We start from the raw sequence: 54,781 nt of genomic DNA, 5'->3' as shown, positions 1-54,781 counted from the left end.
GAGGCGGCGTTACGTCTCACCTCGACCAGCCGCAGCCTCAGCAGCCTGGGCCTGCGCGAGCTGGCGCGCGAGGCGGGGCTCAACCCCAACACCTTCTATCGTCACTTTCGCGATGTCGACGACCTCGGCCTGACCGTGATCGGCGAGATCACCCGGCTGCTGCGCCAACCGCTGCGCGATCTGCGCCGCGAGGCAGCGCAGCGTGCGGTCAAGGATGAGGGGCCGCTGCTGCCCAAACTACTGGGTATCGACCTTGGGCGTGGGCGGCGGGTGTGTCACGAGACGGTGCAGCTGTTCTTCGACTTCGTCGCCGAGCATCCGGAGGCGTTCATCATCGGGGTGCGTGAGCTGCATGGCGCGTCGCCCGTGTTGCGCGAGGCCCTGCGCCAGGTAATGGACGACTTCGCCGATGACATGGCCGAGGACATCATCGAGTTCAAGCTGCTACCGGATATCGTCAGCGCGGCGGCGGTGCGCCAGGTTTCGGGGCTGATCAGTCGCAGCCTGTTCGAGCAGTCGCTGGACTACATCGGTCAGCCGCAGCGGCGCGAGGCGATCTGTGCGCTGGCCGAGGAGCAGATCGTCATGCTGTTCACCGGTGCCAGCGTGTTGCAGGGCATGGGGCAGCTGCGCCTGGGCTGAAGCATGTTTGGCGATGCTGATGAGGGGAGGCGGAGCGCAGGAACGGAACTATCCGCGAGTTTTCGCGGCTGAAGCCGCTCCTACGGTCTGAGGTTGGCGCGATCTGGGCAGGTGCGCACTCGAACGAAAAAGGGCGGCCCGGGCCGCCCTTGGAATATCAGTTGCTGAAGCCGAGTCGCTCGCGCCAGCGATTCTCCAGCTTCTCGGTGTCGTGATCCTTGGGATGGAAGCCGGGGCGGTAGTAGTCCAGGTAGGGGCCGATCAGCTTGGTGAAGAAGCCGTTGCGCGGGCCGAACAGTTTCTTCAAACCGAAGCCCCAACTGCGCCAGTTGAACAGCTGACCGTCCTTGCGCAGCAGGTGAATCTGGAACCAGCCGATCACGCCGAGGAACATCACGGTGGTCAGCAGCATCACCAGCGTACGGGTGAAGTAACCGCCGTAGACCTTCTGGTACACGTCATAGCATACCGCCTTGTGCTCGTTCTCCTCGATGGCGTGCCACATCCACAGCTGGTACAGCTTCGGATCGTTCATCTGCGTGGTGAGGTCTTCCCGCTTGAGCAGTTGCTCGGCCATGGTCGCGGTGAAGTGCTCCAGCGCGCAGGTGGCGGCCAGGCGCTGTTTCTTGGTGCTGAAGCGGGTCGTCCATTCGAGCAGTACCTTGATGCGCAGTTCCAGGCGCTCCAGGTCGATATTGTGCTCATTGGCATAGTCGTTATAGGCCGCATGCTCCTTGGAGTGCATGGCCTCCTGGCCGATGAAGGCGCTGATGTCCTTCTTCAGTTGCGGCTCGCTGACCTGGTCGCGCACCGCCCGCACGCTGTCGACGAAGAATTTTTCGCCATAAGGGAACAGCGACGACAGGTTGTTCATGAAGTGGCTCATGAAGGGATCGTCGAAGAACCAGTATTTCGGCGTTTCGGCGAAGCTGAAGTCCATGCGACGAACCGGAAAGCTGGATTTCGGCTGGGGCAGGGTAGCGCTTGCATTCATCGTTCGAGTCCTCTTCTGGGAGTCGGTGCTCCCGATTGTTGTACGGCTCTGAGTGACAACATCGGGAGTTGCAGGTGGCAACAGACCAACTGTGTCAGTGAACGATGTAACTATCGGATGTGGCGACGCCGGGCGCCGCCAACTTAAGGCGGGTGTGTCGAAGGATCAGTTGAATCGAAACGGCGGCGCGGGCCGCCATTTCCACCGGGAAGGGGTCAGGGCGCGTTGCGCTGCAGCGCTGCCACTTCGCTGCGCAGCGCGCGCAGTTCGTCGAGGATCGCCTGCTCGCGGGCAGCCGCCGCCAGCTCTTCGGCGCTGGGCTCATGAGTGCTCTGCATGGCGTTGACGATCACCGCGATAAACAGGTTGAGCATCATGAAGGTGGCGATGAGGATGTAGGGCACGAAGAACATCCAGGCCAGCGGATGCTGCTCCATCACCGGGCGAACGATGCCCATCGACCAGCTTTCCAGGGTCATCACCTGGAACAGCGTATAGAGGCTGGCACTGATGCTGCCGAACCACTCCGGAAAGCTCTGGCCGAACAGCTGGGTGGCCATCACGGCCGCCACATAGAACACCAGCCCCATCAGCATGACGATGCTGCCCATGCCCGGCAGCGAGGCGAGCAGCGCCTGTACCACCTTGCGCATGCTCGGGTTGATCGATACCAGGCGCAGTACCCGTAGCACGCGCAGGGCGCGCAGCACGGCGAAGGGGCCGCTGGCCGGTACCAGGGCGATGCCCACCACCAGACAGTCGAATACCGCCCAGGGATCGCGCAGCAAACCGATGCCGCGTGCGGTGAAACGCAGTGCCAGCTCGATGACGAAGCAGGCGAGGATCAGGCTGTCGAGGATCAGCAGCGCCTTGCCCCAGTCGGCCATGATCGATGGCGAGGTCTGCAGGCCGAGAATGGCGGCGTTGATGATGATCAGCAGGGTGATCAGGCGCTGGACGGACGTGCCGTCGATGACGGCGCCCAGGCGCTCGCGCCAGTTGCTGGATGGATTCAGTTCGAGTTCGTGCATGGGAATCTGGCTGTGACGGTAGTGATGTCGGACAGTATCCGGCTGGCGCAGGGGCGCGCCTTCGACTGTCCGTCTGGCGGGCGTGATTGCTCAGCGATCGTCGAGTGCGAAAGCCGTCAGAGTAAAGGTGGGAATGCCCGCGTCCTGTAGCTTCTGCGAGCCACCGAGCTCGGGCAGGTCGATGATTGCAGCAGCCTCGAAGACACTGGCACGCATGCGTCGCACCAGGTTGGCCGCGGCAATCAGGGTGCCGCCGGTGGCGATCAGGTCATCGAAAATCAGTACCGAATCGCCTTCGCAGAGGCTGTCCGTATGGACTTCAAGAAAGGCTTCGCCGTATTCGGTCTGATAGGCCTCGCTGAGTACGTCCGCCGGCAGTTTGCCCTGCTTGCGAAATAGCACCAGCGGCTTGTTCAGTTCGTAGGCGATGATCGAGCCGATCAGGAAGCCGCGGGCATCCATGGCACCGATATGGCTGAACTCGGCCTCAACGTAACGCTGGATGAAACTGTCGGCGACCATGCGCAGGGCACGCGGCGACTGGAATAGCGGGGTGATATCGCGGAAGACCACGCCCGGCTTGGGAAAATCCGGTACCGGGCGGATCAGGGTCTTGATGCTGAATTCGTCAAAGATCATCGTGGGGTCCTAATGCGTTGAGCCCGCGAACACCGTGCGAACTCAAACGTCGAGATTACCACCGGCCAGGGCGCACAGCTCGATCGGATCGAGAATGTGCACTTCCTTGCCTTCGGCTTCGAGCAGCTTGTTCTGCTGGAAGCGGGTAAATACGCGAGACACCGTCTCTACCGCAAGGCCCAAATAGTTACCAATTTCGTTGCGCGACATGGCCAGGCGGAACTGATTGGCCGAGAACCCGCGGGCGCGGAAGCGCGCCGAGAGGTTGACCAGGAAGGTGGCGATGCGCTCATCTGCGGTCTTCTTCGACAGCAACAGCATCATCTGTTGGTCGTCGCGGATTTCGCGGCTCATGATGCGCATTAATTGACGGCGCAGCTGGGGCAGCTGCAGGGCCAGGTCGTCGAGGCGCTCGAAGGGGATTTCGCAAACCGAGGTGGTCTCCAGGGCTTGCGCCGAAACCGGGTAGCGTTCGCCGTCGACACCGGACAGGCCAACCAACTCGCTGGGCAGGTGGAAACCGGTGATCTGCTCCTCGCCGCCATCGCTCAGGCTGAAGGTCTTCAGCGCACCGGAGCGCACGGCGAACACGGAGCCGAAGGCATCGCCCTGGCGGAACAGGAACTCGCCCTTTTTCAGCGGGCGGCCGCGTTTGACGATCTCGTCGAGCGCGTCCATGTCCTCCATGTTCAGGGAGATGGGCAGGCACAAGGCAGCCAGGCTGCAATCCTTGCAATGGGCTTGGTGCTGCGAACGCAGCTTGATGCTCTCGGACATCGTTGGGCTTCCCGGTATACACGCAATGACTGTAAGGGTACCGCAGGGTTTACCTGGCGGCCAGCCATATCCCGGTCTGACCGAATGCTCAAGTTTAGCGCTTCTATGCCGAAGCAGACTGTAGAACCACAGTCCAATGCAGGAAGCAGCGCGATGCGTATCCCGTCCAGCGGCCCGCTGAGCAATCTCGCACAGAGCGTTCAGCGACAATTCACCGCAGCCGAACCCAGCCCGGAAGAAGTGCGCGAAGGCCTGCGCGTGAGTCTTTCCGAACTGGGCAAGAGCATGTCGGCCAAGCCCGACAAGAACGAGGATATCGACAAAAGCGAGCTGCCTCAGGCGATCAAGGATCTGCTCAAGATGATTCGCGAGTTGCGCGCACAGATCGCCGAGAAGCAGGCGCAGATCGATGCGATCATGAGTGATCAGAGCCTCGATGCGGAGGCCAAGCGCCAGCAGATCGAGGGGCTGCAGACCGAGCTCGCTTCGCTCAACAGCGCGCTGACGACGGCCAACGCCAACCTGATCAAACTAATGCGTGAGAATGGCCTTTCCAGCGAGCAGATGCAGGCTGCCACGGCGCTGGCCATGAGTTGAGACAGCGCCCCGTGATGGCGTGCAGGCCGTCACGGGGCGGACCTGTTCAGATCACCCGCGAGAAGCGCTGGCGTACCTGATCGTTGAGATAGCGGTCGAACAGCATGCACAGGGAACGCACCAGCAGACGCCCGGCCGGGCGTACCTCGATCCTGCTCGCACTCAGTTCGATCAGACCATCGCGGTGAAGCTGCTCCAGTTCCGGCCAGAGCGCCGCGAAGTATTCATGGAATACCACTCCATAGGCCTGTTCGATGCCGGCGAAGTGCAGTTCGAAATGGCAGATCAGCTGCTGGATCACGGCGCGGCGCAGACGGTCGTCTGCGTTGCAGTGCAGGCCCCGCCGGGTCGCCAGCTGGCCGTTGCCCAGGGTCTGCTGATAAACGTTGATGTCACTGTCGTTCTGGCTGTACAGGTCGCCGATCTGACTGATGGCCGACACGCCCAGGCCGATCAGGTCGCAATGGCCATGAGTGGTGTAGCCCTGGAAGTTGCGTTGCAGGGTACCTTCTTCCTGAGCGATGGCCAGCTCGTCATCGGGCAGGGCGAAGTGGTCCATGCCGATGTAGCGGTAGCCGGCGCGGGTCAGTTGGTCGATGCTGTTCTGCAGCATGATCAACTTGTCCGCCGGGCTGGGCAGGTCATCGGCGCTGATGCGCCGCTGCGGCATGAAACGTTCGGGCAGGTGGGCGTAGTTGAACAGCGACAGGCGATCCGGCTGCAGGGCGATGACTTCGGCAACGGTGCGGGCGAAACGCTCCGGTGTCTGCTTGGGTAGACCATAGATCAGGTCGATGTTCACCGAGCGGAACTGCAGGGTACGCGACGCCTCGACGATGGCGCGGGTTTCCTCCAGGGTTTGCAGTCGATTGACCGCTCGCTGTACCTCGGGGTCGAGATCCTGCACGCCAAGGCTGACGCGGTTGAAGCCCAGCTCGCGCAGCAGGCCCATGGTCGACCAGTCGGCTTCGCGCGGGTCGATCTCGATGCTGTAGTCGCCGGAGTCGTCATCCAGCAAATTGAAGTGCTGGCGCAGGTGCTGCATCAGGCGGCGCAGCTCATCGTGGCTGAGAAAGGTCGGTGTGCCGCCACCGAAGTGCAGCTGTTCGATCGGCTGGCTCTTATCGATGTGGCGACTGACGATCTCGATTTCCCGCTCGAGCTTTTCCAGATAGGGCAGGGCGCGACCGCGATCCTTGGTGATCACCTTGTTGCAGGCGCAGTAGTAGCAGATGTGCGCGCAGAACGGGATGTGCACGTACAGCGACAGAGGGCGCCCGGCTTTGCGGCTGTCGCGTAGCGCATGCAGAAGGTCGAAGGGGCCGATGGAGTCGTGAAACTGTACGGCGGTCGGGTAAGAGGTGTAGCGCGGGCCGGCGAGATCGTAGCGGCGGATCAGGTCGGCATCCCACTGGATGGCGTCTTGCATGGGAAATAATCCTGGACAGGCTGTGTGGCAAGTCTAGGGATGATGGAGGGCAGCGACCTTGACCTGTATCAAGGGCGTGTAGGGGCTGGGTACGGTGGTATAGCTGCCAGCTGCGTAGCCCGGATGCAATCCGGGGGCACCTCGCTTCGGTATTGCGTCCGCGATACCTGTCAGTGCCCCATCAGCCAATGTTGATGAGGGCCGGGGAGCGTCCAGATACCGAACAGGATGACCAGCAGGCCGCCGGCCACGCGCACGCCCCGTTTGCGCAGCAATGCGGTGATGCGCTCTGCAGCCAGCCCGGTGGCCAGCAGGACCGGCCAGGTACCCAGGCCGAAGGCCAACATCAGCAGGGCGCTGTCCACCGCATTACCCTGGCTGGACGCCCATAGCAGCGTGCTGTACACCAGGCCACACGGCAACCAGCCCCATAGCCCGCCCAGCACCATTGCCTTGGGAACGCTCGTGACTGGCATAAAACGCCGCGTCAGCGGTTGTACATGCCGCCACAGGCCACGGCCGAGCGCTTCTATGCGCGTCAGGCCGCTCCACCAGCCAGCCAGATATAGGCCCATGGCGATCAGCAGCAGTGCCGCCAGCGTGCGCATGACCACCTCGGCCTTGCTGCCGGCAACGGCCCAGCCGGCCAAGCCCAGAAGCAGGCCGGCCAGGCTGTAACTGAGAATGCGTCCGAGGTTGTAGGCCAGCAGCAGTTGCAGGCGTCTGCTACGTTGCTCCGGCGGAATCGCCAGGGTCAGTGCGCCCATCAGGCCGCCGCACATGCCCAGGCAATGACCGCCGCCGAGCAAGCCCAGAATCAGCGCCGACACCAGCAGCGGCGCCAATTCAAGCATCGGGCTTGTCCTGCTTGTTATGGTCCTCGGCCTGCTCGATGCCGGCCTTGTGCAACGGATCTTCGTCGTCGAACAGAATGCTGTGTGCCGGTCCGTCGAGATCGTCGTACTGGCCGCTGTCCACCGCCCAGAAGAACAGCCAGATGGCGAAACCGACCAGGCCGATGGCGACGGGAATGAGGATATAGAGGGCGGACATGCGGTCTCCATGGAGGCGTCTGGGTAGGAGCGAGCGTCGCGAGCGAAGAAGCGGTTCGCTCGCGACGTTCGCTCCTACATGTTCGGGCTACGCTTGCTTGCAGCTTATCGGCTCAGGCGCAGCGCGTTGAGCACCACCAGCAGCGAACTGAGCGACATACCCACGGCTGCCCAGATTGGGGTGATCCAGCCCAGGGCGGCAAAAGGCAGTACCAGGCCATTGTACAGCGTCGCCCAGGTCAGGTTCTCGATGATGATACGCCGTGTGCGCCTGGCCAGTATCAGGCCGTCGACCAGGCTGCCCAGGCGGTTGGACAGCAGTACCGCATCGGCACTGGTTTTCGCCAGATCGGACGCCGAACCCATGGCCACGCTGATATCGGCAGCGGCCAGCACCGGAACATCGTTGACGCCATCGCCGAGCATCAGCACGCGCCGGCCTTCGCCATGCAATTGCTTGAGTACTGCCAGTTTCGCATCCGGAGTGAGGCCACCGCGGGCGTCCTCGATACCGAGCTGGCGAGCGACTTCGGCGACCATCGGCGAGCTGTCGCCGGAAAGCAGGTGAATGCGCCAGCCTCGGGCACGGGCGGCGGCGATCAGGTCGGGGGCATTCTCACGCAGGCGGTCGTCGAGGACGAACCAGGCCAGCGGTCCCTGTTCATCGCCCAGCAGCAGCCACTGGCCGCGCTCGCTGGCAATCGGAGGCACGGTCTGGCCGCTCAGGGCGCAGACGAAGCTGGCTTCGCCGATGCGTAGCAGGCGTCCGTCGACGCTGCCCTGCAGGCCCTGGCCCGGATGGTTGTCGACGGCTTGCGCGGCGCGCGGCGCCTGGCTGAAAGCGCGGGCAATGGGGTGTTCCGAGCGGTTCTCCAGCGCGGCGGCCAGCGCCAGGCAGTCGCCTTCGTCAAGGTCGCGCAGTGGGTGGATAGCCTTGAGAGTCAGCCGACCTTCGGTCAGGGTGCCGGTCTTGTCCAGCACCAGCGTGTCGATCTGGTTGAGACCTTCCAGGACATGGCCGCGAGTCAGCAGCATGCCCAGCTTGTGCAGGCTGCCGGTCGCAGTGGTCAGTGCGGTCGGCGTGGCCAGGGCGAGGGCGCAGGGGCAGGTGGCCACCAGCAGGGCGAGCACGACCCAGAAGGCGCGGCTGGAGTCGATTTCCCACCAGGCGAAGCCGACCACGGCGGCGGATACCAGGATGAACAGCAGGAACCACTGCGAGACGCGGTCGGCAATTTCCGCCAGGCGCGGTTTCTCGCTTTGCGCTCGTTCGAGCAGGCGCACGATGGCGGACAGGCGAGTGGCATCGCCCAGTGCCTGCACCTCGACGGTCAGCGGACCTTCGACATTCAGCGTGCCGGCGGTGACGCTGTCGCCGATGCCGCGCGCCTGGGGCAGGTATTCCCCGGTGAGCAGCGATTCGTCGACGCTGGACTGGCCGGCGAGGATGCGGCCGTCGGCCGGGATCAGCGAGCCGGGCTGCACCAGCACCTGCTGGCCGACGCGTAATTCGCTGAGCAGAATACGCTGGCTCTGGCCATCAGCCTCCAGACGCAGGCAGGAGGCCGGTAACAACTGCACCAGTTGCGCGGTCGCCGCTGCAGTGCGCTCGCGGGCGCGTCGCTCCAGGTAGCGCCCGGCGAGCAGGAACAGGGCGAACATGCCCACGGCGTCGAAATACAGCTCGCCCTGGCCGGTGATGGTCGACCAGATGCCGGCCACGTAGGCGCCGCCGATGGCCAGCGAGACCGATACGTCCATGGTCAGGTGGCGGGTGCGCAGGTCGCGCAGGGCGCCGCGGAAGAACTGGCCGCAGCAGTAAAAGACGATGGGGGTGGTGAGGAACAGGCTGGTCCAGCGCAGAATCTTGTCCAGCTCTGGCGTCAGGTCGATGTTGAATTCCGGCCAGGTGGCCATGGTCGCCATCATCACCTGCATCCACAACAGACCGGCAACACCGAGTTCACGCATGCGCCGGCGGTTCTCCGCGGCCAGGCGCTCGGCGGCTTCGTCGGCGCGCCAGGGGTGGGCGGCATAACCGATGCGGCGCAGTTCGGCGAGCAGTTTGCTCAAGGGAATCTGGCTGTCTTGCCAGCGCACCTGCAGGCGGTGGTTGGACAGGTTAAGGTGCGCCTCGGCCACCCCCGGTACACCACGCAGATGTTTTTCGATCAGCCAGCCGCAGGCGGCGCAACTGATGCCCTCGATCAGCAGCTGGGTTTCGCTCAGCTCGCCCTCGTGCTGGACGAAGGGCCGTTGTACATCGCTGCGGTCGTATAGTGCCAGTTCGTCCGGCAGTGCCTGGGGCAGGGCCTGCGGGTTGGCGGAGTTTTCGCTGCGATGGCTGTAGTAATGCTCCAGCCCTCCGGCGACGATGGCTTCGGCGACGGCCTGGCAGCCGGGGCAGCACATCTCGCGAATCTGGCCGAGAACCTCGGCGCGGAAATGGCTGCCGGCAGGCACCGGCAGGCCACAGTGGTAGCAGGGAGTAGGGGCGGGCATTGGCTGGGTCAGTAGGAAGGATTGTCACCGATCAGGATGGTCTGGCCATCGGTGATGTTCTCTTCCTCGAACAGGCGCCAGTTCTGGCTGCCTTCCTGGCCAAGCAGTTCGACGAAACGACGACCGCTGACCTGATCGACCATCTGGCCACGGTACTGACCGTCAGCGGCCGGCTGCAGGATGACGCGGCGGTCGCGCTCCGGCTGGGTCGGCGAAATCAGATTGAGAACGATCTGCTGGGGTTTGCTGTTGCCTTGCAGCGAAAGGGTAGCGACGCCGGTGGCGTTGTCCAGCACCAGTTCGCCCTGCAGTTGCAGACGCTCGGCCAGTTTCTCGCGCTCCAGCGACTGGTTGATGCCCTTGCCGACGTCATAGTAGTCATCGGAAATCAGCCCCGGTGGGTTTTTGGTAGCCACGGTGAGCAGGGTAAGGCCCTGCACCACCGAGTAACTGAGCATGGCGATGATGAACCAGGGCCAGAATTGCTTGTACCAGGGCTTTACCGGCGAGGATGCTTGTTCGGTCATGTTCTTTCCGTTGTCAGCGGACGCTGGGGCCAATGAAGCGGCTGTCGGCGTCGGTCTTGATACTGGGGTCATCCGCGGATTGTACGTGGAAGACGATGTTGTTGGCGCTCGAGGGCAGTTTCTCCGGCGCGATGGAAAGCTCGACAGGGAAGGAGTACACCTCACCGGCCAGCGTCCGCACTTCGCTCTTGCCTTCGTAAACCAGGCCGTCGAGACCGTCGGCGGTGATCACGTACGTCATGTCGCGCTGCGACTTGTTCATGATCTTCAGGGTGTAGACGTTCTCGATGTGACCGCGCTCGTTTTCGCGGAACAGCACGCGGTCCTTCAGCACGTCCAGCCCCACCAGCGGGCGATGGGCCACGGCCCAGGCAAACAGGCCGATCATGGCTACCAGCGCCACAGCGTACCCGATCAGGCGCGGGCGCAGCAGGTGGGTCTTCTGGCCAGACAGGTTGTGTTCAGTGGTGTAGCTGATCAGCCCCTTGGGATAGTTCATCTTGTCCATGATGTCATCACAGGCGTCGATGCACGCCGCGCAACCAATGCACTCGACCTGCAGGCCGTCGCGGATGTCGATACCGGTGGGGCAGACCTGCACGCACATCTTGCAGTCGATGCAGTCACCCAGGCCTTGTGCCTTGTAGTCGGCGTCCTTCTTGCGTGGGCCACGTTTCTCGCCGCGGCGTGGGTCGTAGGAGACGATCAGGGTGTCCTGGTCGAACATCACGCTCTGGAACCGTGCGTAGGGGCACATGTAGATGCACACCTGCTCGCGCAGGTAGCCGGCGTTGCCATAGGTGGCGAGGGTGAAAAAGCCGATCCAGAAGTAGGCCCAGCCACTGGCTTCACCGGTGAAGATCTCCACCACCAGGTCGCGAATCGGCGTGAAGTAGCCGACGAAGGTGACGGCGGTGAGCAGCGACACGCCCACCCAGATGCCATGCTTGGCCAGCTTACGCGCAAATTTATTGCCACTCATGGGCTGTTTATCGAGCTTCATGCGCTGGTTGCGGTCGCCCTCGGTAACCTTCTCCGCCCACATGAATACCCAGGTGAATACGCTTTGCGGGCAGGTGTAGCCGCACCAGACGCGGCCGGCGAACACCGTGATGAAGAACAAACCGAAGGCGCAGATGATCAGCAGCCAGGACAGCAGCATGAAGTCCTGTGGCCAGTAGGTGGCGCCGAAAATGTTGAACTTGCGCTCTGGCAGGTTCCACCAGACGGCCTGGCGACCTTCCCAGTTCAGCCAGACGGTACCGAAGAAGAGAATGAACAGCAGAGCGCCGCCAACGCGGCGAAGGTTGCGGTAAAGACCGGTGAACGCGCGGGTGTAGATCTTCTCGCGGCTGGCGTATAGATCGACGCTGGCATTCTTGGCAGGGGAAGGGGGGGTGACGTCCTGGACGGGAATCTGTTCGCTCATCAATGCATACCAAAGCGGTTGGTTGGCAGCCCGGGCCGATGCGCGCCGGCTTAGGTCAGTTCACGGTAGCTATATGGTACGCCTGAAAGACAACGCCCGGGTGCGACCAGCGGTCGCGTTCCGGGCGTTCATTGACCCTTGTCAAAAGAGTCGTTCTGCTATTACTGCTCTTGTGCCTTGTGCGACAGGCTGTAAACGTAGGCAGCCAGCAGGTGCACCTTGTCGTTGCCGAGGAATTCTTCCTGGGCAGGCATGTTGCCGTGACGACCGTAGCGGATGGTCTGCTGCAGTTGAGCGTAGCTGCTGCCGTAGATGAACGCTGCCGGGTTGGTCAGGTTCGGGGCGCCCATGGCCGGGGTGCCTTTGCCGTCAGCGCCGTGGCAGGCGAAGCAGGTACCGGCGAAGACCTTCTGGCCCGCTTCGATATCGGCTTCCACGCCTTCCGGCAGTTCACGGCCACCCAGTTGGGTCAGCACGTAGGCGGCGACGTTGCGTACACCGTCTTCGCCGATAGCCGGGCCTTGAGCAGGCATGGCGCCCTGGCGACCCTTGAGGATGGTGGTCTTGATGGTTTCCGGCTCGCCGCCCCAACGCCATTCGGTGTCGGTCAGGTTGGGGAAGCCGTAGCTGCCCTTGGCATCGGAACCGTGGCAAACCGAGCAGTTGGAGGCGAACAGGCGGCCACCCATTTTCAGGGCTTGCTCGTCCTTGGCGACTTCCTCGATCGGCATGGCGGCGTACTTGGCGAACAGCGGGCCGTATTGCTCATCGGCGCGTGCCATTTCCTTTTCCCACTGGTGCACACCGGTCCAGCCGGAGTGACGCATGGAGCCGTCAGCGATCTGTACGCCCTCAGCGAAAGGCGTCTGCTTTTCGTTGTCGACGTAGTCGTAGCCCGGCAGCAGGCCCTTGAAGTTGCCCAGGCCCGGGTACAGGGCGAGGTAGCCGAGGGCGAAGACGATGGTGGCGACGAACAGCATGAACCACCACTTCGGCAGCGGATTGTCATACTCCTCGATGCCATCGAAGCTGTGGCCGACGGTTTCTTCGGTGGTTTCCTGGCGCTGACCCTTGCGAGTGCCGAAGATCAGCCAGGTCAGGGCGAAAATGGTGCCCAGAGACAGAATGGTTACGTACCAACTCCAGAACGTGGTCATTGGTTATTGCTCCTGGAAGAGTCCTGATCGCGCTTGGACTCGGGCTTGGGGTCGTCAGCGAAGGGCAGGTTGGCAGCTTCGTCGAAGCTCGATTTGCGCTTGCTGCTGTAAGCCCAGAGCACCACGCCAATGAAGGCGATGAATACCACCGCCGTGCCGATGCCGCGAATCATCCCGATGTCCATAGCGTCTTACCGTTTGTTCTTGATGGAAGTGCCGAGAACCTGCAGGTACGCGATCAGCGCGTCCATTTCGGTATTGCCTTTCACGGCATCGCGCGCACCGGCGATATCTTCGTCGGTGTAGGGGATGCCGAAGCCACGCATGACTTCCATCTTCTTGGCGGTGTCGCGACCGTCGAGCTTGTTCTCCACCAGCCATGGGTAGGCAGGCATCTTCGACTCAGGCACGACGTTGCGCGGGTTGTACAGGTGGGCGCGATGCCACTCGTCCGAGTAGCGACCGCCGACACGGGCCAGGTCCGGGCCGGTACGCTTGGAGCCCCACAGGAAGGGGTGATCCCAGACGCTTTCGCCGGCTACGGAGTAATGACCGTAACGCTCGGTCTCGGCACGGAACGGGCGGATCATCTGCGAGTGGCAGCCGACGCAGCCCTCGCGGATGTAGATGTCGCGACCTTCCAGTTGCATGGCGGTGTAGGGCTTGAGGCCTTCGACCGGCTCGTTGGTGACGTCCTGGAAAAACAGCGGGACGATCTGGGTCAGGCCACCGATGCTGACGGCAATCACCATCAGCAGCGCCATCAGGCCGATATTCTTCTCGATGATTTCGTGTTTCATCAGTGAGCTACTCCGGCGGGAATCTGCGCAGCCGCTTCGTATTCAGCCGGCTTGGCGGCACGCACGGTGCGGTAGGTGTTGTAGGCCATCAGCAGCATGCCGGCGACGAAGAAGGCGCCACCGATCATGCGCACGACATAACCTGCATGGCTGGCTTCCAGCGCTTCGACGAAGGAGTAGGTGAGGGTGCCGTCTTCGTTGACTGCGCGCCACATCAGACCCTGGGTGATGCCGTTGACCCACATCGAGGCGATGTACAGCACGGTACCGATGGTAGCCAGCCAGAAGTGGGTGTTGATCAGGCCGATGCTGTGCATCTGCTCACGGCCGAACACCTTGGGAATCAGGTGATACAGCGAGCCGATGGAGATCATCGCTACCCAGCCCAGCGCCCCGGCGTGCACGTGGCCGATGGTCCAGTCGGTGTAGTGGGACAGGGCGTTGACGGTCTTGATGGCCATCATCGGGCCTTCGAAGGTGCTCATGCCGTAGAACGCCAGGGACACGACCAGGAAACGCAGGATCGGGTCGGTGCGCAGCTTATGCCAGGCGCCGGACAGGCTCATCATGCCGTTGATCATGCCGCCCCAGCTCGGAGCCAGCAGGATGACCGACATGGCCATGCCCAGGGACTGCGCCCAGTCAGGCAGCGCGGTGTAGTGCAGGTGGTGCGGGCCGGCCCAGATGTACAGGGTGATCAGCGCCCAGAAGTGCACGATGGACAGGCGGTAGGAGTAAATCGGACGTTCGGCCTGCTTGGGTACGAAGTAGTACATCATGCCCAGGAAGCCGGTGGTCAGGAAGAAGCCCACGGCGTTGTGGCCGTACCACCACTGGATCATCGCATCGGTCGCGCCGGCGTAGGCCGAGTACGACTTGAACAGGCTTACCGGCATGGCGGCGCTGTTGACGATGTGCAGCATCGCGGTAACCAGGATGAATGCACCGAAGAACCAGTTGCCCACATAGATGTGCTTGGTCTTGCGCTTGACGATGGTGCCGAAGAACACCACCAGATAGGTGATCCAGACCAGACCCAGGAGGATGTCGACCGGCCACTCGAGCTCGGCGTACTCCTTGGAGCTGGTATAGCCCATCGGCAGGGTGATCACCGCGAGAACGATGACCGCTTGCCAACCCCAGAAGGTGAAGGCAGCCAGACCGTCGGAGATCAGGCGCGTCTGACAGGTACGCTGGACCACGTAATACGAGGTCGCGAACAGTGCGCATCCGCCAAAGGCGAAGATCACCGCGTTGGTGTGCAGCGGGCGCAGACGGCCGAAGCTGGTCCACGGCAGGTTTAGGTTGAGTTCCGGCCACACGAGTTGTGCGGCGATGAACACGCCTAGACCCATCCCAATGACCCCCCAGATCACCGTCATAATGGCGAACTGGCGGACCACCTTATAGTTATAAGCAGTCTGACTGATTGCTGTGCTCATGCTAGGGGTTCCACGGTTAATGGAGTTTTATGGGGCAAAAATCGGCGGCAAGTATGGAGAAAGCAGGTAGCCATTGCAACGCAACATGCCGACACGTACAGGGTTTTAGAGGGTTTCGCGAGCCTTGCAAAAAGGGCCCCGAAAACGCTCTGCCAGCCTTTGGCGCAATCAGTTTGCGCAGCGCTAAGAAAGGATCGCCTTGGAGTTGTGACAGATGGCGACTGAAACGCAGCTTAGCCCAAATCAAGTAAATCGTCGGGCTATTGGTCGGCAGGTGCGACACTGGGTCGCATACATATAAGGAGGGGCCGGCGACCGTGATCCGGTCGCCGGTACAGCAGGAGAGGTTACTTGCTTTCGCCCTGGCTCAGCTTGAGCACGTAGGCGGCCAGCAGGTGAGCCTTGTCGTTACCGAGGAAGTCCCCCTGGGCTGGCATGTTGCCGCTGCGACCATAACGGATGGTCTGTTGCAGCTGGGCGAAGCTGCTACCGTAGATGAAGGCGCTCGGCTGGGTCAGATCAGGCGCACCCATAGCCGGAGTGCCCTTGCCGTTGGCGCCGTGGCAGGCGAAGCAGGTGCTGGCGAAGATCTGCTGGCCGGCGGCGATGTCCGCGTCGGTACCCTCCGGCAGCTCGCGGTCAGCGAGTTCGGTGAGAACGTAGGCTGCAACGTTACGTACGCCATCTTCGCCGATCATCGGGCCTTGCGCCGGCATCACGCCGGTACGACCGTGCATGATGGTGGTCTTGATGGTTTCCGGCTCGCCGCCCCAGCGCCAGCTGCTGTCCGCCAGGTTGGGGAAGCCATAGCTGCCCTTGGCATCGGAGCCGTGGCAGACCGAGCAGTTGGAGGCGAACAGGCGGCCGCCCATTTTCAGCGCGCGCTCGTCCTTGGCCACTTCTTCGATCGGCATGGCCGCGTACTTGGCGAAGATCGGGCCGTACAGCTCATCGGCACGGTCCATTTCACGCTGCCACTGATTGACCTGGGTCCAGCCGTCCTCGTAGCCCGGCAGCAGTCCCTTGAAGTTGCCCAGGCCCGGATACAGCAGCAGGTAGCCAACGGAAAACACCAGGGTGCCGAGGAACAGCATGAACCACCACTTCGGCAGTGGATTGTCGTACTCCTCGATACCATCGAAGGCGTGGCCCATGGTCTGTTCGGTCGGGTTCTTGTGCACTTCGCTCTTGCGGGTGGCGAAGATCAGCCAGAACAGCGCGATCAGCGAGCCGACGGTCAGCAGGGTGATGTACCAGCTCCAGAAGGTGGTCATGCTTGGGTCCTCGAAACGGCGGGCTTGGGCTCATCAGCGAAAGGCAGGTTGGCCGCTTCGGTGAAGGCGTCGCGGCGTTTGCCGCTGTAGGCCCAGAGGGTGACGGCGGTGAAGGCAATCAGGACCAGCGCGGTACCAATGCCGCGCACGATGCCGATATCGATAAGCTCGAACATGGCGCTCACCTCTTGTTCTTCACAGCGGTGCCGAGCACCTGCAGGTAGGCGACCAGGGCGTCCATTTCGCTCTTGCCCCTGACCGCGTCACTGGCGCCGGCGATGTCATCGTCGCTGTAGGGCACGCCAAGCATGCGCAGCGCGCTCATCTTCTTGGCGGTGTCCTTGCCGTCGAGGGTGTCTTCGACCAGCCAGGGATAGGCGGGCATGATCGACTCGGGCACGACGTTGCGCGGGTTGTACAGGTGGGCGCGATGCCACTCGTCCGAGTAACGACCGCCGACACGGGCTAGGTCCGGGCCGGTACGCTTGGAGCCCCACAGGAAGGGGTGATCCCAGACGCTTTCGCCGGCTACGGAGTAGTGGCCGTAACGCTCGGTCTCGGCGCGGAACGGGCGGATCATCTGCGAGTGGCAGCCGACGCAGCCCTCGCGGATGTAAATGTCGCGACCTTCCAGTTGCAGCGCGGTGTAGGGCTTGAGGCCATCGACCGGCTCGTTGGTGACGTCCTGGAAAAACAGCGGGACGATCTGGGTCAGGCCGCCGATGCTGACCGCGAGGATCATCACCAGGGCCATCAGGCCGATATTCTTCTCGAGAATCTCGTGTTTCATCAGTGGGCTCCTTCTACCGAGAACTGCGCAGCGGCTTCCATCTCGGTCGATTTGGCGCTACGTACGGTCAGCCAGACGTTCCAGGCCATCAGCAGCATGCCGGCGAAGAAGATCGCGCCGCCGATCACCCGCACCACGAAGCCGACATGGCTGGCTTCCAGCGCTTCGACGAAGGAGTAGGTGAGGGTGCCGTCTTCGTTGACTGCGCGCCACATCAGGCCCTGGGTGATGCCGTTGACCCACATCGAGGCGATGTACAGCACGGTGCCGATGGTGGCCAGCCAGAAGTGTCCATTGATCAGGCCGATGCTGTGCATCTGCTCGCGGCCGAACACCTTGGGAATCAGGTGATACAGCGAGCCGATCGACACCATCGCAACCCAGCCCAGCGCCCCGGCGTGCACGTGGCCGATGGTCCAGTCGGTGTAGTGGGACAGGGCGTTGACGGTCTTGATGGCCATCATCGGGCCTTCGAAGGTGGACATGCCGTAGAAGGCCAGCGACACGACCAGGAAACGCAGGATCGGGTCGGTGCGCAGTTTGTGCCAGGCGCCGGAGAGCGTCATCATGCCGTTGATCATGCCGCCCCAGCTCGGAGCCAGAAGGATCAGCGACATCACCATGCCGAGGCTCTGGGCCCAGTCAGGCAGCGCGGTGTAATGCAGGTGGTGCGGGCCGGCCCAGATGTATACCGCGATCAGCGCCCAGAAGTGGACGATGGACAGGCGATAGGAATAAACCGGGCGACCGGCCTGCTTGGGCACGAAGTAGTACATCATGCCCAGAAAGCCCGCGGTGAGGAAAAAGCCTACGGCGTTGTGGCCGTACCACCATTGAACCATTGCATCGGTGGCGCCGGCATACAGCGAGTAGGACTTGGTCAGGGTGACCGGGATTTCCAGGTTATTGACCACATGCAGGATGGCCACGGTGAGTATGAACCCCCCGAAGAACCAGTTGCCCACGTAAATGTGGCTGACCTTGCGCTGCATCACCGTGCCGAAGAAGACGATGGCGTAGCAGACCCAGACGATGGTTATCAGGATGTCGATCGGCCATTCCAGTTCGGCGTATTCCTTGGAGCTGGTCCAGCCCAGGGGCAGGGTGATGGCTGCGAGCAGAATCACCAGTTGCCAACCCCAGAAGGTGAAGGCAGCCAGCTTGGGCGCGAACAGCGTGGTCTGGCTGGTGCGTTGCACCGCGTAGTAGCTGGTGGCGAACAGAGCGCAGCCACCGAAGGCGAAGATCACCGCATTGGTATGCAGGGGACGCAGACGGCCGAAGCTTGTCCACGGTAGGTTCAAGTTAAGTTCGGGCCAGGCCAGCTGGGCAGCGATGAATACGCCGAGTCCCATGCCGACGATGCCCCAAACCACCGTCATAATGGCGAATTGGCGAACCACCCTGTAGTTGTAGGCGGAACGGGTTGTTGTGTTCATGTCTGGGCTTCCATCCACGGTTATGGCAGAGCGGCCGATAACCGTGATGGACGCAGGCATGAGCAGGCCACGAACACCACGGTTATCGACGCGAGGCAAGCATGAGCAAAGGGCCATCTGGGTTTATTGACGCCGGTCAATGTGAGCAGGGGCTACCCTGGTTGTGGGACGAACCGCCGCAGGCGGCGTCGAGCACGCTGATCCTTGCGCACGGCGCGGGCGCACCGATGGACAGCGCGTTCATGCAGTACATTGCGCAGGGCCTTGCCACACGCGGCGTGCGGGTGGTGCGCTTCGAGTTCGCCTACATGGCGCAGCGGCGGGTGGATGGGCGCAAACGGCCGCCCAATCCGCAGGCGCAGCTGCTGCAGCAATGGCGTGATGTACATGCCGAGGTGCGCCAACAGGTCGCAGGGCCCGTGGCCATCGGCGGCAAGTCCATGGGCGGGCGTATGGCCAGCCTGCTGGCTGACGAACTGGGCGCCTCAGCGCTGATTTGTCTGGGCTATCCCTTCTATGCGGCCGGCAAGCCGGAAAAACCGCGGGTCGCACATCTGGCCGAGCTGCGCACGCCGACGCTGATCGTTCAGGGGGAGCGCGATGCGCTGGGTAATCGCGAGGCTGTCGCAGGATACAACCTGTCACCGGCCATCGAACTGCACTGGCTGCAGGCTGCCGATCATGACTTCAAGCCGCTGAAGGCTTCGGGTTTTACTCATCAACAGCACCTGGATTGCACGGTGCAGGTCATTGCCCAGCGGCTTGCCGGCATTGGGTGAAAGGAGGGGAACGCCTGTTTCAGCGTCGCTGGCCGATTGTCACTGCCAGCGGATAGGCGCGCGCATCGCCAGTGAGTTCAGGCCTTTCGGTCCGTATGAGCATTCCAGTGATTGGCATGTTCGTCGAAGCCGGCGCGGTAGGGGCTGCCGACGCAGAAACGGTGGCCGCTGGGCGCCTGCATGACGACCCAGGCGTCCTTGCGCGTCACCACCTGGGCGCCGAGGCGTTGCAGGCGCGCGACTTCGGCACTGATCGAATCGCTGTCGATGTCCAGGTGAGCGCGGGCCTCATGCTGCACGCGCTGGATGATCACCTGCACCTCGCCCGGCGGGGTCTGCAACTGAATGAACGGGCTGTCGCCGTCGATCTTCTCCGGCAGCGGATAGCCCAGCGCCTGGCTCCAGAATCGGGCATCGGCCAATAGGTCGTGCGTGTTGCAGTCGATGACGAGGTTGCCCAGTCTGCTGCGGTGCATGTAGGCCTCCTAGAACGTGATCTTGCGCTGCGCCATATGCTGCAGGTAGCCGATCAGCTGCTCCAGCTCCGTATTGTCGATGGTCCGCTCGCTGAACCCGGGCATGCGCCCTTGTGGCCAGCGGCGCAGGCTCTGCGGGTCGCGGATGTACTGGCGCAGGAAATCACCGGTGAAGTATTCGGTCGGGTTGTGCGGAATGTTCAGATCCGGGCCGAACTCGGCATCGCCGGCACCGTTGAGGCGATGGCAGGCCATGCAATTCTTCTGATAGGCGGCGAAGCCGGCCTGGACGTCAGCGCCGGCATCCGTTGCCGGCAGCAGGGCAGGGAAGCGCTGCTCCACCGGGGCCAGTTGGCGAATCCTGGCGACCTGAAATGGCCATTGCTCGGGGCCGATCTGGCTGGCTGCCGGATCGGTCCAGACCAGGTAGAACGGCCCGGCGCTGGACTTGCCTTTGGCCAGCGGCGGCCAGGGATGCTGCGGGTCTTCGATGGCCAGCCAGGCCTTGGCGCCCTCGCTGGCGAGCAGGATCGCCGCCGGCAGTTCCGCGGCGAAACCGTCGAGGGCCACGGCTTGCAAATGATCACCTGGGGTAACGCCTTCCAGCAGCACGCATAGCGGAACGGCGCGGTAGCGCATGCTGCGCTGGTAGCTGACGTCGTCGCTGATCTCGATATCGCGCGCCTGCGGATGTTTCAGCAGTTCGCTGCTGCTCCAGGCGCGCCGGCCATCCTCGAGCTGCACTTCGAACTCGGCTGCCTGTAATGCGCTCGTCAGGCTGATGAGTGCCAGCAGCAGGATCAGCTTCATTGGCCGTCCTCCAGTAGTGGCAGCAGCTCGTCATAGGCCCCGGCATTGATCACCTGACGGTAGCCCAATTGTTCGAGGCGCTGCTGGGCCAGTGCCGAGCGGCGCCCGCTGCGGCAGTACAGCACCAGCGGGCGATCCTTGTCCGGGGCGACGCTGGCGATCTGCGCGGCGATCTCGTCATGGCCGATACGGATTGCACCGGGCAGCGCGCCCTGGGCAAATTCCTCGGCACTGCGTACGTCGATCACCAGGCTGTCGTTGCGCTGCAGGGCAGAGATGGCCGCAGCCCGGTCTATTTCACCGGCTTGGGCGGTGAGCAGGCCGAGTAGGCCGGCTAGCAGAAGTATCAGGCGCATGGCGAGCTCCGGAGTGGATGGATGAGCCAGGCATCATTGCCCGAGCCATGCGTGCAGTCTAGGATGCCTCGCTCGATATGGCGGGAGTCGCAGATGTTAGCCGAGTTGTTCGCTGTTCTGGCCCCGGTGTTGATCGCAGCGGGTATCGGCTACGGCTGGGCGCGCAGCGGTCACGCCTATCCGACGGATTTCGTCGCGCGTCTGGTGCTGAATATCGGCACGCCCTGCCTGGTGCTTTCGACCCTGAGCCGAGCCGAACTGGATCTTGGCGCCTTCTCGCAGATGGCTCTGGCCTGTGTGCTGGTGACACTGTCGATGGGGCTGGTAGGCGTGCTGCTCAGTCGCCTGTTCGCCATCGACTGGAAGGTGCTGGTGCCGGCTTTCCTGTTTTCCAACTCGGGCAACATGGGGCTGCCCATGGCGCTGTTCGCCTTCGGCGAGGCTGGCCTGGCATTGTCGGTGGCCTTCTTCCTGGTGCTGTCGGTGGGGCATTTCAGCGTCGGTATGTTGCTGTCCGGGGCCGAGCGCTCGCTCAAGGGACTGCTGGTCAATCCGATCATGATCAGCCTGGCACTGGTGCTGCCGGTGCTGTTTCTCGACTTCGAGCTGCCCCGTTGGCTGGCCAACACCGTCGACCTGCTGGGCGGCATGACCATCCCGATGATGCTGCTCACCCTGGGCGTATCGCTGGCGAGCATCCGTGTGCAGCATCTGGGCAATGGCCTGCTGCTGGGCCTGTTGCGCATTGTCTGCGGGGCGGCGCTGGGCTGGTTCGTCGGCTGGGCGATGGGGCTGCAGCCACTGGCCCATGCCGTGCTGGTGCTGCAAGCCTCGATGCCGGTGGCGGTGTTCAACTACCTGTTCGCCGTACGCGCAGGCCGCTCGCCGGAGCAGGTCGCCAGCCTGGTGCTGTGCTCGACGCTGCTCGCATTCGCACTCATTCCCTTGCTACTGGCATGGTGGATACCCGCCCTGCGCTGAGCGCAGCACGGCGCCGGCACAGGCGGGGCTGCGAGCTTCAACTGACCAGACGGGTCAGGTTGGGAAGGATCAGGACGACCGCCGTGGCGAAGAGGATGACCCCTGCCTGGCGGTATTTCGGCTGTTTGAACATGGCCGCGTGCCTTTTGTTGTTATGGGTGGCGTTGGGTGCTGCCTTACTGCCTGGCAGATCGCTGTATCACGCCTGGGCGTGGTTCTGATTCACCGCCCCGGCATGTCCCGGCAGCGGCTCCCTGAACCCGTTTGGTGGCGGGAACAGAATTAACTCTAGGGCTGGCATCAGTGGTCCTTTAGATGACTTGGTTGCTAATGATCCTTGGTTAGAACTTCGGGCTATGCATAGATCCGGGTCACCGGGCAGCGAGGCTTGAGACAGACAGTCTGCGGAAGCTTCACCGCTTCCTGGAGGTCAAACGACCGTTCGTCTGAGCTCAGTGGTCAATGGCGCTGAGCGCTTCGGTCATTGAGCCCCAACGCCTCGGCGCTATGGTAGGCAGGCTCAATATGAACATGCGTGGTTGGGGCAACCTGTTCCGCCAGCGCCGTATTAGTCTCCGAGGACGCCATGACCGAAGCATATATTTTCGACGCGGTGCGCACGCCCCGTGGCAAGGGCAAGAAGGATGGTGCGCTGTACAGCGTCAAGCCGGTGCAACTGGTTGCCGGCCTGTTGCGGGCGCTGCAGGTGCGCAACGACCTGGATACCAGCCAGGTGGACGACATCGTGCTGGGCTGCGTGACGCCCGTGGGCGATCAGGGCGCCGATATTGCCAAGACCGCCGCCATGGTCGCGGACTGGGACATCAGTGTCGCCGGCGTGCAGCTCAACCGCTTCTGCGCCTCGGGCCTGGAGGCGGTGAACATGGGCGCGATGAAGGTGCGCTCCGGTTTCGAGGATCTGGTGGTGGTCGGCGGCGTGGAGTCCATGTCGCGCGTGCCCATGGGCTCGGACGGCGGTGCCTGGGTCATGGACCCGGAAACCAACATGCACAGCAATTTCGTCCCGCAGGGCATCGGCGCCGACCTGATCGCCACGCTGGAGGGCTTCAGCCGCGCCGATGTCGATGCGTTCGCCCTGCGCTCGCAGCAGAAGGCCGCGCGCGCCAGCGCCGATGGTTCGTTCGCCAGGTCACTGGTGCCGGTGACCGACCAGAACGGCATCGTGCTGCTCGACCATGACGAATTCATCCGTGGCGACTCGACCGTCGAAGGCCTCGGCAAGCTCAAGCCGAGCTTCGAGATGATGGGGCAGATGGGCTTCGATTCCACAGCTTTGCGCGTTTACAGCCATGTCGAGCGTATCGAGCATGTGCATACGCCCGGCAACAGCTCCGGCATCGTCGACGGCGCGGCGTTGATGCTGATCGGCTCCGAAGCCAAGGGCAAGGAACTGGGGCTGAAGCCGCGCGCGCGCATCGTCGCCACCGCCGTGACCAGTACCGACCCGACCATCATGCTCACCGGCCCGGCGCCGGCCACGCGCAAGGCGCTGGCCAAGGCGGGGTTGTCCATCGACGACATCGATCTGTTCGAGGTCAACGAGGCCTTCGCCTCGGTGGTGATGAAGTTCATGAAGGACATGGGCGTTGCCGAGGACAAGGTCAACGTCAACGGCGGCTCCATCGCCATGGGCCACCCGCTGGGCGCCACCGGCTGCGCCATCCTCGGCACGCTGCTCGACGAGCTGGAGAAGCGTCAGTTGCGCTACGGCCTGGCCACGCTCTGCGTAGGCGGCGGTATGGGTATCGCCACCATCATCGAACGTATTTGATTGGGTTCTTGTGGGAGCGAGCTCTGCTCGCGAACCTGGCACAACCCTTCGCGAGCAAAGCTCGCTCCTACGGCCCAGCGCCGAAAAGGAACAGGTAAATGACTGACGCCATCCGTTACGAAAAGGGCCAGGGCAATATCGTCGTCCTGACCATGGACATGCCCGGCCAGAGCGCCAATACCATGAACGCGGTGTACCGCGAGGCCATGGGCCAGATCGTCGACCGCCTGGAAGCGGAAAGGGACTCGATCGCCGGGGTGATCGTCACCTCGGCGAAGAAGACCTTCTTCGCTGGCGGCGACCTCAATGAACTGATCAAGGTCACCCAGGCCGAGGCCCAGGGCTTCTACGAGATGATCCTGAGAATCAAGGGTCAGCTGCGCCGCCTGGAAACCCTTGGCAAGCCCGTGGTCGCCGCCATCAACGGTGCGGCGCTGGGCGGCGGCTGGGAAATCGCCCTGGCCTGCCATCACCGCATCGCGCTGAACGAAAACCACGTGCAACTGGGCCTGCCGGAGGTCACCCTAGGTCTGCTGCCGGGCGGTGGCGGGGTGGTGCGCATGGTGCGCCTGCTTGGCCTGGAAAAGGCCCTGCCGTACCTGGCCGAGGGCAAGAAGGTACGCCCGGACGCCGCGCTCAAGGCTGGTCTGATCCACGACCTGGCCAGTGACCGCGAGGAGATGCTGGCCAAGGCTCGCGCCTGGATCGTCGCCAACCCGGCCGCCAAACAGCCGTGGGACGTGCAGGGCTACAAGATTCCCGGCGGCACGCCCAGCTCGCCGAACGTGGCGCAGATGCTGGCCATCGCCCCGAGCGTGCTGCGCGACAAGACCAAGGGTTGCTTCCCGGCGCCGGAGAAGATCATGTGCGCCGCCGTCGAGGGCGCGCAGGTCGATTTCGACACCGCGCAGATCATCGAGGCGCGCTACTTTACCGAGCTGACCTGCGGTCAGGTGGCGAAGAACATGATCGGCACCTTCTGGTTCCAGCTCAACGAGATCAACGCCGGTGGCTCGCGTCCGCAGGGTTACCCGAAAACCCAGACGAAGAAGGTCGGCGTGCTCGGTGCAGGCATGATGGGCGCTGGCATCGCCTACGTATCGGCAGCGGCCGGCATCCAGGTGGTGCTCAAGGATGTTTCCCTCGAAGCGGCGGAGAAGGGCAAGAGCTACTCGGCCAAGCTGCTGGACAAGAAGGTTGGCAAGGGCCACATGACGGCCGAGCAGCGCGAGGCCTTTCTGGGGCTGATCAAGGCCACCGCTAGCGAGGCAGACTTCGAGGGCTGCGACCTGATCATCGAAGCGGTGTTCGAGGACCGTGCGCTCAAGGGCAAGGTCACCGCTGCCGCCGAGGCCGCGGCGCTGAGCGATGCGGTGATCGCCTCCAACACCTCGACGCTGCCGATCACCGGCCTGGCCACTGCCGTGGCAAAACCGGAGAAATTCATCGGCCTGCATTTCTTCAGCCCGGTGGACAAGATGCCGCTGGTGGAGATCATCCGTGGCGAGCAGACCTCGGACGAGACCCTGGCGCGTGGCTTCGACTACGTCATGCAGATCAGGAAGACGCCCATCGTGGTCAACGACAGCCGCGGCTTCTTCACCTCGCGCGTGTTCGGCACCTTCACCAATGAAGGCCTGGCCATGCTCGGCGAAGGCGTCAGCGCAGCGATGATCGAGAACGAGGCGCGCAAGGCCGGCATGCCGGTCGGGCCGCTGGCCATCAGCGACGAAGTGTCTATGAGCCTGATGAATCATATCCGCCAGCAGACCATCAAGGACCTGGCGGCCGAGGGCAAGACCGTCCCCGAGCACCCGGCCTTTGCCGTCATCGACTTGATGCTTAACGAGTACAAGCGGCCAGGCAAGGCGGCGGGCATGGGCTTCTACGAATATCCGGCCACGGGCCGGAAGTACCTGTGGCCGGAGCTCAAGGCGCGCTTCGAGAAGGCCGATGCGCAGATTCCGCAGGAAGACGTACGTGATCGCATCCTGTTCATCCAGGCCATCGAGACGGTGCGTTGTATGGAGGAGGGCGTGCTGAGGTCGGTGGCCGACGCCAATATCGGCTCGATCTTCGGCATCGGTTTCGCCGCCTGGACCGGCGGTGCGCTGCAGTTCATCAACCAGTACGGCGTGAAGGACTTCGTCGCGCGTGCGCAGTATCTGGCCGAGCAGTATGGTGAGCGCTTTCTTCCGCCTGCACTGTTGCTGGAAAAGGCCGCCCGTGACGAGCGTTTCTAAGGCGCCCTAGGCCCTGAAAGAAGACGGCCCTATGGGCCGTTTCTTCTTTCGCCAAAGCCGCCTCAGATTCGCTGGCACCAGCCCTGCCGAATGCAGACTGCTTCATGAATCGCCAGCATCTCGCTGTGCCGGGTCGGCATGCGCAAGGTCAGCATGCTGCCGTCTTCGAGCAGCAGCGCGGCTTCGCTTTCGAATTGCAGGCCGCCGTCTTGCAGGTGAACGTAGGTGACGCCGTAGGCGTCCAGGCTGAGTTGGCTGTGCATGGCTGCTCTCCTGCGGTCGTCTCAGCTGGGACGAACGTCGCGGGCTGCAGCAGCCTGCTCGGGACGAACCGGTGCAGCGGTCTGGAACGCGGAGGCGGCGGCGAAGCTGGCGAGTGCGGCGTAGATGCTCATGATCGATGTCCTTCTGTGCGATGAGGGCGATGGCCCGATGTGCCGATATTGGTCGCGAGCTGGCAATCACAGAAGCTAATGCGGTGCATGGTAACTATCGAAGCGGATGATGGTGCCTGACGCTGCACCTGCGCGCCGCTGTGCTGTCAATTTTAATTGACGATCGTTCGGTGCCTTGCACAGCGGGAAACGCATGCAAATATCACTAAAAATAAGGGCGGGTATTTCTTTGTGCAGATTCATGTGTTAAGTAAAACGCACAAATTCCCCGCACGTCGTGCTTGCCACAGGAAACCTCATGTCACTGCGTATCTGCATTCTGGAAACTGACATCCTCCGCCCCGAACTGGTCGACCAGTATCAGGGCTACGGCCGTATGTTCGAGCAACTCTTCGCTCAACAGCCGGTGGCGGCGGAGTTCAGTGTCTACAACGTGGTGGAGGGGCATTACCCGCCCGATAGCGAGAAATTCGATGCCTATCTGGTAACCGGCAGCAAGGCCGATTCCTTCGGCAGCGAACCCTGGATTCAGACGCTCAAGGAATATCTGCTTGAGCGCTACAAGCGTGGCGACAAGCTGCTGGGCATCTGCTTCGGTCATCAGCTGTTGGCGCTGCTGCTGGGCGGCAAGGCCGAACGTGCCGAGCAGGGTTGGGGCGTCGGCGTACACAGCTATCGCCTGGAGAACAAACCCGAGTGGATGACTCCGGCGCTGGACGAGCTGCAGCTGCTGATCAGCCACCAGGATCAGGTCACCCGACTGCCGGAGAAGGCCACGCTGCTGGCTTCCAGCGATTTCTGCCCGATTGGCGCCTACCATATCGAAGACCAGGTGCTGTGCTTCCAGGGGCATCCGGAATTCGTTCACGACTATTCACGTGCATTGCTCGACCTGCGTCAGCAGCATCTCGGTGAACAGATCTACCAGCAAGGCGTGGACAGCCTCAAACATTCGCAGCAGGGCAATGCCGTGGCGGAGTGGATGATGCGTTTCGTGGCGCAGGGCAGGTCGGCCAAAGGCTGAGCCTGATTCGAACCAAGTAAAAGCCCGGTTGACCGGGCTTTTTCATGCGTGCTTGGCTGGTACGAAGTAGGGCGAGAGTTGTTCGCTTCGGCTCGGTGGCGGGCTGCTGCGCTGTCGCTTGAGGCTTTCTGCCAGGTCGAGGTGGTGGGACAGTTTATGGCTGCATTCGATATTGCGTGCCACGGCGCTGGCCGAGCTCTCGCCGGCGCCGCTGAGTGCCAGCAGGGTCGTCAGCAGAGACAGGCTGGCCAGCATCAGCAGGCGGGTACGTTGCTTCCTGATCATGATTGCCCACTCAACCCGGAGAAACAGCGCCGAGCAGGGCTGGCAACTGGCCGATCAGACTGTGCAGCGGACCCGGTTGTTCGAAGGTCGGTGTACTGGGCTGCAGGGTGGCGTAGCTCAGGACCAGTACCGTGGAGGTGCTGATCAGATACAGGCCGATGGCGGCGAGGGCGCCGTTACGGGCGGCTTGAGAGAGGCGGGACATGTTCTGTGCTCCAGGTCAGGCGTTGGCGTGGGCACAGAATCGCTCAAGTCATTTCGATTGAATAATGGATGCTCTGCAGAGTAACTATCGATCAGTTTGATGGCTGGCGCGGGTTGTCGTTTCTCCCCGGCACCCGCGCCATCACTTACGCCGTGGCCAGCTCTTGATCCATGCTGGCAATGCACTCACTCATGGTCTGCTGGCAGCGCTCGATCAGCGCGGGCATGTCGTCCAGGCTCAGCCCTGCAGTGGGGATCGCCGGTAGCGCGCGAATCAGAATACGACCGCTGTCCCAACGGTTCAGGCGCATGGCTTTGCTGTAGTTGCTCACGCATACCGGGATGATCGGCACGCCCGCTGTGATGGCCATTTGGAACGCGCCCTTTTTGAACGGCAGCAGGCCGCGGCCGAGGTTGCGCGTACCCTCCGGGAAGACCCAGATCGAGGTGTCGCGATGGCGCAGGGTTTCCGTGGTGGTGAGCATCGCGCGCTTGGCGGCAGCGGCATTGCTGCGGTCGATCAGCACGTTGCCGGCCAGCCAGTACAGCTGACCGAAAAAGGGCACCCATTTGAGGCTCTTCTTGCCGATGCTCACGGTACGTTTCGGCACCACGCGGCCGAGCACGTAGAGGTCGAAATTGGACTGGTGGTTGGCGATGATCACGCAGGAACGCTGATGCTCCAGCAGAGGGCGAACATCAGTCTTCAGCTTCAGGCGCAGCAGGCACAAGGCAGGCAACGAATAGAGGCGTGCACAGAGGCGGCTGTTGTCGGGGTTGAAGGGGCGGCACAGACCGAGCAGCAGACCGCCCAGGCCGGCGAAAACGAAATGCACGCCCATGAGCAGCATGCGCAAAACGAAGAGCATTTGGGGAAACCGTAGGAGGAGGGGCGCGCAGTGTACGGACGTTCACTTTGTCCGGCAATTACCCGAAACTACCGCTTAGCCTGGGCTAACGTCCCTAATTGTCGCAGAACTTGTCAGTTTCCCTTCGCATAACGAAAAGGGCGCCTGACGGCGCCCTTAGTGATCGCTCACTCGGTCCTGGTCGGCTTGCCCGGGAGCAGGCCGTCGGCGCGGAACATCGCCTTGATGCCGCGTAGCGCCTGGCGTGTGCGGTCCTGATTCTCGATCAGGGCGAAGCGCACGTGGTCGTCGCCGTAGTCGCCGAAGCCCAGACCGGGCGAGACGCAGACCTTGGCCTCTGCCAGCAGCTTCTTGGCGAACTCCAGCGAGCCCAGATGAGCGTAGGCCTCGGGAATCTTGGCCCAGACGTACATGGAAGCCTTTGGCTTTTCCACCATCCAGCCGATCTCATGCAGGCCCTTGACCAACAGATTGCGGCGCTGACGATATTGCTCGGCGATATCCAGCACGCACTGCTGGTCGCCTTCCAGCGCCGCGATGGCCGCTACCTGCAGCGGGGTGAAGGTGCCGTAGTCGTGATAGCTCTTGATGCGTGCCAGGGCGCTGACCAGCTCGGGGTTGCCGACCATGAAGCCGATCCGCCAGCCGGCCATGTTGTAGCTCTTGGACAGGGTGAAGAACTCCACCGCGATGTCCTTGGCGCCTGGGACCTGCATGATCGACGGTGCCTTCCAGCCGTCGTAGACGATGTCGGCGTAGGCCAAATCGTGCACCACCAGTACGTCGTACTGCTTGGCCAGGGTCACCACGCGCTCGAAGAAGTCCAGCTCCACGCACTGCGCCGTGGGGTTGGAGGGAAAGCCGAGAATCATCATCTTCGGCTTGGGAATCGACTCGCGGATGGCGCGTTCCAGTTCGGCGAAGAAGTCCACGCCCGGCACCAGCGGCACGGAACGCACCTGGGCGCCAGCGATCACCGCGCCGTAGATATGGATCGGGTAGCTGGGGTTGGGCACCAGTACGGTGTCGCCATGATCCAGGGTGGCCAGCATCAGGTGCGCCAGGCCTTCCTTGGAACCGATGGTGACGATGGCTTCGCTTTCCGGATCGATCTCCACCTCGTAGCGGTCCTTGTACCAGCGCGAGATGGCGCGGCGCAGACGGGGAATACCGCGTGAGGTGGAGTAGCCGTGGGTGTCTTCACGCTGGGCGACCTGCACGAGCTTCTCGACGATGTGCGGCGGAGTCGCACCGTCGGGGTTGCCCATGGAAAAGTCGATGATGTCCTCACCGCGGCGGCGCGCGGCCATCTTCAGTTCGGCGGTGATGTTGAAGACGTAGGGGGGGAGACGATCGATGCGCGCAAAGCGGCGCTTGGCGTTCTCGGCCATGATTTCCTCGGGAGTACGTGAGCGCCCGGAACCGTCCGAGCGACGTTGGCCGCATCTGGCGGCCTGGCGAGAAGATAAGCGCAGCGGGGAATTCTGTCGAGTGCTGGCTGAGCCCCGGGGACTCAGCCAACCATCATCGAGCTTCGCCTCAGGGATTGATGACGATGGAGAATTTCTTGGAAACCGTGTTGCCGTTGGCGTCGCGAATCTGCGCCGTGAAATCATCGGGGATCGACGTGGCACGTTGCGGCTCGCCACTGAGCACGCCGTCGCGGCTCAGGGTCAGGCCGGCTGGGGGGAAGCCGCTGACCAGCCGCCAGGTGGTGCCGCCCACGCCTCCGCGCGATTGCAGTTGAACGGAGTAAGGGGCACCGACGCTGGCCTGTGGCAATGCGGAAAGCTGGGTGATGTGCAGGCCGGCAGCGGGATGGCTGGTGGCCAGGCGGTAGAACTTGACCCGTGCACCATCTTCGCCGTTATCGCTGCGGCTGTTCAGCAGAGCGCCGGCCTTGAAGTAGAAGGTACGGCTGTCCCATGCCGGGTCCAGTGGTACCTGGAGAGCAGGTGAGCCGTTGACCGAGATGGCCACCTCGGCAACGCCATTGCGGTTGCGCGCCATGCCCAGGCGATAGATGAATGCCTGGCCGAGCTGAATGCCTTGCGCCACGGTATAGCGTTTGCCTTCCTCGGTGCTTTCCGGGCTTTCCTTGACGGTGGCGAAGAGTCGACCGTTCTGTGCATCCATGTCGTACTGGTAGTACAGGGTGGCCAGCGGCATGGCCTCATACGCGTGAATCTGGCCCACGGCCACCAGGCCGTTGCTCACCGGAACCTGCAGAACGCGCAGCCGTGCGTCCAGGTGTGCGCGGCCCTGGTTGTCCCAGTTCACGACGTTGGAGCTGGGGTCGATCATTTGCCGCAGTTCGGCGCGGGCATAGTTCGCGCGCGCCGACAGTGCGCCGTTGGCGGGGGCCCAGAAGGTCATGGCGCCGTCGCTGTCGGTGCGAAAGTAGGGGGAGGTGAAACCCTGCGGCCCGCTGAGCCGGTCAGGAAGCAGCGTTTGGGCGCGGCCCTGGTTACTGCCGTCTGCATCAATCGGCAAGGTCAGCGACCAGTTCTCCAAGGCGAAGTTGCCGCCGGGAGCCAGTTCCGGACGTAGTTCGGCCTGGCTGGCGAAGCTCAGTAGCGAGCCCGCCACTGCAGCTCCAATTGCGGTGGCGTAACTACGCTTGCTAGACGTTGCGACAAGGTTGTTGTTCATCGTTGTTTTTCCTGAAGTCATGCTCTAGATGACGGGTCTTTCCGTAGCCTCGGCGATACGGGCGGACCTCTCCATGGGTGGAGTTCGTGGGGTGATCGAGAGCTCCCTGATTCCCCGTTGAACCCCAAACAGGACCTGTCGCTGCATGACTGAGTTCAGCTTCGTTTGACCCCTCCAGTTAGCTTTCGGATGATCGGTGGTCTGGGTGCTGGCTTCATGGCATCGAAATTGCCGGTATGCTCATCCGCCGAGCATGTCGTGCATGGCGATGATCTGCTCGGCCACCTGGATCAGCTTCTGCTGGCGGCTCATGGCCTGGCGGCGCATCAAGGTGTAGGCCTCTTCTTCGTTGCAGCTCTTCATCTTCATCAGCAGGCCCTTGGCCAGTTCTACGCGCTTGCGCTCGGCCAGTTGCGCGTCTCGCGCCTGCAACTGCGCGCGCAGCGCCTGGTCGCTCTCGAAGCGTGCCATGGCCACGTCGAGAATTGGCTGCAGGCGCTGTGCATGGATGCCCTCGACGATGTAGGCGCTGACCCCGCTCTGGATCGCCTGGCGCATGACGCCGGGGTCGTGCTCGTCGGTGAACATGACGATCGGGCGCGGCTGGTCGCGGCTGACCAGCACCACCTGCTCCATGACGTCGCGGCCGGGCGATTCGGTGTCGATCAGAATCACGTCCGGGCGCACTGCCTCGACGCGTTCGGGCAGGTCGATGGTCAGGCCGGATTCGTCGATCACCTCGAAACCGGCCTCGATCAGCGCACTTTTCAGGCGGCCGACCTTCTTCGGGGTGTCGTTGATCAGCAGGATACGCAGCATCGATGGCACTCCCGGCGGTTACAGAATGGCAGCCGGGCTTTCGGCCAGGGCGTGCAGGCGGAAGCTGCGGGCGTAGGCGGCCGGATCGCTGCCGTCCCAGCAACTGCCGTCCTGCAGGATGGAGCTGCGCATTTCCCCCGGCACGGCGATGTCCAGGGCCGTGGCGGCCTCACGATACAGCGCCAGTTGCTGGACCTGGCGGGCCACCGTCAGGTAATCGGGATCGCTGCGCAGCAGGCCCCAGCGGCGGAACTGGGTCATGAACCACATGCCGTCGGACAGATACGGCTGATTGACCAGGCCGCCGGCGTGAAAGCGCAGTGGGTGCTCATCCAGCCAGGCCTGGCCCAAACCGTCCTTATACTGGCCCAGAAAACGCGGGGTAATTGCCGAGAGTGGGGCATCGACATACGCGCTGCCACTGAGCAGTTGTGCAGTGCTGCGTTTGTTCTCTTCGCTTTCGTCAATGAAACGGGCCGCTTCGAGCACCGCCATGATCAGCGCGCGGGCGGTATTGGGATTTTGCTCGACGAAGGCACGGGTGCAGCCCAGCACCTTTTCCGGATGGTCCGGCCAGATCGCCTGGATGGTGGTCAGGGTGCAGCCGAGCTGCTCATCCACTGCCTTGGCAGTCCAGGGTTCGCCGACGCAGAACCCATCGATGCGCCTGGCCTTCAGGTGCTCGATCATCTGTGGTGGCGGCACCACCACACTGTCGACGTCGCGCAAGGGATGAATACCCTGGCTGGCCAGCCAGTAATAGAGCCACATGGCATGAGTGCCAGTGGGGAAGGTCTGGGCGAAGGTCAGGCGTGCCTTATGTTGGTGCACATGCTTGCGCAGTGCTTCGCCGCTGGTCACGCCGGCCGCTTGCAGTGAGTGCGAGAGATTGATGCTCTGGCCGTTCTGGTTCAGACCCATGAGCACGGCCATGTCGGTGGCCGAACCGACGCCAAGGCCCAGTTGCACCCCGTATATCAGCCCGTAAAGGCTGTGCGCCGCGTCCAGCTCGCCGTTGAGCAGACGATCGCGCAGGCCGGCCCAGGAGGTCTGGCGATGTAGCCTGATGCTGAGTCCGTACTTCTCGGCGAAGCCCTGAGTGGCAGCGACGATCACCGGGGCTGAGTCGCTCAGGGCCATGAAACCGATGTCCAGCACGCTTTTCTCCGGGGCGTTGCTGCCCCAGGCCCAGGCCAGGGCATCGTCGCGAGAGATGTTGTGTTCGCTCATGCTGCATCCTTAGGTTCACGCAAAGACATTGGCCAATGGAGTGCCGCCCATAAAAAAGCGTCGCACCCATCCCGGCTGTAGAGCCGGGTTGAATACGACGCCATTGTCGATCAAGCCGTTTCCGACGTTGGGCGGGCCTTTTGCGGTGAGATGAAGCAAGGCATATGCCAGTGCGTAGTGCGGGCCTCAGCGCTCGAGCATCTGCTTGACGTTGTTTTGCGGAATCTGCTGCTTGCGGCCCTCGCTGTCGGTGAACTCGAGCATGCCGGTATCCTCGTCCAGCTCCGGCTTGCCGTCGCTGGTGAGCATCTGCCCGTCTGTGGTGGTGATGATGTACTCGCTGCTGCAACCGACCAGGCCGAACAGGCAAAGGGCGGCGATGATCCATGGCTTCATGATCTGCTCCTCAATGGTGATCCGGGGGGCTTCCCATTTCAGAAGGTAGACGGCTGCGCAATGGCTGCAAGGCGGTGCGGCAAAAGGTCTTCTGTGCGTGCATAAAAAAGCCCCGCACTGGGCGGGGCTCCTTTTACGACGCTTGGATCAGGCCTGAACGACCGGGATCTTGGCGTTGGCCGCGGCTTCACGGAAGTCGGCGATCTGGTCGAAGCTCAGGTAGCGGTAGATGTCGCCAGCCATGCTGTCGATATCCTTCGCGTAGGCCATGTACTCCTCGACGGTCGGCAGCTTGCCGAGAATCGAAGCGACCGCTGCCAGTTCGGCAGAGGCCAGGTACACGTTGGCGCCATCGCCCAGACGGTTCGGGAAGTTACGGGTGGAGGTCGAGACCACGGTGGAGTTGGCAGCCACACGTGCCTGGTTACCCATGCACAGCGAGCAGCCCGGCATCTCCATGCGTGCACCGGCCTTGCCGTAGATGCCGTAGTAGCCTTCCTCGGTCAGCTGGTGCGCGTCCATCTTGGTCGGCGGCGACAGCCACAGACGGGTCGGGATACCGCCCTTGACCTTGTCCAGCAGCTTGCCGGCAGCGCGGAAGTGACCGATGTTGGTCATGCACGAACCGATGAACACTTCGTCGATCTTGTCGCCGGCCACGGTGGACAGCAGACGGGCGTCGTCCGGGTCGTTCGGGGCGCACAGAACCGGCTCCTTGAGCTCGGACAGGTCGATTTCGATGACTTCGGCGTACTCGGCGTCCTTGTCGGCTTCCATCAGCACCGGGTTGGCCAGCCAGGCTTCCATCGCCTGGGCACGACGCTCCAGGGTGCGGGCATCGCCGTAGCCTTCGCTGATCATCCAGCGCAGCAGGGTGATGTTGGACTGCAGGTACTCGGCGATGGCCGCTTCCGGCAGTTTGATGGTGCAACCGGCAGCCGAACGCTCGGCGGAGGCGTCGGACAGTTCGAACGCCTGCTCGACGGTCAGGTTGTCCAGGCCTTCGATCTCGAGGATGCGGCCGGAGAAGATGTTCTTCTTGCCTTTCTTCTCGACGGTCAGCAGACCTTTCTGGATGGCGTAGTAGGGGATGGCATGGACCAGGTCACGCAGGGTGATACCGGGTTGCATCTTGCCCTTGAAACGCACCAGAACCGATTCCGGCATGTCCAGCGGCATCACGCCGGTAGCGGCGGCGAAGGCCACCAGGCCGGAGCCGGCCGGGAAGGAAATGCCGATCGGGAAGCGGGTGTGCGAGTCGCCGCCGGTGCCGACGGTGTCAGGCAGCAGCATGCGGTTCAGCCAGCTGTGGATGATGCCGTCGCCCGGACGCAGGGACACGCCGCCACGGGTGCGGATGAAATCCGGCAGGGTGTGGTGGGTGGTGACGTCGATCGGCTTCGGATAGGCCGCGGTGTGGCAGAAGGACTGCATCACCAGGTCGGCCGAGAAGCCCAGGCAAGCCAGGTCCTTCAGCTCGTCGCGGGTCATCGGGCCGGTGGTGTCCTGGGAGCCGACGGTGGTCATCTTCGGTTCGCAGTAGGTGCCCGGGCGCACGCCTTCGACGCCGCAGGCCTTGCCGACCATCTTCTGCGCCAGGGTGAAGCCCTTGCCGCTGTCAGCCGGCTGCTCCGGCTTCTTGAACAGGTCGGAGGAGCCCAGGCCCAGCTCGGCACGAGCCTTTTCGGTCAGGCCACGGCCGACGATCAGCGGGATACGGCCGCCAGCGCGGACTTCGTCGAGCAGCACCGGGGTCTTCAGTTCGAAGGTGGTGATGACTTCGTCGGTACCGTGCTTGCAGACCTTGCCGGCGTACGGGTAGACGTCGATCACGTCGCCCATGTTGATGTTCGACACGTCGAACTCGATCGGCAGGGCGCCGGCGTCTTCCATGGTGTTGTAGAAGATCGGGGCGATCTTGGTGCCGAAGCAGAAGCCGCCAGCGCGCTTGTTCGGCACGTACGGAATGTCGTCGCCGAAGAACCACAGCACCGAGTTGGTGGCGGACTTACGGGAAGAACCGGTACCGACCACGTCACCGACGTAGGCGACCGGGAAGCCCTTGGCCTTGATCTCTTCGATCTGCTTCAGCGGGCCGATGGCGCCTTGCTGCTCCGGCACGATGCCGTCGCGAGCCATTTTCAGCATGGCCAGGGCGTGCAGCGGGATGTCAGGGCGCGACCAGGCGTCCGGGGCAGGGGACAGGTCATCGGTGTTGGTTTCGCCCGGCACCTTGAACACGGCCAGGCTGTACTTCTCGGCGATGGCCGGCTTGTTGGTGAACCACTCGCCATCGGCCCAGGACTGCAGCACGGCCTTGGCGTTGGCATTGCCGGCCTTGGCTTTCTCGGCGACGTCGTGGAAAGCGTCGAACATCAGCAGGGTGTGCTTGAGTTGTTCGGCAGCAACGGTGCCCAGGGCGGCATCGTCCAGCAGTTCCACCAGAGTGGCGATGTTGTAGCCGCCCTGCATGGTGCCCAGCAGCTCGACGGCGCGTTGCTTGCTGATCAGCGGGGAAGTGGCTTCGCCCTTGGCAACGGCAGAGAGGAAGCCGGCCTTGACGTAGGCAGCTTCGTCAACGCCCGGCGGTACGCGGTTGGTGATCAGGTCTACGAGGAATTCTTCTTCGCCAGCCGGCGGGTTTTTCAGCAGCTCGACCAGGCCTGCGGTTTGTTCGGCGTTCAGCGGCTGGGGCACGATACCCTGAGCGGCACGCTCTGCTACGTGGTTGCGATAGGCTTCAAGCACAGTTATTACCCTCATCAGTGGTCCCAAAGGGTTGTCCGGGACGCGATCCAGAGAACCACGAACCAGGCGCTTTTCGACTTTATGAGCCGATCAGCCGAGGTTTCATGAGTCTCTTGTAGAAGCTGCTTTCAAAGTTTTACGCCGGCAGGACGGTTTCTGATGAGGGCGGGCGCAGAGACTCGGGGGGACTCCGAGTGGCTGCGCCGCCATCGTACCTGCAGGATCGACTGTGCTCGTGACGCTTTGAAAACAGCTTCCAACGGACATTGGCGCCGTAAAAGGCGGGCCGATTCTAATGGAAAGCGCGGATAAAGTTAAGCCGATGTCCCCGCATCCGTGGGGGTGATAAGGATTAGACAAAGGGCTAAGATGCCAGGCTGTTCAGCTGTCCGTATTGCTTTGTCATGTCCAATCAGCGCATCAAGACGCCCTGCGTGGGCCTTTGCTCGACCGTTTACGGTGATGTCGTGTGCCGCGGTTGCAAGCGCTTCCACCATGAGGTGATCAACTGGAACAGCTACACCGACGAGGAGAAACGCGCCGTCTGGACGCGCCTGGAAGTGCTGCTGGTGCAGGTGATGACGGCCAAGCTTGAAGTGTTCGACGAGCAGCGCCTGCGGCAGCAGCTGGAGCAGCGGCAGATTCGCTTCGTGCCGCAGCAGTCTCCCTACTGCTGGGCCTACCAGCTGATCGCACGGGGCGCGCGGGTGATCAATCAACTGGAAGCCTACGGCATGGTGCTGCTGCCGGAGTTCCGCAACTGGGCGCTGCCCGATCTGCGCGATGCCATCGACAGGGAGTTCTTCCTGCTCTCCGAGGCGCACTACGAGCGCTACATCGCGCCGAAGTTTCTGCGTGAAGGCCTGGAGCTGAGGGTGTAGTTCGGTCTTTGGATATGAAAATGCCGCTCGGAAACGAGCGGCATTTTCGTTTCAGGCGCTGTTTCAGCGCTGTGCCACCAGTTCCTCGAGATGGGCGATGACTTCGTCCGGCTTGAGCACCAGCACGTCGCTTTCCAGTGCATCGAGTACGACCTCGGCGGTATTGCCGATCAAAGCGCCGGAAAGCCCCGTGCGTGCGACGGTGCCGATCACGGTGACTGCGGCATCGAGCTGGTGAGCCACCTGTGGAATCACTACATCGGCAGGGCCTTCGAGCACATGCAGGCGCTCGTCACTGATGTCGTATTCGGCCTGGAAGCTGCGGCACTGCTCGCGGTAGCGCGCCTCGATGGTTTCCTTGAGCTGGAAGGTCGGATCGGCTGCCGACAACATAGGCGTCGGGTGTGCGGTGGTCACGTGCAGCGTGCCCTTGGCCAGACCGGCGATATCGTAGCCGTGGCTGATGATGCCGGCATGCAGGGTGCGGTGCTCGCCGTCGGCATTACCGACGTCAACTGCAGCGAGGATCTTGCCGCCGGTCCATGGGCGCTCGGTCTTGACCATCAGCACCGGGCCGGGGCAATAGCGCAGCAATTTCCAGTCCTCGGGGGTGAGGAGGGCTTTCTTCAGCGGGTTGTCCGGCAGGTGCTGCTTGATCACCAGGCCGCAGCCCTCGGCCTGCTGCACGGCGATGATGGTCTGGTGCTGGTTGTCATGCCAGGACTGCTGGGTGGAAACGCTGAAACCTTCCCCGGCGAGACTGCTGCTGAGATCGTTGAGCCACGCGCTGTGGTCGCCTTTCTTGTCGCATACCAAGAGGTGCAGATGCGACTGGGTGACTCCGGCTACCAGTTTTGCCCGCTTCAGCGCGAGGCCTTCGGGGTGCTGGGGTTCCATCACCACCAGAATGCTACGGATCGCTTGCATGGTCGTCTCCCTGAGAATGAATAGCGCTTATCCAACTATAGGTGCGTCATTGCCAGCAGCTTCTTGACCTGTATCAACGGCGTGCTGGTCGTGCGGCCTGCCACTCGTATAATGGCCCGCCATTTCCAACCTCGCCAGCACCGAGAGCGCTTCAAATATGATGTCAAATGTCCAGCATGTTCCGAGTAACGGTGAGGAACCTGTAACGATCCTGCAGGAAATTCTCGAGTTTCTCGGCGGCGTCGCGACCCCCGACGCCTGGCTGGAAGAGGCCCTGCGCCAGCAGGAAATCCTTCTGCTCGACCACCGCAATCTGGAATACAAGGCAGCACAGACCGCCCTTAGCCTGATGGGGCGCTACCTGACCAAGACCGAATTGACCGCGCGAATGTCGCGTTTGGCCCGTGAGGAGCTGGTGCATTTCGAACAGGTGAGCAAGATCATCCGCGCGCGTGGCATCGAAGTTCGCCATGTTTCCGCGTCGCGCTACGCGGCGGGATTGCGGGCGCTGCTGCGCGGTGGCGAAGTGGAGCGGCTGGTGGACGTGCTGGTGGTCGGCGCCTTCATCGAGGCGCGCTCATGCGAGCGTTTCGCCGCATTGGTGCCGCGTCTGGATGCCGAGCTGGCCAAGTTCTACGCCGGATTGCTGGAGAGCGAAGGGCGCCACTACCGCGGCTATCTCAAACTCGCCTATCTGTATGGTGACGCGGCGGACGTGGACGCGCGTATCGAGGTGGTGCGGGCGGTGGAACGGGAACTGATCACCTCGCCGGACGAGCAGTTCCGTTTCCATAGTGGTGTGCCCATAGAAAGCAGCCGCGAAGCGGCCATCTGATGATCCGAAGGGCGGGAGAGGGCGTTGCAGCCTCCGCAGTTGCCCTCTCCCTACGCGGGCCGCCCCGACCCCTCTCCCATAAATGGGAGAGGGGAGTAAAGCCTTGCAGTCGTAGCCCGGATGAAATCCGGGGAGCAACTCCGAAGATCCCCCGGATTTCATCCGGGCTACGGTCAGGCTGGCGTCAGCTCGAACGGCGCCTGATTGAAGCCCTCGCCATCGACCTGCAGCGCCCAGCCCTGACGATCCCAGTCGCCCAGCACGATGCGCTTTGCCGGCTGGCCATTCACCTTCAGTTCGTGCACCGCCGGCCGATGGGTATGTCCATGGATCAGCGTACGTACGCCGTGCTCGGCCATTACCCGGACCACTTCCTCGGGGGTGACATCGACGATCTCGCTGGCCTTCATCCGCGTCTGTGCGCGGCTTTCGTTGCGCAGTTTGCGCGCCAGCTTTTGCCGGGTGGCGAGCGGCAGGTTGCGCAAAATCAGCAGCGATAGCGGGTTGCGCAGCCAGCGGCGCAGCTTCATGTAGCCGACATCCAAAGTGCACAGGCTGTCGCCGTGCATCAGCAGCACGGGTTCGCCGTTCATCTGCACCTTGTGCGGATCGCTCAGCAGGGTGCAGCCCGCCTCGCGGCAGAAGCGCTTGCCGATAAGAAAGTCGCGATTGCCGTGCATCAGGTAGATGCGCGTACCAGCATTGCTCAGCGTGCGCAGCGCGCCGGCGATCTCGTGCTGGAAGGGCGTCATGCCGTCGTCGCCGATCCAGACCTCGAAGAAGTCGCCGAGGATGTACAGCGCCTCGGCCTGACGCGCGCAGGTGACGAGAAAATGCAGAAACGCCCGGGTAATGTCCGGGCGTTTCTCTTCGAGGTGCAGATCGGAGATCAGCAGGATCATCGACTTACTCGGCTACGATTTCGGCCTTTTCGATGATCACGTCATCCACCGGCACGTCCTGGTGGCCGGCCTTCATGGTGGTGGCCACGCCCTTGATCTTCTCGACCACGTCCATGCCTTCGACCACTTCACCGAACACGGCGTAGCCCCAGCCCTGAACGGTCGGCGCGCTATGGTTGAGGAAGCTGTTGTCGGCGACGTTGATGAAGAACTGCGCGCTGGCCGAGTGCGGCTCCATGGTGCGAGCCATGGCGATGGTGCCGACCTTGTTGGCCACGCCATTGTTGGCTTCGTTCTTGATCGGTGCGCGGGTCGGCTTCTGCTTCATGCCCGGCTCGAAACCGCCGCCCTGGATCATGAAGTTGCCGATCACACGGTGGAAAATGGTGCCGTCGTAATGGCCTTCCTTCACGTATTGCTCGAAGTTGGCCACGGTTTCCGGGGCCTTGTCGGCGAACAGGTTCAGGGTGATGACGCCGTGGTTGGTGTGCAGTTTGATCATGATCGTATCCGTGATGAGGCAGATTCGAGCCAGTGGCCCGGGATGAACGGCCCTGACAGGTTGGCATGCACCCTGTCAGGGGCTTGACAGGTTGGTTATGATACGGACTTTGCCCGAGGCGGCCTACCCGTGCCGCGCCAGTATTGTTAAGGACACCATGAGCAAGCCCACCGTCGAAAAAGCTGCCAACTTCCTGCGCCCCATCGTCCAGGCCGATCTGGACAGCGGCAAGCACGCCAAGATCGTGACCCGCTTCCCGCCGGAGCCCAACGGCTACCTGCACATTGGCCATGCCAAGAGCATCTGCCTGAACTTCGGCCTGGCCGAAGAGTTCGGCGGCCAGTGCAACCTGCGTTTCGACGACACCAACCCGGCCAAGGAAGACCAGGAATACATCGACGCGATCAAGGCCGACGTCGAGTGGCTGGGCTTCAAGTGGGCGGGTGAGGAGCGCTACGCCTCCAACTACTTCGATCAGCTGCATGCCTGGGCTGTCGAGCTGATCAAGGCCGGCAAGGCCTTCGTCTGCGATCTGAATGCCGAAGAGATGCGCGAGTATCGCGGCAACCTGACCGAGCCGGGCAGGAACAGCCCGTTCCGTGATCGCAGCGTCGAGGAAAACCTCGACCTGTTCGCCCGCATGAAGGCCGGCGAGTTCCCCGATGGCGCCCGCTCGCTGCGCGCCAAGATCGACATGGCCTCGCCGAACATCAACCTGCGCGACCCGATCCTATATCGCATCCGCCACGCCCATCACCACCAGACCGGTGACAAGTGGTGCATCTACCCGAGCTACGACTTCACCCACGGTCAGTCGGACGCCATCGAGGGCATCACCCACTCGATCTGCACCCTGGAGTTCGAGGATCACCGCCCGCTGTACGAGTGGTTCCTGGAGAATCTGCCGGTGCCGGCGCAGCCGCGTCAGTACGAATTTGCCCGTCTGAACCTGAACTACACCATCACCAGCAAGCGCAAGCTCAAGCAGCTGGTGGACGAAGGTCACGTCAAGGGTTGGGATGATCCGCGCATGTCGACGCTGTCCGGCTATCGTCGTCGCGGCTACACCCCGGCCTCGATCCGCACCTTCTGCGACATGATCGGCGTCAACCGCGCCGGTGGCCTGGTGGACATCGGCATGCTCGAGTTCGCCATTCGTGACGATCTGGACGCCAACGCCGCACGTGCCATGTGCGTGCTCAAGCCGCTCAAGGTGGTGATCACCAACTACCCGGAGGGCAAGGTCGAGAACCTCGAGCTGCCGCGCCATCCCAAGCAGGACATGGGTGTGCGCGTGCTGCCGTTCTCCCGTGAGATCTACATCGACGCCAGCGACTTCGAGGAAACCCCGCCGGACGGCTTCAAGCGCCTGATCCCCGGTGGCGAAGTGCGCCTGCGCGGCAGCTACGTGATTCGTGCCGATGAGGCGATCAAGGATGCCGCCGGTAATATCGTCGAGCTGCGCTGCAGCTACGACGAGAACACCCTGGGCAAGAATCCGGAAGGCCGCAAGGTCAAGGGCGTGATCCACTGGGTGCCGGCCGCGGAAAGCGTCGAATGCGAAGTGCGCCTCTACGACCGTCTGTTCAAGTCGCCCAATCCGGAGAAGAGCGAAGAGGGCGGCAGCTTCCTCGACAACATCAACCCCGAGTCGCTGGTGGTGCTCACCGGTTGCCGCGCCGAACCCTCGCTGGCCAAGGCCGGCGCTGACGACCGCTTCCAGTTCGAGCGCGAAGGCTACTTCTGCCTCGACAAGGATTCGACCGCCGACGCGCTGGTGTTCAACCGTACCGTCACGCTGCGCGATTCGTGGGGGCAGTAATGGCACTGTCGATCTACAACACGCTGAGCAAGGTCAAGGAACCGTTCAAGCCGCTGATCGGTAACAGCGTACGCATGTACGTGTGCGGCATGACCGTCTATGACTTCTGCCATATCGGTCACGCCCGGGTGATGGTCGCCTTCGACGTGGTCACCCGCTGGCTGCGTCAGCGCGGCTATGACGTGACCTATGTGCGCAACATCACCGACATCGACGACAAGATCATCAAGCGCGCCAATGAGAACGGCGAGCCGTTCGAGGCGCTGGTCGAGCGCATGATCGCGGCGATGCACGAGGACGAAGCACGCCTTTCCGTGCTGCGCCCGGACATCGAGCCGCGCGCCACCGGGCATATCGCCGGCATGCACCAGATGATCCAGACCCTGATCGACAAGGGTTATGCCTACGCGCCGGGCAATGGCGACGTGTACTACCGCGTCACCAGGTTCGAGACTTACGGCAAGCTGTCGCGCCGCAAGATCGATGAGCTGAAGATCGGTGCACGTATCGAAGTCGACGAAATCAAGGAAGACCCGCTGGACTTCGTGCTGTGGAAGGGCGCCAAGCCGGGTGAGCCGAGCTGGGATTCGCCCTGGGGCAAGGGTCGGCCAGGCTGGCACATCGAGTGCTCGGTGATGTCCACCTGCTGCCTGGGCGAGACCTTCGACATCCACGGCGGCGGCCCGGACCTGGTGTTCCCGCACCATGAGAACGAAATCGCCCAGAGCGAGGCGGCCACCGGCAAGCAGTACGCCAATGCCTGGATGCACGCCGGCGCGGTTCGCGTGGACGGCGAGAAGATGTCCAAGAGCCTGGGCAACTTCTTCACCATCCGTGAGGTGCTGGAGAAGTACCACCCGGAGGTGGTGCGCTACCTGCTAGTGTCCAGCCACTATCGCAGCCCGATAAACTACTCCGAAGAGAGCCTCAAGGAAGCCAAGGGCGCCCTGGAGCGTTTCTACAACGGCTTGAAAGGTCTGCCGGAAGCGGCACCTGCCGGTGGCGAGGCGTTCGTCGAACGCTTTGGTGCGGCGATGGACGACGACTTCAACTCGCCGGAAGCCTGCGCGGTACTGTTCGAGATGATTCGCGAGGTCAACCGCCTGCGCGAATCCGACCTGCAGGCCGCCGCTGCGCTGGCGGCGCAGCTCAAGCAGCTGGCCGGGGTGCTCGGCGTGTTGCAGCTGGAGCCGGATGCCTTCCTTCAGGCTGGTGCGGCCGGCAAGGTCGATGCGGCTGAGGTCGAGGCGCTGATCGCTGCGCGTTTGCAGGCGCGTGCCGAGAAGAACTGGGCTGAGAGCGACCGTATCCGCGACCAGATCACCGCCATGGGCGTGGTGCTGGAAGACGGTAAGGGTGGCACGACCTGGCGTCTGGCCGAGTAGCCGGGCGCTTGACGACAAAGGCCGCTTTTCTGCGTAATACCGTTTACTTAAGGTGCTCGCGCTTGGCTCCCCTCTCCCATTTATGGGAGAGGGGCTGGGGGAGAGGGCTGAAAACACTGCAAAACTGCCAGTTTTCCCCTCGCCGAACGCGGCCCGCCCTAACCCTCCCCCCAGAGGGGCGAGGGGACTGATTGCGTTCAACCCTGTCTTATGTGAACAGCATTACGCTTTTCAGCGGCCTTTGTCGTTTCAGGCTGCCGGCATCTGCGCCAGCAGCTTGTCCAGCGTGATTGGATAGTCGCGGATGCGCACGCCCGTGGCGTTGTAGATCGCGTTCGCCACCGCCGCGGAAACTCCGCAGATGCCCAGCTCGCCCACGCCCTTGGCCTTCATGGGCGAGGAGAGGGCATCGCTCTCGTCGAGAAAGACCACCTCCTGATGCGGGATGTCGGCATGCACCGGCACCTCGTACCCGGCCAGGTCGTGGTTGATATACAGCCCGTAGCGGGTGTCGACGGACAGCTCTTCCATGAGTGCCGCGCCCACGCCCATGGTCATGGCGCCGATGACCTGGCTGCGCGCCGTCTTCGGATTGAGGATGCGCCCGGCCGAACAGACCGCCAGCATGCGCCTGACCCGCACCTCTGCCGTGGCAGCATGGACGGCGACCTCGACGAAATGCGCGCCGAAGGTCGAGATCCGGTAGCGCTTGTTCAGGTCGCCGAACTCGATGCTGTCCTCGGCTTCCAGCGTCGTGTCTGCCGCGGCCTCGGCGAGCGTGGCGCGTTTGCCGTCCTGAAGCACTTCGCCATTCTCGAAAACTGCCCGCGCCGGATCGAAACCAAGCTTGCGCGCGATCTTTTCGCGCAGCTGCACGCAGGCAGCGTAGACGCCTGATGTCGAGCTGTTGGCGCCCCACTGACCGCCAGAGCCGGATGAAACGGGGTAGCTCGAGTCGCCGAGCTTCACGCTCACCCGCTCCAGCGGCACACCGAGCATTTCCGCCGCGGTCTGGCCGATGATGGTGTAGCTGCCGGTGCCGATGTCGGTCATGTCGGTTTCGACACTGAGCCGGCCTTGTGCGTCCAGGCGTACGCGCGCGGCGGACTGGGTGACCGGCCCGTCGCGAAAGGCGCCGGCCATGCCCATGCCAATCAACCAGTCACCTTCGCGGCATGCCGCTGGTTTGGCGGTGCGCTTGGCCCAGCCGAAGCGTTGCGCGCCTTGCTGCAGGCATTCCTTGAGGTGACGCTGCGAGTAGGGGCGCTCCGGTTGCTCGGGGTCGACCGACGAATCGTTCATCACGCGGAAGTCGACGGGGTCCAGGCCGAGTTTCTCGGCCATCTCGTCCATGGCGATCTCCACCGCCATTGATCCTGGTGTGTCGCTGGGGGCACGCATGGCGTTGGCTTCGGGCATGTCGAGATTCGCCAGACGTGTGCGGGACATGCGGTTGGCGCCGGCGTAGAGCGGTCGTGAGTAGATCACCCCGGATTCGGCCGAGTTGCCGTTGAGATCGCCGGACCAGTTGTCATGACCAATCGCGACGATCTTGCCGTCGCCTGTGGCGCCGATGCGAATGCGCTGGATGGTGGCGGCGCGGTGGGTCGTGTTGTTCATCATCAACGGGCGCGGTAGCGCCACCTTCACCGGCCGCCCGGCCGCACGCGCGCCCAGCGCTGCCAGTAGCGCATCGGCGCGGATGAACAGCTTGCCGCCGAAGCCGCCGCCAACGTAGGGCGAGATAAGGCGGACATTCTCGACGTCCATGCCCAGTGTTTCGGCAAGGTCCTTAGCGCCCCAGGCGATCATCTGGTTCGACGTCCACAGAGTCAGCCGATCATCGTCCCAGCGCGCCATCGAGGCGTGCGGTTCCATCATCGCGTGGGACTGGTCGGGCGTGCGGTAGGTGGCGTCGAGTTGCACGGCGGCGCTGGCGAATGCGCTGTCGAAGTCGCCGACGGCGCTGTCCGGCTCGCCGCTGACGATCTTCTCCGGTTTCTTCGCGCTGTCCTTGACCGCTTCGAGGTCAAAGCTGCCCTGTTGGCGCTGGTAGTCGATCTTCACCAGCTCGGCGGCAGCGCGTGCCTGCTCGAAGGTCTCGGCCACCACCAGGGCGACGGCCTGATGGTAGTGCTCGATCTCGGGACCGCCGAGCAGCCTGGCATTGTTGCGCTCGCCCTTGCCGAGCTTGGGTGCGGTATCTGCGGTGACGACGGTGATCACGCCGGGAGCGGCCCTGGCCTGGGACAGGTCCATGGCCGCGATGCGCCCCTTGGCGATGGCCGCGCCGACGATCTGGCCATAGGCCGGGTTGGTGACCTCAGCGTGCCATTCGTAGGCATAGGTGGCGGTGCCGGTGGTCTTCAACGGGCCGTCGATACGGTCGAGCGGCTGGCCGACCACGCGCTGACGGTCGATGGGGTTGCTGCCTGCAGCAGTTTCGAATTTCATGCGCCGGCCCTCGCTTGGGCCAGCACGGCGCCTAAGGTGCGTCGGACCAGGGTGAGCTTGAAGGCGTTGTGTGCTGTGGTGCGTGCATCGGCGAGCAGCCGCTCGGCGACGATGTCAGCGCCGCGGGGCAGATCGGCCTCCGCTGCCTCCTCGCGCCAGGGTTTGTGCGCGACACCGCCGAGAGCGATGCGCCCGTTGCCATCCGGCTGGAGCACCGCCGCCACCGAGACCAGGGCGAAGGCATAGGAGGCGCGGTCGCGCACCTTGTAGTAGAAATGCTGGCCGCCGAGCGGTTTGGGCAGGGTTACAGCGGTTATCAGCTCACCGGGGGCGAGAACATGTTCGATATGCGGCGTGTCGCCGGGCAGGCGATGCAGATCGGCCATGGGAATATGGCGCACCTGGCCGTCGGGCTGAACGGTTTCTACCCTGGCATCGAGCAGGCGCATGGCGATTGCCATATCGCTCGGATGGGTGGCGATGCAGGCGTCGCTGCTGCCGAGTACGGCGTGCTGGCGGCTGACGCCTTCGCGCGCCGCACAGCCGGAGCCCGGCTGGCGTTTGTTGCACGGCAGGTTGGTGTCGTAGAAGTATGGGCAGCGGGTGCGCTGCAGCAGGTTGCCGGCAGTGGTCGCCTTGTTGCGCAACTGGCCGGAAGCGCCAGCGAGCAGGGCCCTGGCCAGCACGGCGTAGTCACGGCGAATGCGGCTGTCGGCGGCCAGGTCGGTGTTGCTCACCAGCGCGCCAATGCGCATGCCGCCATCGTCCGTCGCTTCGATGCGGTCCAGCCCGAGGGCATTGACATCGATCAGGTGCAACGGCGTCTCGATTTCGAGTTTCATCAGATCCAGCAGGTTGGTGCCGCCGGCGATGAATTTGGCGCCGGGTATGCGCGCTGCCGCCGCAGCGGCTTCGCCCGGCGTGCCTGCACGTTCGTAGGAAAAGGGTTTCATCCGCGTTCTCCCGCCACGTCGTTGATCGCTTCGATGATGTTGGAGTAGGCGCCGCAGCGGCAGATGTTGCCGCTCATGCGTTCGCGCAGTTCGGCCTCGCTGTAGCCGGGTGTGGCTTGCAGGTCGTCGGTCACGTGGCTGGGCACGCCCTGGTCGATTTCCTCGAGGACGGCCACCGCCGAGCAGATTTGTCCGGGGGTGCAGTAACCGCACTGGTAGCCGTCACGCCTGATGAACGCGGCCTGCATCGGGTGCAGGTGCTCGGGCGTACCAAGGCCTTCGATGGTGGTGATCTCGGCGCCCTGATGCATCACCGCCAGGGTCAGGCAGCCGTTGATGCGGCGGCCATCGACGATCATGGTGCAGGCGCCGCACTGGCCGTGATCGCAGCCCTTCTTGCTCCCGGTAAGGTGCAGATGCTCACGCAGCGCATCCAGAAGTGAGGTGCGGTTGTCCAGTTCGAGTTGGTGAGTCTGACCATTGACCGTGAAGCCTACTCTGGACTTCTGTACGGCGCGCGGTTCGCTGAGCTGGGCAGCGTTCAGGCTCGCGATCGGCGCGCCACCTGGAAGATCGCGCTTTGCGTGGCCATGGCTTGGAGTGGAATCCGTCATGCGTGGCTCCTTCACTTTTGCAGGTAGGCGATGCGTTATCGCCCAAGGAGTGCGGTGCCTAGGTTCCGACTGTAATGGCGCGCTACAAGTTGCACCTACTTGCCGTGTGGGTATGGTTCGCCTGCTATGGGCTGCGAGGGAGTCAGGGCTTGTGCCCAGAGGTTCGTGGCGCTAAGGACGCTCGGCGAACCGGGGCGGCCCGCTGCGTTGCAGGCTCGCCCCGAAGGGGGGGGCTGACGATGTGGCATGGCCACCTGCGCTAAGCGCCGGCCGTCTCAGTCACTCGAGGGTTGTAGCGTCGTGAGTATCTGCAGGGCGAGGCGCACGCGTTCGGCATTGGGGTAATTGCGGTTGGCGAGTATCACCAGCCCGGTATCGCGCGCGGGCAGCAGCAGGATGTAGGCACCGAAGCCATTGGTCGAGCCGGTCTTGTTCAGCAACTGGTCGCCCTCGGGCGGCCTGGGTACGCTGAACCGTTCCACAGGATGCGGTTGCAGAGCCATTTCGGCGGAATTGCCGGCCTGCAGTTTCTCCAGGCTGATGGGGTAGGCGTAGCGCTCCCATCCCAGACCCTGAGTCATGTCGCCGACCTGATAATAGCCACGATGAGTGGAGCTGACGGCCTGGCGCAGTGCTGCGGGCAGTTCGTTCGGGTGCAGGTTGGCCTCGATGAAGCGCAGCATGTCGGCAGCAGTGGATTTCAAACCATAGGCTTCGGCGTCCAGGGCGCCTGGGGTTACCCGCACGGCCTTGTCGTCTCGATAGCCCCAGGCATAACGCGCCATCTGCTTGGCCGGTATCTGCACGTAGCTTTCCTGCATACCCAGTTGTGGCAGCAGATCCCGCTCCATCAACTGCTGGAATGGCTCGGCCAGGCTGGCCGCTGCCAGATGCCCGAACAGGCCGATGCTGGGGTTGGAGTACAGCCTTTGCGTACCCGGCGGATAAACGGCTTGCCAGTTGCGGTAGTAGGCGAGCATCTGTTTTTCGTTGCCGACCGCGTCCGGAAACTGCAATGGCAGGCCTCCGGCCGTATAAGTGGCCAGATCCAGCAGGCTGATGTGATCGAAGGCGCTGCCTTGCAGGGCCGGCAGATATTGGCTGGCATTGTCGCTGAGGTTCAGCGTGCCGCGCGCTTCGGCGTAGGCGCCGAGGGTGGCAGTGAACAGCTTGCTGATCGAGCCCAGCTCGAACAGGGTGTGGCGATCCACGAGCTGGTCGCTCTCACGGGATGCGACGCCGTACTCGAAGAAATGTTGCTGGCCCTTGTGGCTGATGGCGATGGCCATGCCGGGGATGGCGTAGGCCTGCATCATCGATTTTGCTGCGGCGTCCACCTGTGTTTCCAGTGAAGGCGATGCCGGCGCCTGGCTGGCGGCCAGCAGAGTCAGGGCGGCGAACAGGGGGCGATACAGATGGCGCATGCTGAGTTCCTTTCGTGGCTGGCGATGCCGGCCCGCTCGGAGTTCGGGCGGGATGGCAAATGTATGGCTTGGGCCGGTTCTGCGAATAAAGGTTCAGGGCCTGACGCCCTGTTCGCGCAGGCGCTTGTACAGGGTGTTTCGGCTCAGACCAAGGTGGCGGGCCAGGTAGGAGATATTACCGCCACACGCCTGGTACTGGCTGGCCAGATCGTCGTGCTCGGGACGCGCCGGCGGCGGGGCGCCCGTTGGCAGGTCAAGGAAGAAGTCGTCAGGCAGATGTTCGGCACGTATAGGCTGGTCGTCGGCCATAGCCAGGGCCACGCGCAGGACGCTACTGAGCTGGCGCAGATTGCCCGGCCAGGGGTGATGCTGGAACAGCTCCAGTACCTCGCGGCTGATGCCGGCCCGTTGCCCGGGTTCACGGTGCTGTTCCCAGAGTCTCTGGAACAGCGCCTGCTTGTCGCTGCGTTCGCGCAGCGGCGGCAGCTCCAGGTTCAGGCCGCTGATGCGGTAGTAGAGGTCGGCGCGGAACTGCCCGCTGTCGACGTCCTGGCGCAGCGGGCGGTTGGTGGCGGAGACCAGGCGTACATCCACCGGGTGCAGTTCGCTGCTGCCCAGCGGTTGCACGCAGCGCTCCTGCAGCACGCGCAGCAGGCGCGCCTGCACACGCAGCGGCATGTCGCCGATCTCGTCGAGAAACAGCGTGCCCTTGTGCGCCTTGCGGATCAGCCCGATGTGGCCCTTGTGGCTGGCGCCGGTAAAGGCGCCTTTTTCGTAGCCGAACAGCTCCGACTCCACCAGCTCCGCCGGAATGGCCGCGCAGTTGACCGCGATGAAGGGCTGGTTGGCGCGTGAGCTGGCGTGATGCAACGCCCTGACGAAGACCTCCTTGCCGGCGCCGGTTTCACCCTGCACCAGGATCGGGATGTCCTTCTCCAGTAACCGCTCGGCCTGGCGGATGGCCTTGTCCATGCGCGCATCGCCCAGGCTCAGGGTGCGAAGTGATGGCTCCTCGGATACTGGCGTGGGGGGCTGCGGACGGAAATCGCGGGCCTGGATCGGCGCCGGCCGGGCAGGGCGGCGCACCCGCGCGTGAAAGCGAAAGCGGCTGCTGGTGCGCAGGCTGAATGGCTGGCCGTCCGGCTGGTTGAGCAGTTGTTGCAGCGGCACGTCGAACAGCTGCTCGATGGCGCCGTAGGTCAGCGATTGGCCAAGCAGGTTGTCGGCGCGGCGGTTGGCCGAGACCACATGGCCATGCTCGTCGAACACCACCAGACCGGCCCAGGGACTGTCGAGGTTGTCCAGGCTGGTGTTGAAGCTGAGCAGGTGATACTGGTCGGCGAACAGCTTGAGGATCAGGCGGTTCTCCACCGACTGGCTCATCATCTTGACCATGCCCAAAGTGTGCGCCGGCGGCAGGTAGCTGTCGCTGGATACGTCGAGCACGGCGATCATGCGCCGCTGTTCGTCGAAGATCGGCGAGGCCGAGCCGGTCATGAAGCGGTTGGCCTTGAGAAAGTGCTCGTCGTGCTGGATATGCACCGCCTGGCCGCAACTGAGCGCGGTGCCGATGGCGTTGGTGCCGGTGTAGCGCTCCAGCCAGCTGGCGCCGGCGACGAAGCCGGCGGCCTGGCGCGGTTCGATGAAGCGCTGGTCGCCCCATGATTGCAGCAGCCGGCCCTGCTCGTCGGCGAGCATGATCAGGCAGTTGGAGTTGGAAAGGATGGTGCCGTAGTAGGGCAGCACTTCCTGGTGAGTGGTCTGCACCAGGGCCTGGCGGCTTTCCAGCAGGGCCGACAGTTCGCCGGGGGCCGGTGGGTCGAAGCGCGGCGTGCTTTGGTGGGTCAGGCCGTAGTCGCGGCAGCGCGACCAGGACTCCTGGATGATGGTGTCGTGAGCCGGGGCACGGGCAGCTTCTGTCATGGGGTGGTCTCTTCTTGTCGGTTCGCGATCTGCGCCGCGATCGGTCCAGTTTCGTTCATGACTGTTCAATGTCAACGAACGAATTGTTCAGTTGTTCACATCTGACTGTTCAAAAGTGTTCAGTCGAACATCCCCAAGTAGGTCGCTTTCGCGTCTTTTTCTCTTGAATATCAGTTGGATATTTCGATTTAGTGCGGTCTGGCACGCTTGTCGCTGTAGGTGTTCGAAACCGAATGGCACGACAAGAAAAAGGACAGGCCATGTCGCTCAAGCTCGAACACGTCACCCGTATCGTCGATGGCCAAGTGCATATCGACGATGCCTGCCTGAGTTTCGAACCCGGTTCCTTCAACGTTCTGCTCGGCCGCACCCTGGCCGGCAAGACCAGTCTGATGCGCCTGATGGCCGGGCTGGACCGGCCCAGCAGCGGTCGCGTGTTGATGAACGGCGCCGATGTCACCGGCGTGCCGGTGCGCCAGCGCAATGTGTCGATGGTCTATCAGCAGTTCATCAACTACCCGACCCTGACGGTGTTCGAGAACATCGCCTCGCCGCTGCGTCAGGCCGGTGTGGCCAAGGAACTGATCGTCGAGAAGGTCGAGGCCACCGCGCGCATGCTGCGCATCGACAAGCTGCTGTCGCGCTACCCGCTGGAGCTGTCAGGCGGCCAGCAGCAGCGCACGGCCATGGCCCGGGCGCTGGTCAAGGACGCGTCCCTGATCCTCTTCGACGAGCCCCTGGTCAACCTCGACTACAAGCTGCGCGAGGAACTGCGCCAGGAAATGCGCGAGCTGTTCCAGGCGCGCCATACCATCGCCATCTACGCCACCACCGAGCCCAACGAAGCGCTGGCCCTGGGTGGCACCACCACCATCCTCCACGAAGGGCGGGTGGTGCAAAGCGGCAAGACCGCCGAGGTCTACCACCGCCCGCGGCAGGTGCTGGCCGCCGAGCTGTTCTCGGAACCGGCAATCAACCTGATGCCGGGCCGCATCAGTGGCACCGAGGTGAGCTTCGCCGATTGCGTGCACTTTCCGCTCAATCCCGATCTGCGCGGCATCGCCGAGGGCGAGTACCGCTTTGGCGTGCGCCCCAGTCATATCGGCCTGGTGCCATCCAACGACGATGATCTGGAACTGGCCGCGACCGTCGAGCTGGCCGAGATCAGCGGTTCGGAAACCTTCCTCCACGTGCGCAACGAGCAGTTCGTGCTGGTGCTGCACCTGCCGGGCGTGCACGAGTACGCGGTGGATACGCCGATCCTGATCTACATCCCCACCCTCAAGCTGTTCGTCTTCGCCGCCGATGGGCAATTGGTGCAGGCGCCCAGTCGCCGCCAGGGGAGGGCCGCCTGATGGCCGAGATTCGTTTGCACAACCTGGCGCACAGCTACAGCGGCACGCCGAAAGCGCCGGAAGACTACGCGATTCGCGAGATGAACCACGTCTGGCAGCAGGGCGGCGCCTATGCGCTGCTGGGGCCATCGGGCTGCGGCAAGTCGACGTTGCTCAACATCATCTCCGGTCTGCTCAGCCCGTCGCAGGGCGAGGTGCAGTTTGATGGCAAGGCGGTCAACACGCTGTCGCCGCAGCAGCGCAATATCGCCCAGGTTTTCCAGTTCCCGGTGGTCTACGACACCATGACGGTGTTCGACAACCTGGCCTTCCCGCTGCGTAACCAGGGCATGGACGAAGCGCGGGTGATGAGCAAGGTGCACGAGATCGCCGAGGTACTGGAGCTGCATCCGCTTTTGCACAAGAAGGCGCGCAACCTCACCGCCGACGAGAAGCAGAAGGTTTCCATGGGCCGCGGGCTGGTGCGTGACGACGTGTCGGCGATTCTCTTCGACGAGCCGCTGACGGTGATCGACCCACACCTGAAATGGAAGCTGCGGCGCAAGCTCAAGCAGATTCACGAGCAGTTCAACATCACCATGGTCTACGTCACCCACGATCAGTTGGAGGCTTCCACCTTCGCCGACAAGATCGCGGTGATGTACGGCGGGCAGATCGTCCAGTTCGGCACGCCGCGCGAGCTGTTCGAGCGCCCCGGGCACACCTTCGTCGGCTACTTCATCGGCAGCCCCGGCATGAACCTGATCGAGGTGCAGCGCTGCGAGGGCGGGGTGCGTTTCGCCGGGACGGTCCTGCCGCTGTCCGACGCGCTCAACCAGCGCCTCGCCGAACTGGACGGCAAGCGCCTGCAGGCGGGCATCCGTCCCGAGTTCGTGCACATCTGGGACGGCGCTTATGAAGACGCGCTGTGCGCCCGCGTGCTGCACGTCGAGGACCTCGGCACCTACAAGATCCTCACCTTCGATCTCGACGGTCAGGTGCTCAAGGCGCGCCTGCAGGAAGACCAGCCGGTGCCGCGCGAGCAGGTGTACCTGAGCTTCCCGGCGCAGTGGCTGATGCTCTATGCCGACGATTACCTGGTGGAGGTGACGCCATGAAGGTGCAGAACAACAAGGCCTGGTGGCTGGTGCTGCCGGTGTTCCTGCTGGTGGCGTTCAGCGCCATCGTGCCGATGATGACGGTGGTCAACTACTCGGTGCAGGACATCTTCGACCCGGCCACGCGCTACTTCGTCGGCGTCGACTGGTACAAGCAGGTGCTGCAGGACCCGCGTCTGCACGACTCGCTGCTGCGTCAGTTCATCTTCTCCGCCTGTGTGTTGCTGATCGAAATTCCGCTGGGCATCGCCATCGCCCTGTGCATGCCGACGCGCGGGCGCTGGGTGTCGCTGTGCCTGATCCTGATGGCCATTCCGCTGCTGATCCCGTGGAACGTGGTCGGCACCATCTGGCAGATCTTCGGCCGAGCCGACATCGGTCTGATGGGGTGGGCGTTGAACGCGCTGGGCATCAGTTACAACTACGCCTCCAATACCATGGACGCCTGGGTGACGGTGCTGATCATGGACGTCTGGCACTGGACCTCGCTGGTGGCGCTGCTGTGCTATTCCGGGCTGCGCGCCATTCCCGACGTCTATTACCAGGCGGCGCGCATCGACCGTGCGTCGAACTGGGCGGTGTTCCGCCATATCCAGCTGCCCAAGCTGAAAAGCGTGCTGCTGATCGCGGTGATGCTGCGCTTCATGGACAGTTTCATGATCTACACCGAGCCGTTCGTGCTCACCGGCGGCGGGCCTGGCAACGCCACCACCTTCCTCAGTCAGACCCTGACGCAAATGGCCATCGGCCAGTTCGATCTGGGCCCGGCCGCGGCGTTCTCGCTGGTGTACTTCCTGATCATCCTGCTGGTGTCCTGGCTGTTCTACACCGCCATGACCCACGACGACAAAACCCGCTGAGGCCGACCATGATGCTGCGCAAACGTCTGGCACTGCTGATCTACTTCCTGTTTCTGCTGGTGCCGATCTACTGGCTGCTGAACATGTCGTTCAAGAGCAACACCGAGATTCTAGGCGGGCTCAGCCTGTGGCCGCAGAATTTCACCCTGGACAATTACCGGGTGATCTTCACCGACCGCAGCTGGTACGAGGGCTACCTCAACTCGCTGTACTACGTCAGCCTCAACACCCTGATCTCGCTCAGCGTGGCGCTGCCGGCGGCCTATG

The 54,781-nt window shown here is 63.1% G+C and carries 55 protein-coding genes (2 of these 55 running past the window's edge); 15 read left to right on the top strand and 40 right to left on the bottom strand.

The genetic code is table 11. The features are described 5' to 3' along the window. Positions 1-642, top strand: partial view of a TetR family transcriptional regulator gene (locus DXK50_RS21395; protein WP_212631662.1) — the 3' portion only. The gene continues 66 nt to the left of window position 1, outside the view; the window shows 642 of its 708 coding nt (coding positions 67-708); its start codon lies beyond the left edge, outside the window; it ends in the stop codon at positions 640-642. 157 nt (positions 643-799) lie between these two features. On the opposite strand, the gene DXK50_RS21390 is transcribed toward DXK50_RS21395, so the two are convergent. From DXK50_RS21390 to fnr, 4 genes are all read right to left on the bottom strand, one after another. Further along, a complete protein-coding gene (locus DXK50_RS21390) occupies positions 800-1,636 on the bottom strand; it encodes a metal-dependent hydrolase (protein ID WP_024307952.1) in 837 nt (278 codons plus the stop codon). 215 nt (positions 1,637-1,851) lie between these two features. Next, positions 1,852-2,667 carry an ion transporter gene (locus DXK50_RS21385; protein WP_212631661.1) on the bottom strand — a complete coding sequence of 272 codons (816 nt, stop codon included), beginning with the start codon at positions 2,665-2,667 and terminating at the stop codon, positions 1,852-1,854. A gap of 90 nt (positions 2,668-2,757) precedes the next feature. After that, complete coding sequence (locus DXK50_RS21380; protein WP_161865373.1) at positions 2,758-3,306, bottom strand: adenine phosphoribosyltransferase; 549 nt, start codon at positions 3,304-3,306, stop codon at positions 2,758-2,760. A gap of 42 nt (positions 3,307-3,348) precedes the next feature. Further along, positions 3,349-4,083: a fumarate/nitrate reduction transcriptional regulator Fnr gene (gene fnr / locus DXK50_RS21375; RefSeq protein WP_161865374.1), complete on the bottom strand. Its 735-nt coding sequence runs from the start codon at positions 4,081-4,083 to the stop codon at positions 3,349-3,351. 153 nt (positions 4,084-4,236) lie between these two features. Between fnr and DXK50_RS21370 the strand changes: the two genes are divergently transcribed. Further along, positions 4,237-4,680: a hypothetical protein gene (locus tag DXK50_RS21370; protein WP_212631660.1), complete on the top strand. Its 444-nt coding sequence runs from the start codon at positions 4,237-4,239 to the stop codon at positions 4,678-4,680. A 46-nt stretch (positions 4,681-4,726) separates the two neighbouring features. On the opposite strand, the gene hemN is transcribed toward DXK50_RS21370, so the two are convergent. The 14 genes from hemN to ccoN (DXK50_RS21300) all read right to left on the bottom strand — a co-directional run bounded on the left by hemN (position 4,727) and on the right by ccoN (DXK50_RS21300) (position 18,521). Then, positions 4,727-6,109, bottom strand: coding sequence for an oxygen-independent coproporphyrinogen III oxidase (gene hemN / locus DXK50_RS21365; protein WP_212631659.1), 1,383 nt, complete (start codon positions 6,107-6,109; stop codon positions 4,727-4,729). Between the two features lie 170 nt (positions 6,110-6,279). Continuing rightward, positions 6,280-6,963, bottom strand: coding sequence for a sulfite exporter TauE/SafE family protein (locus DXK50_RS21360; protein ID WP_212631658.1), 684 nt, complete (start codon positions 6,961-6,963; stop codon positions 6,280-6,282). After that, positions 6,956-7,162 carry a cbb3-type cytochrome oxidase assembly protein CcoS gene (gene ccoS / locus DXK50_RS21355; RefSeq protein ID WP_161865378.1) on the bottom strand — a complete coding sequence of 69 codons (207 nt, stop codon included), beginning with the start codon at positions 7,160-7,162 and terminating at the stop codon, positions 6,956-6,958. The genes DXK50_RS21360 and ccoS overlap by 8 nt, the downstream gene beginning before the upstream one ends. 104 nt (positions 7,163-7,266) lie before the next feature. Further along, positions 7,267-9,663, bottom strand: coding sequence for a heavy metal translocating P-type ATPase (locus DXK50_RS21350; RefSeq protein WP_212631657.1), 2,397 nt, complete (start codon positions 9,661-9,663; stop codon positions 7,267-7,269). Positions 9,664-9,671: 8 nt separating this feature from the next. After that, positions 9,672-10,190, bottom strand: coding sequence for a FixH family protein (locus DXK50_RS21345; protein WP_161865380.1), 519 nt, complete (start codon positions 10,188-10,190; stop codon positions 9,672-9,674). A gap of 13 nt (positions 10,191-10,203) precedes the next feature. Continuing rightward, positions 10,204-11,619, bottom strand: coding sequence for a cytochrome c oxidase accessory protein CcoG (ccoG, locus tag DXK50_RS21340; RefSeq protein WP_161865381.1), 1,416 nt, complete (start codon positions 11,617-11,619; stop codon positions 10,204-10,206). A 161-nt stretch (positions 11,620-11,780) separates the two neighbouring features. Continuing rightward, positions 11,781-12,776 carry a cytochrome-c oxidase, cbb3-type subunit III gene (gene ccoP, locus DXK50_RS21335; protein WP_161865382.1) on the bottom strand — a complete coding sequence of 332 codons (996 nt, stop codon included), beginning with the start codon at positions 12,774-12,776 and terminating at the stop codon, positions 11,781-11,783. After that, complete coding sequence (locus DXK50_RS21330; RefSeq protein ID WP_017677205.1) at positions 12,773-12,961, bottom strand: CcoQ/FixQ family Cbb3-type cytochrome c oxidase assembly chaperone; 189 nt, start codon at positions 12,959-12,961, stop codon at positions 12,773-12,775. The genes ccoP (DXK50_RS21335) and DXK50_RS21330 overlap by 4 nt, the downstream gene beginning before the upstream one ends. A 6-nt stretch (positions 12,962-12,967) precedes the next feature. Further along, positions 12,968-13,576 (bottom strand): cytochrome-c oxidase, cbb3-type subunit II, encoded by a 609-nt coding sequence (gene ccoO, locus DXK50_RS21325; RefSeq protein WP_017677204.1) that lies wholly within the window; start codon positions 13,574-13,576, stop codon positions 12,968-12,970. Then, positions 13,576-15,018 carry a cytochrome-c oxidase, cbb3-type subunit I gene (ccoN, locus tag DXK50_RS21320; protein WP_161865383.1) on the bottom strand — a complete coding sequence of 481 codons (1,443 nt, stop codon included), beginning with the start codon at positions 15,016-15,018 and terminating at the stop codon, positions 13,576-13,578. Before ccoN (DXK50_RS21320) ends, ccoO (DXK50_RS21325) begins: the two co-directional genes overlap by 1 nt. 347 nt (positions 15,019-15,365) lie before the next feature. Further along, positions 15,366-16,292 (bottom strand): cytochrome-c oxidase, cbb3-type subunit III, encoded by a 927-nt coding sequence (gene ccoP, locus DXK50_RS21315; protein WP_161865384.1) that lies wholly within the window; start codon positions 16,290-16,292, stop codon positions 15,366-15,368. Then, positions 16,289-16,468, bottom strand: coding sequence for a cbb3-type cytochrome oxidase subunit 3 (locus DXK50_RS21310; RefSeq protein WP_161865385.1), 180 nt, complete (start codon positions 16,466-16,468; stop codon positions 16,289-16,291). Before DXK50_RS21310 ends, ccoP (DXK50_RS21315) begins: the two co-directional genes overlap by 4 nt. Positions 16,469-16,473: 5 nt before the next feature. Next, entirely contained in the window at positions 16,474-17,082 is a 609-nt protein-coding gene (gene ccoO / locus DXK50_RS21305; RefSeq protein ID WP_161865386.1) for a cytochrome-c oxidase, cbb3-type subunit II, read from the bottom strand. Continuing rightward, positions 17,082-18,521 (bottom strand): cytochrome-c oxidase, cbb3-type subunit I, encoded by a 1,440-nt coding sequence (ccoN, locus tag DXK50_RS21300; RefSeq protein WP_161865387.1) that lies wholly within the window; start codon positions 18,519-18,521, stop codon positions 17,082-17,084. The genes ccoO (DXK50_RS21305) and ccoN (DXK50_RS21300) overlap by 1 nt, the downstream gene beginning before the upstream one ends. 101 nt (positions 18,522-18,622) lie before the next feature. Here ccoN (DXK50_RS21300) and DXK50_RS21295 point away from each other — a divergent pair, with 101 nt between their 5' ends. Next, on the top strand, positions 18,623-19,300 hold the full coding sequence (locus tag DXK50_RS21295) for an alpha/beta fold hydrolase (RefSeq protein WP_212631656.1): 678 nt from the start codon (positions 18,623-18,625) through the stop codon (positions 19,298-19,300). Between the two features lie 77 nt (positions 19,301-19,377). Here the strand turns inward: DXK50_RS21295 and DXK50_RS21290 are convergent, their stop codons facing one another. Genes DXK50_RS21290 through DXK50_RS21280 form a run of 3 tightly spaced genes read right to left on the bottom strand, consistent with a single transcriptional unit; the run spans position 19,378 to position 20,942 of the window. Then, on the bottom strand, positions 19,378-19,776 hold the full coding sequence (locus DXK50_RS21290) for a VOC family protein (protein ID WP_212631655.1): 399 nt from the start codon (positions 19,774-19,776) through the stop codon (positions 19,378-19,380). 9 nt (positions 19,777-19,785) lie between these two features. Beyond that, positions 19,786-20,586, bottom strand: coding sequence for a c-type cytochrome (locus DXK50_RS21285; RefSeq protein ID WP_212631654.1), 801 nt, complete (start codon positions 20,584-20,586; stop codon positions 19,786-19,788). Further along, positions 20,583-20,942 carry a rhodanese-like domain-containing protein gene (locus DXK50_RS21280; protein WP_212631653.1) on the bottom strand — a complete coding sequence of 120 codons (360 nt, stop codon included), beginning with the start codon at positions 20,940-20,942 and terminating at the stop codon, positions 20,583-20,585. Before DXK50_RS21280 ends, DXK50_RS21285 begins: the two co-directional genes overlap by 4 nt. 93 nt (positions 20,943-21,035) lie before the next feature. Here DXK50_RS21280 and DXK50_RS21275 point away from each other — a divergent pair, with 93 nt between their 5' ends. The 3 genes from DXK50_RS21275 (at position 21,036) to DXK50_RS21265 (ending at position 25,958) form a co-directional block, all read left to right on the top strand. Beyond that, positions 21,036-21,923 carry an AEC family transporter gene (locus tag DXK50_RS21275; RefSeq protein WP_161865392.1) on the top strand — a complete coding sequence of 296 codons (888 nt, stop codon included), beginning with the start codon at positions 21,036-21,038 and terminating at the stop codon, positions 21,921-21,923. 586 nt (positions 21,924-22,509) lie between these two features. After that, positions 22,510-23,715, top strand: coding sequence for an acetyl-CoA C-acetyltransferase (locus DXK50_RS21270; RefSeq protein WP_161865393.1), 1,206 nt, complete (start codon positions 22,510-22,512; stop codon positions 23,713-23,715). A 98-nt stretch (positions 23,716-23,813) separates the two neighbouring features. Beyond that, the gene (locus tag DXK50_RS21265; RefSeq protein WP_212631652.1) at positions 23,814-25,958 is read left to right on the top strand and encodes a 3-hydroxyacyl-CoA dehydrogenase NAD-binding domain-containing protein; all 2,145 of its coding nucleotides are present in this window, start codon (positions 23,814-23,816) and stop codon (positions 25,956-25,958) included. A 62-nt stretch (positions 25,959-26,020) separates the two neighbouring features. Here DXK50_RS21265 and ptrC read toward each other — a convergent pair whose 3' ends face one another. Together ptrC and DXK50_RS25225 are read right to left on the bottom strand one after the other, a co-directional pair. Further along, positions 26,021-26,221 (bottom strand): type III secretion system co-regulatory protein PtrC, encoded by a 201-nt coding sequence (gene ptrC, locus DXK50_RS21260; protein WP_212631651.1) that lies wholly within the window; start codon positions 26,219-26,221, stop codon positions 26,021-26,023. Between the two features lie 21 nt (positions 26,222-26,242). Then, positions 26,243-26,353, bottom strand: a complete 111-nt coding sequence (locus DXK50_RS25225; RefSeq protein WP_283089146.1) for a PA2485 family small membrane protein — start codon at positions 26,351-26,353, stop codon at positions 26,243-26,245. Positions 26,354-26,651: 298 nt separating this feature from the next. On the opposite strand from DXK50_RS25225, the gene DXK50_RS21255 reads away from it, so the two are divergent. After that, positions 26,652-27,377: an amidotransferase gene (locus DXK50_RS21255; protein ID WP_161865396.1), complete on the top strand. Its 726-nt coding sequence runs from the start codon at positions 26,652-26,654 to the stop codon at positions 27,375-27,377. Between the two features lie 42 nt (positions 27,378-27,419). On the opposite strand, the gene DXK50_RS21250 is transcribed toward DXK50_RS21255, so the two are convergent. The 9 genes from DXK50_RS21250 to acnB all read right to left on the bottom strand — a co-directional run bounded on the left by DXK50_RS21250 (position 27,420) and on the right by acnB (position 36,580). Continuing rightward, positions 27,420-27,662, bottom strand: a complete 243-nt coding sequence (locus tag DXK50_RS21250; RefSeq protein ID WP_212631650.1) for a hypothetical protein — start codon at positions 27,660-27,662, stop codon at positions 27,420-27,422. A gap of 10 nt (positions 27,663-27,672) precedes the next feature. Then, positions 27,673-27,867 (bottom strand): hypothetical protein, encoded by a 195-nt coding sequence (locus DXK50_RS21245; RefSeq protein ID WP_161865398.1) that lies wholly within the window; start codon positions 27,865-27,867, stop codon positions 27,673-27,675. 145 nt (positions 27,868-28,012) lie between these two features. Continuing rightward, on the bottom strand, positions 28,013-28,735 hold the full coding sequence (locus DXK50_RS21240) for a 1-acylglycerol-3-phosphate O-acyltransferase (RefSeq protein WP_161865399.1): 723 nt from the start codon (positions 28,733-28,735) through the stop codon (positions 28,013-28,015). Positions 28,736-28,902: 167 nt separating this feature from the next. Beyond that, positions 28,903-30,126 (bottom strand): alanine transaminase, encoded by a 1,224-nt coding sequence (gene alaC / locus DXK50_RS21235; RefSeq protein WP_212631649.1) that lies wholly within the window; start codon positions 30,124-30,126, stop codon positions 28,903-28,905. A gap of 148 nt (positions 30,127-30,274) precedes the next feature. Continuing rightward, positions 30,275-31,387, bottom strand: coding sequence for a polysaccharide lyase family 7 protein (locus DXK50_RS21230; RefSeq protein WP_212631648.1), 1,113 nt, complete (start codon positions 31,385-31,387; stop codon positions 30,275-30,277). Between the two features lie 240 nt (positions 31,388-31,627). Continuing rightward, on the bottom strand, positions 31,628-32,206 hold the full coding sequence (locus tag DXK50_RS21225; RefSeq protein WP_003240990.1) for an ANTAR domain-containing response regulator: 579 nt from the start codon (positions 32,204-32,206) through the stop codon (positions 31,628-31,630). 18 nt (positions 32,207-32,224) lie between these two features. After that, positions 32,225-33,436, bottom strand: coding sequence for a CmpA/NrtA family ABC transporter substrate-binding protein (locus DXK50_RS21220; RefSeq protein ID WP_212631647.1), 1,212 nt, complete (start codon positions 33,434-33,436; stop codon positions 32,225-32,227). Between the two features lie 186 nt (positions 33,437-33,622). After that, positions 33,623-33,832, bottom strand: a complete 210-nt coding sequence (locus tag DXK50_RS21215) for a YgdI/YgdR family lipoprotein (protein WP_161865403.1) — start codon at positions 33,830-33,832, stop codon at positions 33,623-33,625. Between the two features lie 147 nt (positions 33,833-33,979). Beyond that, positions 33,980-36,580 (bottom strand): bifunctional aconitate hydratase 2/2-methylisocitrate dehydratase, encoded by a 2,601-nt coding sequence (gene acnB, locus DXK50_RS21210; RefSeq protein WP_212631671.1) that lies wholly within the window; start codon positions 36,578-36,580, stop codon positions 33,980-33,982. Between the two features lie 404 nt (positions 36,581-36,984). Between acnB and DXK50_RS21205 the strand changes: the two genes are divergently transcribed. Continuing rightward, entirely contained in the window at positions 36,985-37,461 is a 477-nt protein-coding gene (locus DXK50_RS21205; RefSeq protein WP_161865404.1) for a DUF1289 domain-containing protein, read from the top strand. 63 nt (positions 37,462-37,524) lie between these two features. Here the strand turns inward: DXK50_RS21205 and DXK50_RS21200 are convergent, their stop codons facing one another. Further along, positions 37,525-38,388, bottom strand: coding sequence for a universal stress protein (locus DXK50_RS21200; RefSeq protein WP_161865405.1), 864 nt, complete (start codon positions 38,386-38,388; stop codon positions 37,525-37,527). A gap of 157 nt (positions 38,389-38,545) precedes the next feature. Here DXK50_RS21200 and DXK50_RS21195 point away from each other — a divergent pair, with 157 nt between their 5' ends. Next, entirely contained in the window at positions 38,546-39,223 is a 678-nt protein-coding gene (locus DXK50_RS21195; protein ID WP_212631646.1) for a MiaE family protein, read from the top strand. A 173-nt stretch (positions 39,224-39,396) separates the two neighbouring features. Here the strand turns inward: DXK50_RS21195 and lpxH are convergent, their stop codons facing one another. Both lpxH and DXK50_RS21185 read right to left on the bottom strand, forming a co-directional pair. After that, positions 39,397-40,125: a UDP-2,3-diacylglucosamine diphosphatase gene (gene lpxH / locus DXK50_RS21190; RefSeq protein WP_212631645.1), complete on the bottom strand. Its 729-nt coding sequence runs from the start codon at positions 40,123-40,125 to the stop codon at positions 39,397-39,399. Positions 40,126-40,129: 4 nt separating this feature from the next. Beyond that, positions 40,130-40,627 carry a peptidylprolyl isomerase gene (locus DXK50_RS21185; RefSeq protein WP_092375076.1) on the bottom strand — a complete coding sequence of 166 codons (498 nt, stop codon included), beginning with the start codon at positions 40,625-40,627 and terminating at the stop codon, positions 40,130-40,132. Positions 40,628-40,784: 157 nt separating this feature from the next. Here DXK50_RS21185 and DXK50_RS21180 point away from each other — a divergent pair, with 157 nt between their 5' ends. Further along, the gene (locus DXK50_RS21180) at positions 40,785-42,449 is read left to right on the top strand and encodes a glutamine--tRNA ligase/YqeY domain fusion protein (protein ID WP_212631644.1); all 1,665 of its coding nucleotides are present in this window, start codon (positions 40,785-40,787) and stop codon (positions 42,447-42,449) included. Continuing rightward, entirely contained in the window at positions 42,449-43,834 is a 1,386-nt protein-coding gene (gene cysS / locus DXK50_RS21175; protein ID WP_212631643.1) for a cysteine--tRNA ligase, read from the top strand. The genes DXK50_RS21180 and cysS overlap by 1 nt, the downstream gene beginning before the upstream one ends. 249 nt (positions 43,835-44,083) lie before the next feature. Here the strand turns inward: cysS and paoC are convergent, their stop codons facing one another. The 5 genes from paoC to DXK50_RS21150 form a co-directional block, all read right to left on the bottom strand. Next, positions 44,084-46,288 carry an aldehyde oxidoreductase molybdenum-binding subunit PaoC gene (paoC, locus tag DXK50_RS21170; protein WP_212631642.1) on the bottom strand — a complete coding sequence of 735 codons (2,205 nt, stop codon included), beginning with the start codon at positions 46,286-46,288 and terminating at the stop codon, positions 44,084-44,086. After that, entirely contained in the window at positions 46,285-47,241 is a 957-nt protein-coding gene (locus DXK50_RS21165) for an FAD binding domain-containing protein (RefSeq protein WP_212631641.1), read from the bottom strand. The genes paoC and DXK50_RS21165 overlap by 4 nt, the downstream gene beginning before the upstream one ends. Then, complete coding sequence (paoA, locus tag DXK50_RS21160) at positions 47,238-47,855, bottom strand: aldehyde dehydrogenase iron-sulfur subunit PaoA (RefSeq protein WP_161865413.1); 618 nt, start codon at positions 47,853-47,855, stop codon at positions 47,238-47,240. The genes DXK50_RS21165 and paoA overlap by 4 nt, the downstream gene beginning before the upstream one ends. A gap of 275 nt (positions 47,856-48,130) precedes the next feature. Continuing rightward, positions 48,131-49,279 carry a PRC family class C beta-lactamase gene (gene blaPRC, locus DXK50_RS21155; protein ID WP_212631640.1) on the bottom strand — a complete coding sequence of 383 codons (1,149 nt, stop codon included), beginning with the start codon at positions 49,277-49,279 and terminating at the stop codon, positions 48,131-48,133. Positions 49,280-49,372: 93 nt separating this feature from the next. After that, positions 49,373-51,202, bottom strand: a complete 1,830-nt coding sequence (locus DXK50_RS21150; protein WP_212631639.1) for a sigma-54-dependent Fis family transcriptional regulator — start codon at positions 51,200-51,202, stop codon at positions 49,373-49,375. A 260-nt stretch (positions 51,203-51,462) separates the two neighbouring features. On the opposite strand from DXK50_RS21150, the gene DXK50_RS21145 reads away from it, so the two are divergent. The 4 genes in view from DXK50_RS21145 to DXK50_RS21130 are tightly spaced (at most 8 nt apart) and all read left to right on the top strand, a layout consistent with a single transcriptional unit that may run on beyond the window. Next, positions 51,463-52,557, top strand: coding sequence for an ABC transporter ATP-binding protein (locus tag DXK50_RS21145; protein ID WP_212631638.1), 1,095 nt, complete (start codon positions 51,463-51,465; stop codon positions 52,555-52,557). Continuing rightward, positions 52,557-53,654 (top strand): ABC transporter ATP-binding protein, encoded by a 1,098-nt coding sequence (locus DXK50_RS21140; protein ID WP_212631637.1) that lies wholly within the window; start codon positions 52,557-52,559, stop codon positions 53,652-53,654. The genes DXK50_RS21145 and DXK50_RS21140 overlap by 1 nt, the downstream gene beginning before the upstream one ends. Further along, complete coding sequence (locus tag DXK50_RS21135) at positions 53,651-54,514, top strand: carbohydrate ABC transporter permease (RefSeq protein ID WP_212631636.1); 864 nt, start codon at positions 53,651-53,653, stop codon at positions 54,512-54,514. The genes DXK50_RS21140 and DXK50_RS21135 overlap by 4 nt, the downstream gene beginning before the upstream one ends. 8 nt (positions 54,515-54,522) lie before the next feature. Continuing rightward, positions 54,523-54,781, top strand: partial view of a carbohydrate ABC transporter permease gene (locus DXK50_RS21130; protein WP_003239933.1) — the 5' end (the start) only. The gene runs 542 nt beyond the window's last position; only the first 259 of its 801 coding nucleotides appear in the window; the start codon lies at positions 54,523-54,525; its stop codon lies beyond the right edge, outside the window.

The organism is Pseudomonas sp. KB-10, assembly GCF_018221585.1.
Taxonomy (GTDB): Bacteria; Pseudomonadota; Gammaproteobacteria; order Pseudomonadales; family Pseudomonadaceae; genus Aquipseudomonas; species Aquipseudomonas yangonensis.
The sequence above is the reverse complement of the archived record's forward strand: the minus strand, read 5'-3'. Positions and strand labels throughout refer to the sequence as shown.

Coding starts and splice junctions, on each gene's coding strand:
- DXK50_RS21145 (WP_212631638.1), top strand. CDS start 51,463: ATGTCGCTCAAGCTCGAACACGTCACCCGTATCGTCGATGGCCAAGTG.
- lpxH (WP_212631645.1), bottom strand. CDS start 40,125: ATGATCCTGCTGATCTCCGATCTGCACCTCGAAGAGAAACGCCCGGAC.
- DXK50_RS21255 (WP_161865396.1), top strand. CDS start 26,652: ATGTCACTGCGTATCTGCATTCTGGAAACTGACATCCTCCGCCCCGAA.
- DXK50_RS21215 (WP_161865403.1), bottom strand. CDS start 33,832: ATGAAGCCATGGATCATCGCCGCCCTTTGCCTGTTCGGCCTGGTCGGT.
- DXK50_RS21370 (WP_212631660.1), top strand. CDS start 4,237: ATGCGTATCCCGTCCAGCGGCCCGCTGAGCAATCTCGCACAGAGCGTT.
- DXK50_RS21285 (WP_212631654.1), bottom strand. CDS start 20,586: ATGAAGCTGATCCTGCTGCTGGCACTCATCAGCCTGACGAGCGCATTA.
- DXK50_RS21290 (WP_212631655.1), bottom strand. CDS start 19,776: ATGCACCGCAGCAGACTGGGCAACCTCGTCATCGACTGCAACACGCAC.
- fnr (WP_161865374.1), bottom strand. CDS start 4,083: ATGTCCGAGAGCATCAAGCTGCGTTCGCAGCACCAAGCCCATTGCAAG.
- DXK50_RS21195 (WP_212631646.1), top strand. CDS start 38,546: ATGATGTCAAATGTCCAGCATGTTCCGAGTAACGGTGAGGAACCTGTA.
- ccoG (WP_161865381.1), bottom strand. CDS start 11,619: ATGAGCGAACAGATTCCCGTCCAGGACGTCACCCCCCCTTCCCCTGCC.
- DXK50_RS21345 (WP_161865380.1), bottom strand. CDS start 10,190: ATGACCGAACAAGCATCCTCGCCGGTAAAGCCCTGGTACAAGCAATTC.
- DXK50_RS21205 (WP_161865404.1), top strand. CDS start 36,985: ATGTCCAATCAGCGCATCAAGACGCCCTGCGTGGGCCTTTGCTCGACC.
- hemN (WP_212631659.1), bottom strand. CDS start 6,109: ATGCAAGACGCCATCCAGTGGGATGCCGACCTGATCCGCCGCTACGAT.
- DXK50_RS21230 (WP_212631648.1), bottom strand. CDS start 31,387: ATGAACAACAACCTTGTCGCAACGTCTAGCAAGCGTAGTTACGCCACC.
- DXK50_RS21225 (WP_003240990.1), bottom strand. CDS start 32,206: ATGCTGCGTATCCTGCTGATCAACGACACCCCGAAGAAGGTCGGCCGC.
- DXK50_RS21380 (WP_161865373.1), bottom strand. CDS start 3,306: ATGATCTTTGACGAATTCAGCATCAAGACCCTGATCCGCCCGGTACCG.
- DXK50_RS21385 (WP_212631661.1), bottom strand. CDS start 2,667: ATGCACGAACTCGAACTGAATCCATCCAGCAACTGGCGCGAGCGCCTG.
- ccoP (WP_161865382.1), bottom strand. CDS start 12,776: ATGACCACGTTCTGGAGTTGGTACGTAACCATTCTGTCTCTGGGCACC.
- DXK50_RS21165 (WP_212631641.1), bottom strand. CDS start 47,241: ATGAAACCCTTTTCCTACGAACGTGCAGGCACGCCGGGCGAAGCCGCT.
- DXK50_RS21360 (WP_212631658.1), bottom strand. CDS start 6,963: ATGCTTGAATTGGCGCCGCTGCTGGTGTCGGCGCTGATTCTGGGCTTG.
- DXK50_RS21280 (WP_212631653.1), bottom strand. CDS start 20,942: ATGCGCCTGATACTTCTGCTAGCCGGCCTACTCGGCCTGCTCACCGCC.
- DXK50_RS21270 (WP_161865393.1), top strand. CDS start 22,510: ATGACCGAAGCATATATTTTCGACGCGGTGCGCACGCCCCGTGGCAAG.
- DXK50_RS21390 (WP_024307952.1), bottom strand. CDS start 1,636: ATGAATGCAAGCGCTACCCTGCCCCAGCCGAAATCCAGCTTTCCGGTT.
- DXK50_RS21240 (WP_161865399.1), bottom strand. CDS start 28,735: ATGCTCTTCGTTTTGCGCATGCTGCTCATGGGCGTGCATTTCGTTTTC.
- ccoO (WP_161865386.1), bottom strand. CDS start 17,082: ATGAAACACGAGATTCTCGAGAAGAATATCGGCCTGATGGCCCTGGTG.
- DXK50_RS21250 (WP_212631650.1), bottom strand. CDS start 27,662: ATGATCAGGAAGCAACGTACCCGCCTGCTGATGCTGGCCAGCCTGTCT.
- DXK50_RS21200 (WP_161865405.1), bottom strand. CDS start 38,388: ATGCAAGCGATCCGTAGCATTCTGGTGGTGATGGAACCCCAGCACCCC.
- DXK50_RS21245 (WP_161865398.1), bottom strand. CDS start 27,867: ATGTCCCGCCTCTCTCAAGCCGCCCGTAACGGCGCCCTCGCCGCCATC.
- ccoS (WP_161865378.1), bottom strand. CDS start 7,162: ATGTCCGCCCTCTATATCCTCATTCCCGTCGCCATCGGCCTGGTCGGT.
- DXK50_RS21350 (WP_212631657.1), bottom strand. CDS start 9,663: ATGCCCGCCCCTACTCCCTGCTACCACTGTGGCCTGCCGGTGCCTGCC.
- DXK50_RS21220 (WP_212631647.1), bottom strand. CDS start 33,436: ATGAGCGAACACAACATCTCTCGCGACGATGCCCTGGCCTGGGCCTGG.
- DXK50_RS21135 (WP_212631636.1), top strand. CDS start 53,651: ATGAAGGTGCAGAACAACAAGGCCTGGTGGCTGGTGCTGCCGGTGTTC.
- paoC (WP_212631642.1), bottom strand. CDS start 46,288: ATGAAATTCGAAACTGCTGCAGGCAGCAACCCCATCGACCGTCAGCGC.
- ccoO (WP_017677204.1), bottom strand. CDS start 13,576: ATGAAACACGAAATCATCGAGAAGAATATCGGCCTGATGGCGCTGCTG.
- paoA (WP_161865413.1), bottom strand. CDS start 47,855: ATGACGGATTCCACTCCAAGCCATGGCCACGCAAAGCGCGATCTTCCA.
- DXK50_RS21265 (WP_212631652.1), top strand. CDS start 23,814: ATGACTGACGCCATCCGTTACGAAAAGGGCCAGGGCAATATCGTCGTC.
- DXK50_RS21180 (WP_212631644.1), top strand. CDS start 40,785: ATGAGCAAGCCCACCGTCGAAAAAGCTGCCAACTTCCTGCGCCCCATC.
- DXK50_RS21330 (WP_017677205.1), bottom strand. CDS start 12,961: ATGGACATCGGGATGATTCGCGGCATCGGCACGGCGGTGGTATTCATC.
- ccoP (WP_161865384.1), bottom strand. CDS start 16,292: ATGACCACCTTCTGGAGCTGGTACATCACCCTGCTGACCGTCGGCTCG.
- blaPRC (WP_212631640.1), bottom strand. CDS start 49,279: ATGCGCCATCTGTATCGCCCCCTGTTCGCCGCCCTGACTCTGCTGGCC.
- alaC (WP_212631649.1), bottom strand. CDS start 30,126: ATGGCCGAGAACGCCAAGCGCCGCTTTGCGCGCATCGATCGTCTCCCC.
- DXK50_RS21295 (WP_212631656.1), top strand. CDS start 18,623: ATGAGCAAAGGGCCATCTGGGTTTATTGACGCCGGTCAATGTGAGCAG.
- ptrC (WP_212631651.1), bottom strand. CDS start 26,221: ATGCACAGCCAACTCAGCCTGGACGCCTACGGCGTCACCTACGTTCAC.
- DXK50_RS21185 (WP_092375076.1), bottom strand. CDS start 40,627: ATGATCAAACTGCACACCAACCACGGCGTCATCACCCTGAACCTGTTC.
- ccoN (WP_161865383.1), bottom strand. CDS start 15,018: ATGAGCACAGCAATCAGTCAGACTGCTTATAACTATAAGGTGGTCCGC.
- DXK50_RS25225 (WP_283089146.1), bottom strand. CDS start 26,353: ATGAGCATCTACGCCGCACTCGCCAGCTTCGCCGCCGCCTCCGCGTTC.
- DXK50_RS21140 (WP_212631637.1), top strand. CDS start 52,557: ATGGCCGAGATTCGTTTGCACAACCTGGCGCACAGCTACAGCGGCACG.
- DXK50_RS21310 (WP_161865385.1), bottom strand. CDS start 16,468: ATGTTCGAGCTTATCGATATCGGCATCGTGCGCGGCATTGGTACCGCG.
- ccoN (WP_161865387.1), bottom strand. CDS start 18,521: ATGAACACAACAACCCGTTCCGCCTACAACTACAGGGTGGTTCGCCAA.
- cysS (WP_212631643.1), top strand. CDS start 42,449: ATGGCACTGTCGATCTACAACACGCTGAGCAAGGTCAAGGAACCGTTC.
- DXK50_RS21150 (WP_212631639.1), bottom strand. CDS start 51,202: ATGACAGAAGCTGCCCGTGCCCCGGCTCACGACACCATCATCCAGGAG.
- DXK50_RS21275 (WP_161865392.1), top strand. CDS start 21,036: ATGTTAGCCGAGTTGTTCGCTGTTCTGGCCCCGGTGTTGATCGCAGCG.